Raw genomic sequence first — 44552 nt, forward strand, 5'->3', positions numbered from 1 at the left:
TACCGGCCCTGGCCGGATCTCGGCTTCCAGCCGGTCGCCGAGCGGCGGCTGTTCGAGGGGCTGAAGGCGTTCCAGCGCAAGGCCGGTCTGGCGCCGGACGGCATGATGGGCCCGGCGGGCCCGACGGCGCAGGCGCTCGACGCGGCGCGACACGCGAAGGCGACGGCCGGGGCGAAGCGGCCGGCGCGGGACCTGCTGGGCCGGGGCGCCAACCTGCCGCTCGATCTGTCGGTCGGCGAGGGCGGCGCCAACCGCGAGGCGGACGTGAAGGCGGCCAAGGCGGCGCTGGGGCTGCTGGGCTACTATCCCCCTGAGAAGGCGCGCCGGCCCGACGGCCTGGTGGCGAAGGCCGACGATCATGACTTCGAGTTCGGCATCGGGGCCTTCCAGCGCCGCTTCGGGCTGAAGCCGGACCGGCGGATGGACCCATTCGGGCCGACCCAGGCGAAGCTGGACGAACTGCTGCAGCCGGCCCTCGACCGCGCCTTCGGTTTCGACCTGGAGAATCCGGCCGCGCCGGCGGCCGAAGGACCCGCGGGCCCGACCGGGCCGCTGCTGATTTCCGCCGACCCGGACGCCGAGCCGCAGACCCAGGCTGAGATGCTGGAGACCCTCCGCGCCCACGGCCTCGCCCACATGGCCGAGACCCGGCGCACGGACGCGCTCTACGGCTTCGATGGCGAAGCAGGCGATGACACGCTCGACGCAGGCACAGGCGACGACCGCCTTGACGACGACACGGACGCGGCCGAACCGGCCGGCGAAGACGAAGACGCCGCCCGGCCCGAAGCGGCGGAACGCGGCGACGCGGCGAGCCCGGCACAGGGCGGCGAGGCGGACGTTGCGGCTGCGGCGGACGAGGAACTCCATCGCGCCCTGGAGCAGGTCGCCTCGGATCTCAGCGGCCGGCAGATCGTCGAACTGCTCGACCTCGCCGAGGCGCGCGGCGTTGATGCCGGCGACGGCGCGGCGCTCGGCGAACTCGCGGACTGGGTGCGGGAGAACCGTCCCGACTTCGCGACGCCGCTCCGCGAAGAGCTCGACAGCGGCGAACTGGGCGTCGACGAACTCGCCCGCCGCACCGCGCGCCACGCCCGGCGCCTGAAGAGCGGCGCCGGAAGCGCGCCTACGGTGAAGGCCCGGCTGGCCGATCATGTCGCCGTCCTGCAGGAGCAGTACGAAAAGCAAGGCCTGAGCGAGACCGCCGCCGCCGAGAAGGTGGCCGCGCAACTCGCCGAGGCCACCCGCGGCGGCGGTGCACTTGCCGAGCTGGCCTTGGTCCTTCTGGAATTTGCCCCCATCACCGGCGAGATCATGTCGGCGGTAGAAGCGGCAAAACTGGCCAGGGAGCTCTGGGCGGCTCAGGAGAGTGGTGACACGGTTGCGGCCGCCAGAATTCAGGGCGAGCTGTCGCTGGCCATCCTTGGCGTAATCCCATTTGTTGGGAGGCTTGCGAAGGTCGGAAAGTTTGCCGGGCGGCTTACGCGAAGCGCAGAACAACTGGTGCCGAGACCGGTCCGCGCGAAGATCAATCTGGCCCGATTTGATAGGATTCGCCAATCGTCTACAACACGCGGCGATGAGATTTCCCTTGCCAAGAAATCAAGAACAGATTCACAATTGAGAAAAATGAAAGACGCGGAACGCACAGCTCTTCAGCGTCGGTATAATAAAGCGAGCGGCGATGCCGGACAGGATTTTGTTCGCAAAATATCCGAATCCGCTAACATGATCCCAAAAAAGGGTGAGAATGGCGAAATTTACACGCACTTTACTGGTCACAATGGAAAAACACGTATTCACGATTTCATACTTGAAGATGATGTGGAGTATAGGTTTCTTGGCATCTTGCGAAAGACGGTGCCTCGAAAATCAGGATTTGCCAAGGCCTTGGAAATAAAAACTGGCGGTGCAACGGTAAGGGGACATCAGAAAAAGACAGATGACCTTGTCACATTGGATGGCGTTCATCCTGTGAAACCCAAGGACCCTCCAAAAAATTCGAAAAAGAAAAAGAGTCCTCCGATAAATGAAGTTGAGGTTTGGCACCTGCCTGTCACCTTGGTTCCTAAGGATATATATAAGAATGCAATCGGAGAAATGCTTGATAGATATAATTATCCGAATCATATAAAGGCCGAAGTGATGGAGATAGTGGACTCGCTTTACAAGGAAGCTGCCGTCAAACGAAAAAAAGGAATTTCTATAAAACTTGTTCTTGCGACAGCGATCACAGCAGCTGAATCATTGCGTCGCTCGACAGATCCGGATGACGGAGATGGAATGCACGACGCCTAGCGAGATTCACTGTACCACGCACGTTTCCCTCTCTCGTACGCCTCAATGAAGGCGGAATCGATCTCCGGTTTCGACCCAAGTTCGATACCGAACTTCTCGCAGCACTGTAGTGCGCGGCGTGCTTCGAACATCGGTGCGGCCGCCAGACTTGCGGCCTCGAATCGGATCATCTCCTTGCCCTGGGGCGTTTGGCGAAGGCGCCTCCAGTCAACTGAACTTGCCAGCCGTCCCTTTTGCTTCCAGAGACTCGCGTACATTTCTTCCAACGACGGTGTATGCCGTACACGTTCGAACGTGTCTGCCACGATCTCCTTGGCCGTAATAAGGTCATCGGCAAGTATGGCCATGAGAAACCGGTCGATGTCGAAATGCCGGGCGTCGCGCCACCGGGTTCTGTCGAAGTGTTCATAGTAGCTCTGCAGGCTGCGGCCAGCCGCAAGCAGGGGCCCTTCATGGTCGGCCCAGGCCGAGGTTACGACATCCGCCACATCCCGCAGATTTGCCCCGTCCGTCAGCCACGCACCACTGCCCGCGTCTTCGGTCACACGTGAGTCCCAATAGGGTAGCGGACGGAAGAACTCGCTGGAAAAATCGGGCCTTTGCGGCGGCCAGAATTGTTTGATGCGCTCCCAGAAGCCTTGCGCCGGCGGTACTTCGGGGAAGGCGGTCTGGTAACGAGAGACTTCGGCAACATAGTAGCTGTCGTAGATTGTCTGGTCTCGATGGCACAAGGCGCGTCCATAGGGAATGCGTCGACTGAGCGGCGGTGCGTCCACCCGTTCGTACAATTTATCGAGACCTGGGAAGAATGTCCCCAGGAAATCCCGGAACGAACCCGGCTCGATGGCGAAGCCGCGGTAGAGCTTGACGTGATGGACGATGCCGTCGCCGTCGAGGCGCCAGTGCGTCCTGCCGACCCGCCTGAATCCCTTCGATTCCACCGCGTCGGCGAAGCCGAGTTCGGCGATCCGCTCCCAGACCGGCTTTTCCTTGTCCTCAGCCATCGGCGCAGCATGCCAGCCGCCGCCCGTTCCGGCAATGTTCGGCGTCCGGGCATGGCCGCATTGCGTCCGGCGCGGGCGGGTTTGACTTGCCGGGCCCCGCTGCGGCGCAACATGTTGGCCAGCATCCCGATCCCGAGAAGAGGCCGCCCATGTCATCCCCGCCATCCAGCCCGTCCGGCGCGCCCCACGGCGCGAGCGACACCGCCTCGCTCGGCCTCGGCGTCGCGCTCGGCCTGACCACGGCGCTGATCTGGTCGGCCTACATGGTGCTGGTCCGCGACGGCGTCACCGGCGGCTTCGCGCCCATCGACATGGCCGCCGCGCGCTACTGGCCGGCAGGCCTGATCATGCTGCCGGTGCTGCTGCGCGCCGGGCTCCGCGACCTGGGCGGAGTCGGCTGGGGCCGCGGGCTGGTGCTGACGGTCTTCGCCGGCCCGCCCTTCGCGCTGTTCATGAGTTTCGGCCTCAGCTACACGCCCATCTCCCACGCCGGGGTCATCGCGCCGGCCTCGCTGACCCTGATGGCGACGCTGCTGGCGGTGATCTTCATCGGCGAGCGGCTGAGCCGGCTGCGCCTGGCCGGCCTGGTGCTGATCACGGCCGGCGTCGTCATGGTCGCCGGCCTCTCCTTCCTGGCGACCTTCAACGCCGACGTGCTGATGGGCGACCTGCTGGTGATCGGCGCGCCGACCTGCTGGGCCGTCTTCACCCTGCTGCTGCGCGTCTGGCGGATCGACCCGGTACGCGGCACCGCCGCCGTGGTGGTGATCGGCTCGGTCGGCCTGATCCCGTTCCACATCGCCTTCGCCGACTACGACGCGCTGATGCGGATCGGCTGGGGCGAGATCGGCGTGCAGCTGCTGGGACAGGGGGTGATGAACGGCTTCCTGGCGACCCTGCTGTTCGTCATCACGGTCTCGAAGATCGGGCCGGCCAGGGCGGCGGTCTTTCCGTCGCTGGTGCCGGGGCTGACCATCCTGATCGGCGCACCGGTGCTGGGCGAGATCCCGACGCTCTATCAGCTCGCCGGGCTGGCGGCGGTGACCGCGGGACTGGTGCTCGCCGTGGGGCTGGTGGACGAGTGGTTCGGCTGGCGGCGGCGCCGGCGCGCGGCGCTCATGCCGGCCGACGAGCAGGACGCGGCCGCCACGAGACCCATCTGAGGCCGGCGGCCACGATCACGCCATAGGCCGCCATGCCGAGGGCGACGCAGATGAACACGGCGTCCGGCTCGGCGCGTCCGGCCGCCAGCAACGCGCCGCCGCCGCCGGCGATGATGGCGAAGCGGCTGAGCGAGGCGATCACCGGCACACCCATGGTCTGCATCGCCTGGGCGGCGAAGTAGAGCGACAGACCGAGGCCGAAGAAGGCGTAGAATGGCGCGACGCGGCGCATGTAGGCGGCGCAGGCCTCGATCACCGCCGCATCGGCGGTATAGAGCGACGCCCAGAAGACCGGGAACAGCGCCGAGGCCACACCGATCGCGCCCACGATCAGGGCCGCCGCTCCCGAGCCCCGCCAGGCGACGGCCTGTGCCCGGTCCATGCGGCCCGCGCCGCGGTTGGCGCCGACCATGGCGATCATCGCCGAGCCGATGCCGAAGATGATCGGGATCATCAGGAACTCCAGCCTGGCGGCGATGCCGTAACCGGCCAGCCATACGGGTCCGAGGCGGCCCACCAGGGCGGTCACCGTCAGCGCGGTGACGATGGTCATCACCGCCTGGAACCCGGCCAGCGACCCGATGCGCAACAGCGGCATCACCAGCGATCGCGGGACCGGGCCGGGGCGGAAGGCGACGGCTGCGCCGCCGCCTGCGAACAGCAGCGCCACCGCCGCGAGCCCGGCGGCATAGGCGCCGCCCATGGCCCAGGCGGCGCCGGCGATGCCGAGGTCGAGGCGCAGGATCAGCAGCCAGCTCAGGCCGAAATGGCTTGCCGCGACCAGCGCCTGCAGCATCGCCGGGCGCAGCATGTCGCCGGCCCCGCGCATCACCCCGGCGGCCATGTTGAACAGCCAGATCAGCACCAGGGCGGGCATCAGCCGATCCGAATAGGCCAGCGCCGCGGCCAGCACGTCGCCCTCGCCGCCGAGCAGGCGATAGAAGGTCGGGCCGGCGAAGTAGAACAGCGCCGCCATGGCGAGGCCGCAGCACAGCGCGATCAGCAGCGCCGCGCGCAGAATCGTCTCCGCACGCGCCTCGTCTCCGGCCCCCGTGGCGTTGGCCGTGGCCCCGCTGACCGCGCCGCCCACCGCGCCGGCCGAGAGCATGTTGGCCAGCATCAGAATCGGGAAGACCAGTGCGACCGCGGCGAGTTCCACCGTGCCGAGGCGGCCCAGATACCAGGCCTCGACGATGCTCATCGAGGACTGGATCGCCATGGCGGCGATGCCGGGGACGGCGAGCCGCGCGAGCGTCGGCCCGATCGGCCCCTCCAGCAGGGCGGCGCGGCTGCGCGCGGTCCTCGCATTCATCGGCGTGTCCTTTTTCATTCCCGGCTTCACGGGCAAGAACTAGCGGCGGCGTGGCCGCCGACGAGGCAAATTTCCTCGGGTATCGGACAAGTTTGACGATACCCTGCCGCCGGGAGGCACGAACGGCGCGGGGAGGCGCAAGCGCGATGATGAATACCGAACCGACGGATCCGCAGCCGGGCGATCTGGCGATCGCCGACTATCCGGAACTCGCCGGCCGCGAGTTCGCGGTCAGCGACTGGGTCGCCATCGACCAGGAACGCGTGACCATGTTCGGCGTGGCCACCGAGCACCGCCACTGGCTGCATCTGGACCCGGAGCGCGCCCTGCGCGACGGCCCCTATGGCGGCACGCTGGCGCACGGCTTCCTGGTCACCAGCCTGCTCAGCCACTTCATGGACAATGTCCGCTTGCGCCCGCGCGACGCCGCCTTCGGGCTGAACTACGGCTATGACAGGGTGCGCTACCTCGCGCCGCTGGTGACGGGCCCGCATACCCGCATACGCGACCGTATCTCCATCATGGAGACGGAGTGGCGGCCCGGCGGGCGGCTGATGGTCAAGACCGCCAACCATTTCGAGCAGGACGGCCATCCGGACCCCATCGCCTACGCCGAATGGCTGATCCTGTGGGTGCCGAAAGGCGGGGAGGGGCAGCGATGAAGGCCTTCGAGGGAATCCGCATCCTGGACGCGACGCACGTCTTCGCCGGGCCGTTCTGCACGTACCAGATGGCCTGGCTGGGCGCGGAGGTGATCCGGGTCGAGGCGGTCGAGCCGCTGGACTTCATCCGCTACGCCTCGCCCGATGAGGACCAGCAGCGCGCCGGCATGGCCGACGCCTTCCTGATCCAGAACGCCAACAAGGCGTCCGTCGCTCTCGACCTGAAGTCGCCGAAGGGCCAGGACGCCTTCCGCCGGCTGGCGAAGACCAGCGACGTGGTGATCGAGAACTACCGCCCCGGCACGATGGCGAAGCTGGGCCTGGGGCCCGGGGACCTGATGGCAGCGGATCCGCGGCTTGTCTACTGCTCGGTTTCCGGCTTCGGTCAGACGGGGCCGCTGCGCGACGTGCCGGCCTACGACCATTTCGTGCAGGGCATCTCGGGGATGATGGCGCTGCAGGGCGACGAATCGACCGGGCCCATGCGCGTCGGCTGGCCGGTGATCGACTATGTCGCCGGACTGGCGGCGGCCTTCGCGCTGTCGGCGGCGCTCTACCGCCGGCAGGCGAGCGGGGAGGGGCAGTATGTCGATGTGGCCATGCTGGACGCCGCGCTGTCGATCATGGGACCGGCCGTGGGTCCCTGGCTCACCAGCGGCCGCCTGCCGGCGAAGACCGGCCGCCAGGCGGCGTCCGGCAGCCCCTTCTCCGGCATGTTCGACACCGCCGACGGCATTCTGGTGGTGGCGGCGAACACGCCGAAGCAGGCGTCGTCGCTGTGCCGCGTGATCGGGCGCGAGGATCTGGCCGGCAACCCGGACGTCATGCCCTGGCAGGGCCGCCCGGAGATATCGGCGCGCGTCCAGCCGCTGCTGGCGGAGGCCTTCGCCACGCGCTCGGCGCTGGAGTGGGAGGCGCTGCTGGCGCCGGCTTCCGTGCCTGCTGGCAAGCTGCGCCATGTCGGAGAGATCGCGGCGCACGAGCAGGTTGCCGCGCGCGGACTGATTCGCCATGTCGACCACGTGCCCGGACTGGGCCGCGGCATCGATGTGCTGGGGCCCGGCTTCCTGTTCGGCGACGCCTCGGCCCAGGTGGAGACGCCGAGCCCGCCGCCGCTCAAGGGCGCGGACACGCGGCGCTATCTCAGGGAGGCGGGGCTGGACGACGCCGGGATCGACGCCATGATCGCCGAAGGGACTGCATCAGAACCGAATTGATCCCCCCGGGGCCGGCGGTTAAGGTACTCTCCATAAACAGCTTCAAAAGAAAGCTAATCAGGGAGGACTTCTTAATGCTTCATCGTACCTTGACGGGTCTTGCGGTCGCCGCCGCGACGACCTTCGCCTTCGCGGGCGCGGCCTGGTCGGCCGACGACATGGTCGACGGTCCGGCCGTCACCTGGAACCATTCGCTCTGGGGCAAGCCCCGCGCCTTCACCATGGGTCTCGAACACCTGTCGGACGAACTCGCGCGCCGCACCGGCGGCAAGTTCGAATACAACCTGAACTATGGCGGTCTTTCGAAGCCGAAGGAGAATCTCGACGGCATCGAGATCGGCGCCTTCGAGGCGGCGAACTTCTGCAACTTCTACAGCCCCGACCGCACGCCGTCGGCGATGATCTTCTCGCTGCCCTTCCTGCCGATCGGCGACTGGGAAGTGCGCATCAAGGCCTCGGACGCCTATTATCAGCATCCGGCCGTGAAGAAGGAAATGGCCGGCATGAACGCCATGATCTACATGGCCGGCGTGCTGCCCCAGTACGAGTTCCTCGGCCGCGGCGAGCCGCCCCGGAAGCTGGAGGACTGGAACGGCAAGAAGGTGCGCGCGGGCGGTGGCGTCGCCGACGCGATGTCGAAGCTCGGCGCCACGCTGATGACCGTGCCGGCGACCGAAGTCTACACCCTGCTGGAACGCGGCACCGTGGACGCGGTTTCGTTCCCGTATTCCTACGCCCATGCCGCCTACAAGGTGCATGAGGTCGCCGACTGGTTCACCGGCAATTTCCAGCCCGGCACCGCGGACTGCCCGACGGTCTTCAACATCGACGCCTGGAACGCCCTGCCGAAGCAGTACCAGGATCTGCTTATGGAGCTGAAGTGGGAGGTCTACGAGAAGCAGAAGGCCGCCTACCTCGCCGCCGACGATGTGAACATCCCGATGTTCCAGAAGGAACTGACCGAGGTGCGCTTCACCGAGGACGAGCTGGCCGAGTTCCGCAAGCAGATCGGCATGCCGATCTGGCAGGAAAGCTTCGTGGACCGCTATGCCGACCGTCTGCCGACGCAGGAACTGCTCGACTTCCTGCTGGCGGAAGCCGAGAAGGCGCGCGGCGGCTCCTGAGGCACGGCCAATGGGCGGCCGCCGCGGCGGCCGCCCTGACGCTGCCCTTTCCAGGATAGATACATGACAGAACAGAGTGCGGCCGGCGGTCTGTCCCGCACGGACCGGTGGCTCTTTGCGATCGAAACGGCGTTCAACCTGATCGCTGCGTTCTCGATCTTCGGGCTGATGTTGCTCGGCGTGGTGCAGGTGTTCAGCCGCATCCTGCTCTGGCTCGACCAGAGCATGACCGCGGCGTGGGGTTTCGAACTCGGCCTCGGCTTCTCGATCGTCGGCTACATCGACGTCGTCGAGCAGGCCATCGCGCTGTTCGCCTTTCTCGGCATCGCCTACTGCCAGAAGATGGGCGGGCACGTGCGCATGGATCTGGCGCTGCGCGGCCTCTCGCGGCGGGCGCTCTGGATTTCCGAAGCGACGGCGATCCTGCTGTCGCTCTTCGTCGTCGCCGTGCTGGTCTACTACGGAATCGAGCATTTCCTTCGCGCCGTCGAATCCGAGGACTCGACGATCGACATCCGCCTTCCGGTCTGGCCTTCGAAACTGCTTGTCCCGGTCGCCTTCTCGCTGCTCTGGCTCCGCCTGCTCGTGCAGTTCGTGGCCTTCCTGCGGCTGGTCGCCTCCCCGGAGAAGGAGCCGGTGGCCGTGCCGACCATCCAGACCATCGAAGAAATCGCGCGTCACGAAATCGACGAATCGGACGAATCGCGCTACCGGCAGGGGGGCTGAGCCTTGGATCCGTTGACAATCGGCGTGCTGGGCATGGTCGTTCTGGCCGTGCTCATCGTCATCGGCATGCGCGTGGTCTTCGCCACCGCGCTCGTCGGTCTGCTCGGCCTCGTGGCGATCTTCTACGTGAAGCCCAATTTCGATCTGCTGCGCGCCTTCGAGGTCGCCGGCGGCATCGCGGGCCAGACGCCGCATTCGAAGGCGGTGGCCTATCCGCTGAGCGTCCTGCCCATGTTCATCCTGATCGGCTTCCTGGCCTTCTACGCCGGCATCACCAAGGCGGTGTTCGAAGCGGCCCGGCGCTGGATCGGCTGGGTGCCGGGCGGCCTCGCGGTCGCCAGCGTCTTCGCCACCGCCGGCTTCGCCGCCGTCTCCGGCGCCTCGACCTCCACCGCCGCGGTCTTCGCGCGCATCGCCATTCCGGAGATGCTGAAGAACGGCTACGATCGGCGACTCGCCGCCGGCGTGGTCGCCGCGGGCGGCACGCTGGCCTCGCTCATTCCGCCCAGCGCGATTCTGGTGCTTTACGCCATCATCGTCGAGGAATCGGTCGGCGCGCTGCTGCTGGCGGGTTTCCTGCCCGGCATCTTCTCGGCCATCATCTACGCCCTGCTGATCGTCTTCCGCGCCTGGCGCAATCCGGAACTGGGGCGTCCGATCAAGGGCTTCTCCTGGAGCCAGCGCTTCGAGGCGATTCCCGGCACCTTCCCGATCCTTTTGGTCATGGCGATCATCATCGGCGGCATCTATTTCGGTCTGGCGACGCCGACCGAGGCCGGCGCGCTCGGCGCCTTCGTCGTCTTCGTGATGGCGATCTTCCGCGGCATGAAGTGGGACAGCCTGAAGGACGCCCTGCTGGAGACGGCCAAGCTGACGGTGATGATCTTCTCGATCATCTGGGGCGTGCTGATCTTCGTCCGCTTCCTGGGCTTCGCGGGTCTGCCCAACGCCTTCGCCAACTGGATCGTCAACCTGCCGCTCGACCCGTGGATGGTGATGATCCTGATCCTGCTGGCCTACGCCGTGCTCGGCATGTTCATGGACGCCATCGGCATGCTGTTGCTGACCCTGCCGGTGGTCTATCCGGCGGTGATCAAGCTGGGCCCGGAACTGGGCTTCGAGAGCGCCACGGAAGTCTCGATCTGGTTCGGCATCATCGTCGTCAAGATGGTCGAGATCTGTCTGATAACGCCACCGATCGGACTGAACTGCTATGTCGTCAACGGTGTCAGACCGGATATTCCGCTGTCCGACATCTTCCGCGGCATTGGTCCCTTCTTCATCGCTGACGTCCTGACCGTCGCCGGACTGGTGATGTTCCCCGCGATCATCACCTGGCTGCCGGCGCAGATGTGAACGCCGGCCGCGAGCGCGCGGACCGGCTGCTGGTCGATCTCGGTCTGGCGGACAGCCGGGCGCGCGCCCGGGCCCTGATCCTGGACGGCAAGGTCCGCGCCGACGGCCAGTCTGTCGCCAAACCGGGGCAGTTGCTGGCGCGGGCGGCGCATGTGGAACTGACGGAACCGGACCATCCCTGGGTCAGCCGGGGCGGTTTGAAGCTCGAAGCGGCGCTGGAGCATTTCGGCATCGATCCGGCCGGGAAGGTGGCGCTCGATCTCGGCGCTTCCACCGGCGGCTTCACCGATGTTCTGCTGGCCCGCGGTGCGGCCCGCGTCTATGCCGTGGACGTGGGTCACGGCCAGCTCCATCCGCGCCTGGCGGCGGATCCTCGGGTGATCTCCCTGGAAGGCGTCAACGCCCGCACGCTCGACCGCGCGCTGATCCCGGAACCGCCGGGGCTCATCGTCTGCGACGTCAGCTTCATCGGTCTCAGGACCGCGTTGCCCGCCGCCCTGGCGCTGGCCGCGCCGGGGGCGGCGCTCGTGGCGCTGATAAAGCCGCAGTTCGAGGCCGGCCCCGAGAGCGTCGGCAAGGGCGGCGTGGTCCGCGACGAGGCGGTCCGGCGGCGGACGGTCGACGCCGTCGTCGACTGGCTGGAGGGGGAAGCGGGCTGGCGGGTCGCGGGCGTGACCGACAGTCCCGTTGCCGGCTCGGACGGCAATCGGGAATATCTGCTCGCAGCATTCGCACCGGAGTAGCTCATCATGGAATTCAGGGTCGAAACCGTCGGCCAGGCCGGCGACGGCGTCGTCACGGCGGATGGCGAGCGCGTCTTCGTGGCCTTCACCGCGCCGGGCGACCTGATCGAACTGCGCGTGGAACCGCAGACGGGCCGCGGGTCGCCGAGGCGCGGCCGCATCGGCCGCCTGATCGAGGGCGGCCCCGAACGCGTGGAGCCGCCCTGCCGGCATTTCGGCCGCTGCGGGGGCTGCGCGCTGCAGCATCTTTCGGAAGGCTTTCTGGCGGACTGGAAGCGCGCCGCCGTGATCACGGCGCTGGGCCGGCGGGGCTTCGAGGAGCCGCCGGTTGCGCCGACATGCCGGGGCGGCCCGGCGCGCCGCCGCCGCGCCGTCTTCACGGTCCGCGCCGACCGCCGCGGCGCCATAACGCTCGGTTTCCACGAACGCCGCGGCCGGGCGCTGGTCGACATCGGCGAATGCCCGGTGGCGGAGCCGGAGATCGAGGCCCTGATCCCGGCGCTGAAGCTGGCGATGGAGGGTCTGCTGAGGCCGCGAGGGGAGGCGCGGCTGACCGTCAACCTGACGGACGCGGGCGCGGACCTGCTGATCGCTGGCGATCTGACCGAAAGCCTGGCGTTGCACGAACGGCTGGCGGATTTTGCCGCCGCCCGCGACCTGGCGCGGCTTTCGCTGCAGCGGGCGGGCGATGCGCCGACGACGCTGGTGGAACGCCGCCGGCCCGAACTGCGCTGGCCGCCGCTGAGCGTCACCCCGCCGCCCGGGGCGTTTCTGCAGGCGGACCGCCGGATGGAAGCGCGCATGCGGGAACTGGTGGCCGAATGGTCTGCGGACGCCGGCCGCGCCGCGGACCTGTTTTGCGGCGTCGGCACCCTGGCCTCGGCGCTGCCGCTCAGGGCCGGGGATCTGGCCGCCGATTCGGATGCGGCCGCCGTGGCGGCGCTGAAGGCGGGTATCGACCGGGCGCCCGGTGTCGAACTCGAAACCGCGGTCCGCAACCTGCAGCGCCGGCCCTTCCAGGCCGGCGAGCTTTCGGGCTTCGGCCTGGTGATGCTGGATCCGCCCGCGGCGGGTGCGCGCGAGCAGTGCGAACAGATCGCCCGGTCGGGCGTGGCGCGGGTGATCTACGTCTCGTGCGCGCCGGCGACCTTCGCCCGCGATGCGCGCATCCTGGCCGACGCCGGCTTCCGGCTGGCCGTCGTCGAGCCGCTGGATCAGTTCTTCTGGGCGCCGGACGTGGAGCTCGCGGCCCTGCTGGTGCGCGACTGACGAATCTTACCTGGTCGCGCGCTTCAGAAAGGCGATGAGGTCGCGGACGTCCTCCTCCTTCTTCAGGCCGGGAAAGGCCATCTTGTTGCCGGGTATGAAGCCGCGGGGGTCGCGCAGCCAGGCGGCGAGCGTCTCCTCGGTCCAGACCACGTCGGACGCCTTCATGGCCTCGGAGTAGCGTCCGAAGTCGCCGGTCCCGGCCTCGCGCCCGAACAGGCCATGCAGGTTGGGACCCACCTGGCTCGGCTGGCCCGGCTTGATCTTGTGACAGGCGCCGCACTTCTTGAAGACCTTGAAGCCGGACGCCGGGTCGCCATCGGCCTGCGCCGCGCCGCCGAGCGCGAGGGCGAGCAGGAACACGGGCAGGGTCAGAATCTTCTTCTTCATGGTCGTCTCGTCTCTCCGTGTGCGACGCGGCCGGACCGGCGCGCGCCGTCTGTCAGATAGGATGCGGCGGCGGTGGTTCCACCCCATGGATCTTTCCCCAACTTGAACGATGAATCGATGGCGGCGGATCAGCACCGCCCGGCGCGTGGCCAATGGCGAACATGTTGACGCAGCGGCGACCTGACACGCGCATGGCTCCGGAACAAAGCCGTTGACGGCTGTTCGGCGGCATCGCCACTATGCCCCGGTCGTGGGTGCGCAAGGCGCGCCTCACCATTTCAACCCGACTCAAGCGGGAGGCTTCACATGAAAATGCGGAACATGCTTCTGGCCGGTGCTGCGGCGCTGGCGCTGGGCGTGGGGGCGGCGTCGGCGTCGGCGAAGGACATGACCTTCGCCTTCCAGGGTGGCGTGAACTCTATGGATCCCTACAGCCTCAACGAGACCTTCACCCTCGGCTATCTGGGCAACATCTACGAAGGCCTGATCCGGCGCGGCGCCAATCTGGAAATCGAACCGGCCCTGGCCGAAAGCTGGGAGATCGTCGAGCCGACGCGCTGGCGCTTCCATCTGCGCAAGGGCGTGAAGTTCCATGACGGCCGCGACTTCACCGCCGACGACGTGATCTTCTCCGCCGATCGCGTCCGCGGCGAGGGCTCGGACCTCAAGACCCGCCTTGCCGGCGTCGTGGAGGTGATCAAGGTCGACGACTACACGGTCGATTTCGTCACCGAGGCGCCGAACCCGATCCTGCACTTCGAGTGGGAAACCTGGGGCATCATGTCCAAGGGATGGGCCGAGGAGAACGGCGCCGTCACCGCCCAGTCGGCGACTGGCGATGTTGAGAACTACTCCACCCGCAACGCCAACGGCACCGGCCCGTTCCGTCTGCAAAGTCACGAGGCGGATGTTCAGTCTGTTGCTGAGGCTTATCAGGACTGGTGGGACAACGACAACAAGACCCACAACCTGACCAGGGTTGTACAAAAGCCGATCGGTTCCGACTCCACGCGCGTCGCGGCCCTGCTCTCGGGCCAGGTGGACATGGCCTATCCGATCCCGGTGCAGGACATGAACCGCGTCGACGGCAATGACGGCACCTCCATGCTGGTCGGCCCGGAACTGCGCACGATCTTCCTGGGCATGGACCAGCATCGCGACGAACTGCTCTACTCCAGCGTCAAGGGCAAGAACCCCTTCAAGGACGTCCGCGTGCGCCAGGCCTTCTATCACGCCATCAACGCCGACGCGATCAAGCAGAAGGTGATGCGCGGTCTCTCCGAGCCGAGTGCGCTGATGGTGGCGCCGGGGATCAACGGCTTCGACCCGTCCTTCGAGCGTCTGCCCTACGACCCGGACAGGTCCAGGGCGCTGCTGGCCGAAGCCGGCTATCCGGACGGCTTCGAAGTCGGCATGGACTGCCCGAACGACCGTTACGTCAATGACGAAGCGATCTGTCAGGCCATCGTCTCCATGCTGGCGCAGGTGGGCGTGAAGGTGAACCTGCTGGCACAGCCTCGGGCGCTCTACTTCAAGAAGATACTGGCGCCCAGCCTCGACACGTCATTCTACCTGCTGGGCTGGACGCCGGGCTCCTTCGACAGCTGGAACGCGCTGTTCAACCTGCATGGCTGCTATAACGAGGAAACCGGCAACGGCAAATTCAACCTCGGCCGCTACTGCAACGAGGAAGTAGACGCGCTGACCGCGAAGATCCTGTCGGAAACCGATACGGAGAAGCGCAACGCCATGATCAATCAGGCCTGGACGATCACCACCGACGAGGTGGCGTATCTTCCGCTGCATCAGCAGGCACTCGCCTGGGGCGTGCGTGAGGGCGTCAATGTCAAGCAGCGCGCCGACAACCAGTTCTCGTGGCGCCACGTCACGATCGACTGATCGACGCGGACGTGAATACGGCCCTCCGCCCGCCACCCGGCGGCGGGGGGCCGTTCCGTTAAGGGACCGGCATGATTGCATTCGTCATTCGACGCCTGATCCAGGCCATGATCGTGATGCTGGTCGTGGCGCTGATCGGCTTCACCATGTTCCGCTTCGTGGGCGACCCGGTGGCGCAGATGGTCGGCCAGGACACCTCGCTGGCCGAACGGGCGGAACTGCGCGAGAAGCTGGGGCTCAATGACCCGGTTCCGGTCCAGTTCGCGCGCTATGTCAGCAATGTCGTGCAGGGCAATTTCGGCATCTCCTACCGTATCGGCCGGCCGGTGGACCAGCTGCTGCAGGAGCGTCTGCCGGCGACGCTGGAGCTCGCCATACTGGCGGCGATATTCGCGCTGGTGGTCGGCGTGCCGCTGGGTGTCTACACCGGTCTCTATCCCCGAAGCTGGCTCAGTCACGTCTTCCTGACCGTGTCGCTGATCGGCATCTCCCTCCCCACCTTCCTGATCGGCATATTGCTGATCCTCGTCTTCGGCGTCGTCCTCGGCTGGCTGCCGACCTTCGGACGCGGCGAGACCGTCGATCTCGGATTCTGGACGACCGGGTTGCTGACGTCTTCCGGCTGGAAGTCGATCGTCATGCCGGCCTTCACGCTTGGCATGTTCCAGCTCGCGCTGATCATGCGTCTGGTGCGCTCCGAGATGCTGGAGGTGCTGCGCACCGATTTCGTCAAGTTCGCCAGGGCCCGCGGCCTGCGCAATCGCGCCGTCCACTACCGCCATGCGCTGAAGAACACCCTGGTGCCGGTCATCACGATCACCGGCCTGCAGCTCGGCTCGCTCATAGCCTTTGCCATCATCACCGAGACGGTGTTCCAGTGGCCCGGCATGGGGCTGTTGTTCCTGCAGGCGATTCAGTTCGTCGACATCCCGGTCATGTCGACATATCTGATCCTGGTCGCCCTCATTTTCGTGGCCCTCAACCTGCTGGTCGACATCCTCTATTACGCCGTCGATCCCCGGCTTCGCGTCGAGCGCACGGGGGGCGGCCACTGATGGGGCCCTGGGCGCGCCTGAAGGACAATCTCGCCCGCTTCCTGGACGGCGACATCTGGCACAGTTTCCGGACCTCGCCGGTGACCGTCGCCGCCACCTCGCTGGCGCTGGTGATGATCGTCGCCGCGCTGATCGCGCCCCTGATCACGCCGCAGAATCCCTTCGATCCGGCCTCGCTGGACATCTTCGACGCCTTCACCCCGCCGATCTGGCACCCGGACGGCTACTGGCCGTTCGTGATCGGCTCCGACGACCAGGGCCGCGACCTCTATTCGGCGATCCTCTACGGCTCGCGCGTCTCGATCCTGGTCGGCTTCGCCTCGGTGCTGCTGGCGATCCTGATCGGCGTCACGCTCGGCCTGCTGGCGGGCTATCTGGGCGGCACGGCCGATTCGATCATCATGCGCATCGCCGACGTGCAGCTCAGCTTTCCCGCCCTGCTGATCGCGCTGCTGATCAGCGGCGTCTCCAAGGCCTTCTTTCCCGGCGAGAGCCATACGGACATCGCCGTCGCGGTCATCACCGTCTCCATCGCGCTTTCGATCTGGCCGCAGTTCGCGCGCACGGTGCGCGGTTCGACCATGGTGGAGAAGGGCAAGGAGTACGTGCAGGCCGCGCGGGTCATCGGCCTGTCGCGCGGGGCGATCATGTTCCGCCACGTGCTGCCGAACGTTATGGGGCCGGTGCTGGTCATCGGCACCATCAACCTCGCCGTCGCGATCCTGCTGGAGGCGACGCTCTCCTTCCTGGGCGTCGGCGTGCCGGCGACCCAGCCGTCGCTGGGGACGCTGATCCGCATCGGCCAGGACTTCCTGTTCTCGGGCGAGTGGTGGATCGTCATCTTCCCAGGCATCTTCCTGGCGCTGCTGGTCCTGTCGGTGAACCTGCTGGGCGACTGGCTGCGCGACGCCCTGAACCCGAAGCTGAGGTAGCCCGATGGCGACGCCGGTTCTGGAAGTGAAGAATCTGAGGGTCGAGTTCCCGACCCGCCGCGGCACGCTGGTGGCCGTCGACGACATCTCGCTCACCATCGACGAGGGCGAGGTGCTGGGCGTCGTCGGCGAATCCGGCGCCGGCAAGTCGATGACCGGCGCGGCGATCATCGGCCTGATCGAGCCGCCCGGACGCATCGCCGAAGGCCAGATCCTGCTCAACGGCCGGCGCATCGACAACCTGCCCTACGAGTTGATGCGGCGCGTCCGGGGCAAGGAGATCGGCGCCATCTTCCAGGATCCGCTGACCAGCCTCAATCCGCTCTATCAGGTCTCCGAACAACTGGTCGAGACCATCCAGACGCATACGAATCTCACCGACCGGCAGGCCCGCCAGCGCGCGCTCGACCTGCTGAAGGAAGTCGGCATCCCCGCCGCCGAGGAGCGGATCGATCACTATCCGCACCAGTTCTCCGGCGGCATGCGCCAGCGGGTGGTGATCGCGCTGGCGCTGTGCGCGGAGCCGAAGCTGATCATCGCCGACGAACCGACGACGGCCCTCGACGTCTCCATCCAGGCCCAGATCATCACCCTGCTGAAGCGGCTCTGCGCCGAGCACGGCACCTCGGTCATGCTGGTGACCCACGACATGGGCGTGATCGCGGAGACCGCCGACCGCGTGGCGGTGATGTATGCCGGACGGGTGGCCGAGATCGGCCCCGTCCAGGACGTCATCAAGCGGGCGAAGCATCCCTATACCGAGGGTCTGATGGGCGCGATTCCGGCGCTCGGCAACCGCGTCGGCAAGCTCACCCAGATCGACGGCTCCATGCCGCGCCTGACTGACATTCCCAACGGCTGCGCCTTCCACCCGCGCTGCCCGAGAGTGATGTTCAAATGCCATACCGTCCGGCCCGATCTGATGGGCGACGGGCGCCACGACGCGTCGTGCTGGCTGCACGAGCCGGTCGAGGAGGGCGTGGTATGAGCGACGACGTCCTGCTTGAGGTCGAGGGGCTGGTCCGGCATTTCGACGTCTCGCCGCCCTGGCTCAACCGGGTGATCGAGCGCCGGCCAAAAGCCTTCGTGAAGGCCGTCGACGGCGTCAGTTTCGAGATCGGGCGCGGCGAGACCTTCAGCCTGGTGGGCGAGTCGGGGTGTGGCAAGTCCACCGTCGCCCGCCTTGTGGTCGGTCTCTACAATCCGACGGCGGGCCGGCTCACTTTCGACGGCATGGACGTGGCCGGCGACCGGGCACGGCGGCGGAACCCGTCGGCCCAGCGGCGCATGCAGATGATCTTCCAGGACCCTTACGCCTCGCTCAATCCGCGCTGGCGGGTCGAAGACATCGTGGCGGAGCCCATCCGCCATCTCGGGCTGGCGACCGGCGAGGCGGAAATCCGCCGCCGCGTGGGCGAACATCTCTCGCAGGTCGGCCTCAGCCCGAAGGACGGGGCGAAATATCCGCACGAATTCTCCGGCGGCCAGCGCCAGCGGGTCTCCATCGCCCGGGCGCTCGCCGGCGAGCCCGAGTTCCTGGTCTGCGACGAGCCGACCTCGGCGCTCGATGTCTCGGTGCAGGCGCAGATCCTGAATCTGATGAAGGATCTGCAGGAAGAGCTCGGTCTGACCTACCTGTTCATCAGCCACGACCTCGCTGTCGTCTACCACGTCTCCACCACCGTCGGCGTGATGTACCTCGGACGGCTGGTGGAGTGGGCGGAGACGGACACGCTGTTCACCGAGCCCCGGCACCCCTATACGCGCATGCTGCTCGACGCCATCCCCGACCTGGAGATGTCGGGACGCGCGCGCACGCCGGTCGCCGGCGAGGTGCCGAGCCCCATCGATCCGCCGCCCGGCTGCCCGTTCCATCCGCGCTGCCCGCTGGCCAATGACCGCTGCCGCGTCGAAGTGCCGAAGGCGATCCACGCCGGGTCCTCCATGGTCGCCTGCCACGCCGTCGAGGAAGGCCGCCTGCCGCCCTGGGGCGAGCGCGCCTGACGGAGCGCGCTACCGGCCCGCCGGGAACAGCTTGAACATGTAGGTCGTGGCGTCGTAGCGCCCGCCCTCCGGCGTCATGGCGAAATGCGGGATCTCGCCCGCCACCCTGTAGCCGGCGGCGGCGTAGAGCGGCTGGGCCGCATCGCCGGTCCGGGTGTCGAGCGTCACCAGCGTCCTGCCCAGCGCCGCGGCCTTCGCATCCAGCGCCGCCATCAGCGCCCGGCCGATGCCGCGCCGCCGCCAGCCGGGATGAACCAGCAGCTTGGTGACCTCGCCTCGATGGCGCTGGTTGGGCGGCATGTCGAGCAGCAGCTGCACCGTACCGCAGACCTGCTCCCCGTCGAGCGCCGCCCAGAGAATACGCCCGCCGGCCCGGAGCGGCGGCAGCACCTTCGAGGTCCAGAAGGCCTCGGCCTCCTCGCGGGGGAAGGGCCATATGAAGTTCACGTTCGCGCCGGCCTGGACGGCGGCGTGCAGCACCTCGGTGAAGCCGTCCAGTCGCGCCTGGAGCCCGGCCGCGTCGACCTCTTCGATCCTGATGCCTTCCATGTCCGGTTCCTTCTCAGACGACGACGAGGATGTAGCGGGCGCCGCTGCCGGCGGGCGTGCGGAAGGCGCTGGCGCCGTGCAGCCGGTAGCGGAGGCAGTCGCCGGGTCCGAGCCGCCAGGCGCCGTTCTCGTGCTCGATCTCCAGCGCGCCTTCGAGCATCACCAGATGATGCTCCAGCCCGGCGACGGGCGGGGACGGGTAGGCGATCTCCGCGCCCGGCGCCAGTTCGCACTCGATCACCTCGGCGGCCAGACCGCGCGCGGGCGGCGAGACGGAACGGCGCACGAAGCCCGCGTCCGGATCGGTCCAGACCGGCTGTTCCCCGCGCTTCATGTGCGGCCGCCAGTCGTCCTCGACCATGGTCATCAACCGCGAGATCGGCAGGCCGTAGGCGGCGCAGAGCCGGCCCAGCGCCTCGGCCGTCGGGCTGACCTCGGCGTTCTCCAGCCGGGAAAGCGTCGCCCGGCTGACCCCGCTCCGCGCCGCCAGCTGCTGCAGCGAAAGGCCATGCTCGCCGCGCAGGCGTTTCAGCCGTTCCGCCAGGCGCAGCGTCAGATCGGCGTCCTGTTGTTCCATATACGGGAATAAATCCTGAAAACGGGACAGACGCAAGCCCCGCATGCACGTGCTTGACCGGCTGCCGGGCCAATGGTCCCCTCCGCGCGCCGCAGCAGAGGAGAGCGTCCGTGCCCGAAGCCAACCCCCGCGAGATCGAGGCCTTTCTGGCCGAGGCCTTCCCCCAGATCGCCGACCTCAACCTTCGCGTGGAGCAGGCCGGCGGCCGGAAGGCGCGGGTGCGCATGCCGATCGGCGAGGACAATCTGCGCCCCGGCGGCACGGTCTCCGGGCCGACGCTGTTCTGGCTCGCCGATCTCGGGCTCTACATCGCCGTGCTGGCGGACCTGGGAACCGAGGCGGCCGCGATGGCGGTGACCGCCAACGCCACGGTGAACTTCCTCAGCAAGCCGGAACGCGCCGATCTCATCGCCGACGTCCGGCTGATGAAGCTGGGCCGGCGGCTGGCCGTCGGCGAGGTCGCGATCTATTCGGAGGGCAAGGACGACATGGTCGCCCACATCACCGGCTCCTACGCCCTGCCGCCCGCGAAAACGGGATGAGTGCGGCTCATTCCGTGCGCCGCGCGGTGATCTCTCCGGCCTGACCCGCGTCCAGGACCAGGACGCGGTCTTCGCCGATCCGGTAGCCGCGGACCTCGCCCAGCAGGTGAAGGAAACGGCTTTCCGTTTCCATCAGAGGCCCGGCGCAGGCCTTCTTCGTCGCCGCGACCGGCCCGGTGGAGAACTCGGGGCCGTTCAGGTCGTAGCTGGTAGTGTAGGCGTTGCAGCTGGCCTGCCCGTAGAGACGGCCTTCGTGGTCGAAGATCATCGACGGCGGTCGCTCGCCCACGGAATCGGCTCCGGCCAGCGCCGTCACCGCCCAGCGTGCGCCCGTCAGCAGATCGCGCGGCTCGCCGCCGCAGCCCTCCCAGGTCTCGTGGTCGAGGGTCACCGTCACCGTCTTCGGATAGGGCGTGCCGGCCATGGAATCCTGGCAGAGCCGGTCGGCGATGCGGATATCGAGCGCGTGGTCTTCCCTGGCGGCGCGGTAGGTGCGGACGCCGGGGCCGGTTTCGGGCGGCGGCGTCGGCATGGTGACGGTGCGCTCACCATAGTCGGCCTCCAGCCGGATCCGGTCCGCCGTGATCTCCAGCAGCCAGCCCGGTTCCTGCCCCCGGGCCTCGAAGGGCAGGAAGGGTCCATGCTCGGCGCGGCGGCAGTCCAGGGTCTCCGTGGCGCCGACCTTGAGCAGCGCCGTGGCGCCCTTGTCCCAGAACAGTACCGGCTCGCCGCCGCCCGCGGACTCGTAGCGCGCGCCCGAGGCCGACCGCACCCGGATGAGGTGGCGGCGCTCATCGCCGATCATGATCTCCGGTCCGCTGTCCGTCCGCTGGAGGTCGACATCCACGTCGCCGCAGCGATAGGCGGTTCCCTGATCCTGCGCGGCGGCTCCGCCCGCGGCGGCGAGCGTCAGCAGCGCGGCGGCTGAAATCATCAATCTCTGCATGGAATGCCCTCCGTGTCCGGATCGCTCCGGTCACGGATGTGGCGAGCGCCGGCGGCCCTGCCAACCGGCGGACCGTCAGCCTACTTCGACAGTTCCTTCATGCCGTCTTCCAGGCCCTCGAGGGTCAGCGGGAACATGCGGTTGCCCATCAGGTCCTGGAGCAGCTTGATCGACGGCGTGTAGTCCCAGTACTTCTGCGGCACCGGGTTGAGCCAGATCGCCTTGTGGTAGACGTCCAGGAAGCGCCGCATCCAGGCCTCGCCGGCTTCCTCGTTCCAGTGCTCCACCGAACCGCCGGGATAGACGATCTCGTAGGGGCTCATGGTGGCGTCGCCGACGAAGATCAGCTTGTAGTCGGCGGGGAAGGTGTGCAGCACCTGCCAGCTGTCGACGAACTCGGTGTGGCGGCGGCGGTTGTCCTTCCACAGCTTCTCGTAGAGGCAGTTGTGGAAGTAGTAGTATTCGAGGTGCTTGAACTCGGTCTTGGTCGCCGAGAACAGCTCCTCGAGGGTGCGGATGTGGTCGTCCATCGACCCGCCGATGTCGAGCAGCAGCAGCACCTTCACCGTGTTGCGCCGCTCCGGCACCATCTTGATGTCGAGATAGCCGGCGTTGTCGGCGGTCGACTTGATCGTGTTGGGCAGGTCGAGTTCCAGCTCCGCGCCCTCGCGCGCGAAGCGGCGCAGGCGCCTGAGCGCCACCTTGATGTTGCGGGTGCCGAGCTCGACGTCGTCGTCCAGGTTCTTGAACTCGCGCTTGTCCCAGACCTTCACCGCGCGGCGATGGCGGCTTTCCTTCTGGCCGATGCGGACGCCTTCGGGGTTGTAGCCATGAGCGCCGAAGGGGGAGGTGCCGGCGGTGCCGATCCACTTGTTGCCGCCCTGGTGGCGGCCCTTCTGCTCCTCGAGGCGCTTCTTCAGCTCCTCCATCAGCTTCTCGAAGCCGCCCAGGGCCTCGATCTCGGCCATTTCCTCGGGCGTCAGCACCTTCTCGGCCAGTTTCTCCAGCCACTCCTCGGGGATCTCGTGGGTCTCCTCCGCGGAGACGAAGTTGAGGCCGTTGAAGCACTTGCCGAAGACCTGGTCGAACTTGTCGATGTTCTTCTCGTCCTTCACCAGCGTGGCGCGGGCGAGGTAGTAGAATTCGTCGACGCGGTAGTCGGTGACGTGCTGCTTCATCGCCTCCAGCAGCGTCAGGTACTCGCGCAGCGTCGCTGGCACCTTGTGCTGCCTCAGCTCGAGGAAGAAATTCACGAACACGGCATCCTCCTGCAATAGGTCGGCGCCCTCGGACTCGATCCGAGGGCCCAGTCAACCGGAGACGCTGTTCTGGATCCCCGGGTCAAGCCCGGGGACGCCGTCAACAGTTCCGACCGGTCTATTTGTTCTGCTCGCGCTTGGCGAGGAAGGCCAACCGCTCGAACAGGTGCACGTCCTGCTCGTTCTTCAGCAGCGCGCCGTGCAGCGGCGGGATCAGCTTCTTCGGATCCCGCGACTTCAGCGTGTCGGCCGGCAGATCCTCGGACATCAGCAGCTTCAGCCAGTCGAGCAGTTCCGAGGTCGACGGCTTCTTCTTCAGGCCCGGGACGTCGCGGATGTCGTAGAAGATGCGCAGCGCCTCGGAGACCAGCTCGCGCTGGATGCCCGGATAGTGCACGTCCACGATCTCCCGCATGGTCTCGTCGTCGGGGAAGCGGATGTAGTGGAAGAAGCAGCGGCGCAGGAAGGCGTCCGGCAGCTCCTTCTCGTTGTTGGAGGTGATGATGATCAGCGGGCGCTGTTTGGCGACCACCGTCTCGCCGGTCTCGTAGACGTAGAACTGCATGCGGTCGAGTTCCAGCAGCAGGTCGTTGGGGAACTCGATGTCGGCCTTGTCGACCTCGTCAATCAGCAGCACTGGGCGCTTCTCGACCGTGAAGGCCTCCCAGAGCTTGCCGCGCTTGATGTAGTTGCGGATGTCGTTGACCCGCTCGTCGCCGAGCTGGGAGTCGCGCAGGCGGCTGACGGCGTCGTACTCGTAGAGACCCTGCTGGGCCTTGGTGGTCGACTTGACGTGCCATTCGATGAGCTGGGTGTCGAAAGCCTTCGCGACCTCGTGGGCCAGGATGGTCTTGCCGGTGCCGGGCTCGCCCTTGATCAGCAGCGGCCGTTCAAGGGTGGCGGCGGCGTTCACCGCGACCATCAGGTCTTCGGTCGCCACGTAGGTGCTGGTGCCTTCGAAACGCATGTTCACTCCATCCCCGTCATCTGGTTCCTTCGATAGCTGGCCGGCAAACTAGGTCTACTCGCGGGTACGATCAAGCCTGCCGGCGCGGGCGGCGCGCATGCGCCATGCGGTCGCTCGCCTTGGCGCGGCACTTGCTGTAGCTTGCCGGCCGGCACCGGTACGGCCGGCTTGATTCGTTCCGGGGGGTGACTGGTCATGACCGAACATTTCGATGCGGCGGCCTTCGGCGCGCTCAGGCAGACCCTGGGCGACCAGATGGTCGAGATGCTGCTCGGAAAGTATCTCGTGCAGATGGAGGAGAAGATCGGCCTGCTGCGCCAGGGCGTCGAGGCCCGCGACATGGCCCAGGTGCGCCAGCAGGCTCACGATCTGACCTCCAGTTCCGGCTCCGTGGGGCTGGGCGCGATGAGGGACAAGGCGAGCGAATGCGAATTCGCGGTCAAGGAGGGCCGTGAGGATGCGGCACTGGAGCGCGCCCGGGAGCTGATCGCGCTGGCGCCGGAGACGGCGGCGGCCATCCGCGAGGCGTTTCCCGGCCTGCCGTGAACGCCGGACGCCGCCGAGGGGAGAAAAGGGAACCGTATGAACAAGCGTATTCTGGTGGTCGAGGACAACATGCTTGTCCAGGAAGTCTATGCGTCGGCGCTGCAGAAGCTCGACTGCGACATCGTCACCGCAGATGACGGCCATGAGGCGATGGAACTGGCCGAGGAAGAGCGGCCGGACCTGATCATCATGGACATCATGCTGCCCGGCGTATCCGGGCTCGACCTGGTGCAGAAAATGAAAGCCGATCCGAAGCTCGCCGACGTGCCGATCATCGTCGTCACCACCATGGCGACCGCCGGCGACCAGAAGATGATCCGGGAAGCGGGCGCAGACGCCTATCTGCCCAAGCCGATCCAGGTCGACGAGTTCATCGAAGCCGTCCGCCGGACGCTGGAAGGCTGACCCGGTCATGGCGCACTGGCTCGTGACCGGCGGCTGCGGCTTCATCGGCTCCCATCTCTGCGACGCCCTGACCGCGCGCGGCGACACGGTGACGATCCTGGACGACATGTCCACGGGCAAGCGGGAGAACGCGCCCGCCGAGGCGGAGGTCGTCGAGGGCGACGTGGCCGACGCCGCGCTGGTCCGGCGGCTGATGGAAAAGGCCGATGGCTGCTTCCACCTCGCCGCCGTGGCCTCGGTGCAGCGCTGCACCGAGGAGTGGGTGACCAGCCACCGCACCAACCTGACCGGCACCATCACGGTGTTCGACGCCGCCCGCCAGGCCGGCGGCCGGCCAGTGATCTACGCCTCATCGGCCGCCGTCTACGGCGACAACCCCGACGTGCCGCTGGACGAGGACGCGCGCACCAGGCCGCTCTCGGCCTATGGCGCCGACAAGCTGGGCTGCGAACTGCATGGCCGCGTCGCCCATGGCGTGCACGGCGTGCCCAATACCGGCTTCCGCTTCTTCAACGTCTTCGGGCCGCGCCAGGACCCGAAGTCGCCCTATTCCGGCGTCATCGCCATCTTCACCGACCGCATCCGCGCTGGCCAGGGCATCACGATCTTCGGCAACGGCGAGCAGGTGCGGGACTTCGTCTATGTCGGCGACGTGGTGCGCCACCTGCTGGCGGCGATGGACGCGGGCGGCGGCGAAGGTGCGGTCTTCAATGTCTGCACCGGCCGCAAGACCTCGGTGCTGGATCTGGCAAACACGATCGCGGAGTTGTCGGACGCCGAAGCCGACATCACCTTCGCCGAGCCGCGCGCCGGCGACATCCGTACCTCACTGGGCGACCCCGCAAAGGCCAACGCCGCCTTCAACGTCCCCGCGGAGACCGACTTCCGCAGCGGTCTGCGCCTGACGCTGGAGAGCCATTGAGGGGTTTCACTTCTCCGGCAGGGGGAAGCGCTCGAGATAGGGCATGTAGGCGTCCTCGACGTCGATCTGCAGGCTGCCGAGGATGCGGACGACCGCATTGTAGGTCGCGACGGCCAGCACGAGTTCGATGATCAGGTCGTGGCCCAGATGACCTTCCAGGGCATCGAAGGTCGCGTCCGCGACTGCGCCGTCCAGCGTCATCTCCCGCGCCGCCCGGCAGGCGAGCTTCGCCAGCGGGTCGAGATCGCTGTCGCGGCCTTCCGCTTCGGCGATCAGGCCCTCGATATCCGCCTCGCTGACGCCGAAGTCGTAACCGATCCTGATGTGATGCGACCACTCGTAGGGGGAGCGCGCCAGCCAGCCGACGGTCAGGATGGCCAGTTCCCGGATCCGTCCGTCCAGCTCGCTCCCGTTGCGGATGTGGCTGCCCAGATGCGCGAAGGCCCGCGCGGCGGACGGATTGTTGGCCAGCGCCCGGAACAGGTTGATGCCCGAACGCTCCAGCAGCGGCCTGTCGTCCTCCGCCAGGTCGTCCTTCGTCAGGTACTTCACGCGCGCCATTTTCCGGTTCTCCCCTCTGGCCGCCTCAGCCGGCCGAATCCCGTTCCGGTCCGGTCAGCGTCACACCACCGTCCACCACCAGCGTCTGGCCGGTGACATAGCGCGCCTGGGCCGACAGCAGGAAACGCACGGCCTGGCCGACGTCCCAGCCCGTGCCCTCGATGCCCAGCCTGGAGGCCTTCGCCCGCTGGGCGCGCGCCGCCTCGCTCATGCCGCGGCCATAGACCATGGGCGTGTAGACCGGCCCCGGCGCGACGCAGTTCACCCGGATTCCGTCCGGGCCGTGATCGACCGCCATGGCCCGGGTCAGCGCTATCACCGCGCCCTTGGAGACGGAATAGGCGGTCAGACCGCGCGGCCTGAGCGCCGAGATCGACGAGACGTTGACGATGGCGCCGCCGCCGCTCTCTATCATGGCCGGGATGGCGTGCTTGGAGACCAGGAACATGGTCTCGACATTGACCCGCATCACCCGCTCCCAGTCGGTCTGGCTGGTGGCGACGACGCTGCCGCGGCTGCCGATGCCGACATTGTTGTCGAGGGCATCGAGCCGGCCGAAGGCATCCAGCGTCGCCCGCACCATGGCCTCGCACTGTGCTTCGTCGGTGGCGTCGGCCTCGAAGGCGCGGGCCTCGCCGCCCTCGCCCCGGATCATTTCCGCCGTGCGCTCGGCCAGCGCCCTGTCGCGGTCGGCGACCATCACGCGCGCGCCGGCGCGGGCCAGCAGGATCGCCGCCGCCCGGCCATTGCCGATGCCGTCGCCCGCCGCGCCGCCGCCGACGACCAGCGCCGCCTTGCCTTCCAGGCCGAAGGATTCCGTCTCCGCCATCTCGTTCCCCTCCGCCGCACCGCGGCCTGATTCAGGCGGCGTTGCGCCGCTTCCGCGTCCGCGCTTTCTTCGGCGCCGGCAGCGCCTTCGACGCGCGCCGGGCCAGCACTTCGGCCAGATAGCGGCCGGTGTGGCTCTCGGCGACCGTGGCGACTTCCTCGGGCGTGCCGCAGGCGACGATCTCGCCGCCGCCGTCGCCGCCTTCCGGGCCGATGTCGACGATCCAGTCGGCGGTCTTGATGACTTCCAGGTTGTGTTCGATGACGAGCACCGAATTGCCGCTGTCGACCAGCGCCTGCAGCACTTCCAGCAGCTTCCGCACGTCCTCGAAATGCAGGCCTGTGGTCGGCTCGTCCAGGATGTAGAGCGTGCGGCCCGTGGCCCGTTTCGACAGTTCCTTGGCCAGCTTCACGCGCTGGGCCTCGCCGCCCGAGAGCGTCGTCGCCTGCTGGCCGATCTTGATGTAGCCGAGGCCGACGCGCATCAGCGTGTCCAGCTTCTCGCGCACCGCCGGCACCGCCTTGAAGAACTCCTGGCCCTCCTCGACGGTCATCTCCAGCACGTCGGAGATCGACTTGCCCTTGAACAGGATGTCGAGGGTCTCGCGGTTGTAGCGCCGGCCCTTGCAGACGTCGCAGGTGACGTAGATGTCGGGCAGGAAGTGCATCTCGATCTTGATCAGCCCGTCGCCCTGGCAGGCCTCGCAGCGCCCGCCCTTGACGTTGAAGCTGAACCGCCCGGGCTTGTAGCCGCGCGCCTTGGCCTCGGGCAGTTCCGCGAACCAGTCGCGGATCGGCGAGAAGGCGCCGGTATAGGTCGCCGGATTGGAGCGCGGGGTGCGGCCGATGGGCGACTGGTCGATGTCGATGATCTTGTCCAGCCATTCCAGGCCGTCGATGCGCTGATGCGGCGCCGGTGCGGCCTTGGCGCCGTGCAGCCGCCGCGCCAGCGCCTTGTAGAGCGTCTCGATGGTCAGCGTCGACTTGCCCGATCCCGAAACGCCCGTGATGCAGACGAAGGCGCCGAGCGGCAGGGTGGCGGTGACGTTCTTCAGGTTGTTGCCGGTGGCGCCGACAATGCGCAGGAAGCGGTCCCGGTGGCCTTCGCGGCGCCGCTGCGGCACCGGCACCTGGGCGATGCCGGCGAGATACTGGCCGGTGATCGAGGCCTCGGTCTGCATGATCCGCTCGGGCGTGCCCTCGGCGATCAGTTCGCCGCCATGGGCGCCGGCCAGCGGGCCGATGTCGATGACGTGGTCGGCCGACAGGATGGCTTCCTCGTCGTGCTCCACGACGATCACCGTATTGCCGAGATCGCGCAGGTTCTTCAGCGTCTCCAGCAGGCGGCCATTGTCGCGCTGGTGCAGGCCGATGGAGGGCTCGTCGAGCACGTAGAGCACGCCTGTGAGGCCGGACCCGATCTGGCTGGCCAGACGGATCCGCTGGCTCTCGCCGCCCGACAGCGTGCCGGAATTGCGGCTCAGCGTCAGGTATTCCAGGCCGACATTGTTGAGGAAGCCGACGCGTTCGTTGATTTCCTTCAGGATACGTTCGGCGATCTCCCGCTGTTTCGGGGTCAGCTTCGGCTCCAGCCCGCCGAACCACTCCGCCGCCCCCTTGATGGAGAATTCCGAGGCCTGGCCGATATGCAGGCCGTTGATCTTCACCGCCAGCGCCTCGGGCTTCAGCCGGTACCCGCCGCAGACCGAGCAGGCGGTCTTCGCCTGATAGGTCTCGATCTCCTCGCGCATGCGCGCCGAATCGGTTTCGCGCCAGCGCCGCTCCAGATTGCGGACGACGCCTTCGAAGCCCTTGGCCGTCTTGTAGCTGCGCAGGCCGTCGTCATAGCGGAACTCGATCTGCTCCTTGCCCGAGCCGAACAGGATGACGTCCCGCACCGCCTCGGGCAGCTCCTCCCAGGGCGTGGTCATGGACTGGCCAAAATGGCGCAGGATGCTGTCCAGCGTCTGCATGTAGTAGGGCGAGGTCGTCTTCGACCAGGGCGCGATGGCGCCGGCACGCAGGCTCAGGTCCTTCTCGGGGACCACGAGGTCGGCGTCGACATACATCTCCGTGCCCAGGCCGTCGCAGGCCGGACAGGCGCCGAAGGGGTTGTTGAAGCTGAACAGCCGGGGCTCGATCTCCTCGATGGTGAAGCCGGAGACCGGGCAGGCGAACTTGGCCGAGAAGACGGTCCGCTCGCCGCCGTCGGCGTTCTCGGCAATGGCGATGCCCTCGGCCAGGGCCAGCGCGGTCTCGAAGCTGTCGGCGAGGCGGGTGGCGATGTCGTCGCGGACGACGATGCGGTCGACCACCACCTCGATGTCGTGCTTGAGCTTCTTGTCGAGCGCCGGCACGTCCTCGATGTCGTAGAGCTCGCCGTCGACCTTGACGCGCTGGAAGCCGCCCTTCCTGAGATCCCTGAACTCCTTGCGGTACTCGCCCTTGCGGCCGCGCACCATGGGCGCCAGCAGGTAGAGCCGCGTGCCTTCCTCCATGGCCATCACCCGGTCGACCATCTGGCTGACCGTCTGGCTCTCGATCGGCTCGCCGGTCGCGGGCGAGTAGGGGATGCCGATCCGGGCCCAGAGCAGGCGCATGTAGTCATGGATCTCGGTCACCGTGCCGACGGTGGAGCGCGGATTCTTCGACGTCGTTTTCTGCTCTATGGAGATGGCCGGGCTCAGCCCCTCGATGTGGTCGACGTCCGGCTTCTGCATCAGTTCCAGGAACTGGCGCGCATAGGCCGAAAGGCTCTCGACATAGCGGCGCTGCCCTTCGGCGTAGATGGTGTCGAAGGCCAGCGACGACTTGCCCGAACCCGACAGCCCGGTGATCACCACCAGCCGGTCGCGGGGAATGTCGACGTCAATGCCCTTCAGATTGTGCTCGCGGGCGCCGCGGACACTGATGACCTTCTGCATGAAACACCATCTGCCGGAGAAAGCGGAACGAATGGAAAACCTATCGCGCCTCGCCGGGCCGGACCAGACCTTCGGCGCGTCTCATGACAATATAGGGCGCGGAGCCGGTTTTGGACCGTTCCCCGGTGGCGTGCGCCGATCAGCCGCCCCCCGGCGGGCCGTCGCAAGCCGGTGGCGTCCGCCGCCGCGAGGGGCTAAGACTCGGGGCAGAATCGATTCCGGCGCGGAGGGCTGAACATGGCAGGGGTGAACAAGGTCATTCTGGTGGGCAATCTGGGCGCCGACCCGGAAGTGCGCCGCATGAACGACGGCAATCCGGTGGTGAACCTGCGCCTCGCCACGTCCGAGCAGTGGCGTGACAGGAACTCCGGCGAACGGCGCGAGCGCACCGAATGGCACCGGGTGGTGATCTTCAACGAGAACCTCGCCCGCGTCGCCGAGCAGTATCTGAAGAAGGGCTCCAAGGTCTATATCGAGGGCCAGCTGCAGACCCGGAAATGGCAGGACCAGTCGGGCCAGGACCGTTACTCGACCGAGGTCGTGCTCAACCGCTTCCGGGGCGAGTTGCAGATGCTCGACAGCCGCGGCGCCGGTGGCGGCAGCGGTGGCGGCGATGACGGCGGCTATGGCGATGGCGGCGGCGGCTACGGCGGCGGCCGCAGCGGCGGCTCCGGCGGCGGTAGCGGCGGCGGTGGCCGCGACGACTATGGCGGCGGCAGTGACCTGGACGACGAAATTCCGTTCTAGGGACGGCACGGAAAGGGGCCGGACTGCGGTGTCCGGCCCCGGTTGCCGTTCTGCTATTCGGCCGCGATCGACCTTGGCTTGCCGGTCAGGCGGTGCGGCAGCAGCAGACCGATGGCGATGAAGACGACGCCAACGGCGATGCCGAGGATTTCGCCGCTCAGGCTCTCGAACAGAGCCGGGTAGCCGGCGCCCTCGATCAGACCCAGGGTCGTCTTGCCGCCGGCGATGTCCGCCAGCATCGCGCTGCCGGCGAAGTCTTCGTAGCTCACCATGTAGGCCGCCGCGCCGCACAGGCCGCCAATGGCGAAGAACAGCGCATCCTTGCGGCCTGTGGCCAGCGCGGTCAGCCCCGTCCCGGGGCAGTAGCCGGCGACCGCGAAGCCCGCGCCGAGCAGCAGGCCGCCGATGAAGACGCCGGCATAGGCCGACTTCACCGACAGGTGGCCCGGATCGACCACGCCGAGCAGCAAGCCGCCGAACAGCAGCACCGATGCGACGCCGATGCCGGTGAAGATGGTCTTCATCAGGTGCGTTTCGGTCAGGTTCAGCATGCGGATGATGTAACCGGGGTTGGTGGCCCCGATCCGGTCCAGCGTGGCGCCGAACGCCGCGCCGAGGACGATGGCGAGAAGCATCTCGGTCATGGCTCAGGCCTCCTTGCGGAACAGGATGAGGGCGACGGGGATCGCGGCGAGAAAGGCGCCGGCGGCAAAGACGTAGCCGGAGAGGGCAGTCTGCATCATGCCGCTCATCATGTGGCCGGATGTGCAGCCGCCGGCCAGGCGGGCGCCGAAGAGCACGATGAATCCGGCGACGAAGACCGCGGCGTAGCGCTTCGCCGGAGAGTCGCCGAAATTGGCGCGCCAGACTGCCGGCATCGTACGCTCTTCCCGCCCGACGCCGCCGCGAAGCAGCGCCGAGACGAGGGCGCCGGCCATCATCGCGATGACGAAGACGAAGCTGTAGTTCAGCGGATTGGCGACGTTCTTCGCATAGCTCCCGCCGCTCTTGTCGAGATAGGCGTTGGGGCTGGCGTAGCCGCTCTTCGCCGTCTCGTCGACGACGACGACTTCAGGCGCGAACAGGTCCCAGATCATGCCGTCCAGGATCACGAACTGGGTCGAGACGCCGATGGGCTTCACCAGCAGGACCGCGGCGAAGAAGACGACACCCAGCAGGATGCCGCCATTGCGTGGCGAGAGGATCATCGCCCACCTCCATTTTACAGGGTTCAGATGGACAATAGATCACGGGACGGCCGCCGCAGGCTTGATCTGGGTCAAGTGGCGCGGCGCCGCGGATCAGAACCGCCAGACGATCCGTTCGCCGTCGCGTTCGACGCGGAAGCGCCGCGTGCGGTCGTGGACCAGAAGACAGCCCTCGATCAGTCCCGACCAGGCGCGCAGCAGGGGATCGAACTGGTCCTCCCGGCCGCGCATGGTGCGCCAGCCGGTCTGCGCGACCGTATGGGCGTCCTTGCGCCCGGCCGCCTCGTCCATCCCGGACAGCAGGGCCAGCAGGAAATCGCCGAAGTCGCCGGGCTCGCCCATGATGTCGCGCAGCCTGCCATAGTAGTGCAGGCCGATCCGGACCCCGGCGCCGTGGCCCGCCTCCCCGGCGTCGCGCGCGCCGAGCACCTCGATCAGCGCCGGCAGGGCGTTGGTCAGATAGGTGACGGCGTAGTTGCGTTTCACCTTCAGCAGCCGGTCTTCCGGCCAGTCGACCGTCGGGAATTGCGCCGGGTCGTAGTCGGGCCGGGGGTGGTCCGGCTCGAAACTGAGACGTTCATGGGGCGCCAGCGGCCGGCCCCGGTCGATGAAGAACCCTTCCAGGCCCGGGTGGCCCTCCGCCGTTTGCCCGACGCAGACATAGCCGAGACTCTCGACGCCGAGGGTGGCGCCGATCTGGCTGTGGAAGCCGCGCATGGGCGCGGTCGAGACTTCGGGCGGAATGGCGCAGATCGCCGTGCCGTCGTACATCCAGCGCGGCGTCGGATAGCGGATCCAGGCCTTTTCCGGGCTCTCGACGGCGCATTCGACCAGCACGCCGCCCAGCTTGTTGGCGAGATAGAGGAACTTCGCCGCCGTCTCGGCCGGCGGCAGGCCGGCAAGGCCGAGTTTCTCGATGGATTGCAGGAACTTCTGCCCCCGCTGGCGCTCGAAGGTGCGCTGCATCATCCCGGCCGCGGCATCCGTACCGTGCTTCTGCAGGACGAAGAGGATCAGGCCGATGAAGTAGCGGTGGTGCAGTTCGCGCGCCGCGTCCCAGCGCGCCGCCTGAATCGGGTCGATGGCATTCATGCGTCCAAGCTACCGCCGGGATTCCGCCGCGCCAACGCATCATGCGCGTCCGACCGGAAAACCGCCATCTGGCTGGCGCCCCCCAACTCGGGATGGACGCCTCCGATATCGCGGAATTCGACCTTGTAGCCGGCGCTTCCGGCGACTCTGGCGCCCCATTTCCGAAACCTGGCCCGAGGCCATTCGAAGCGGTGGCCGGGATGGCGGAAGCGGTGGGCCGGCACGCCGAGGATGACGTTGTACTCGACGTTCGGCGTCGTCACGATGACAGTCTTCGGGCGCAGGTCGTGGAACACTGAGCGCTCCAGCTTCGACAGCCGTTCCGGCTCGATATGCTCGATGGTCTCCAGCAGCACCGCGCAGTCGAACCCCCGCAGGTCCGTCTGGGGTTCCAGCATCGAACCCATACGGACTTCGATCCGCCCGGCCCCGTCCGCCTCGGTCTTCAGTCTCTCCCTCAGACGGTCCAGCGCCCGGGGACACAGATCCATCCCGACCAGCCGTCCGATGCCGGAATTCCGCGCCAGTCGCACGAGGAGATCGCCGTCGCCGCAGCCCAGATCGACGAGGCTGGCGGGCCCGCTCTCGTCGATGGCGGCGCAGACCGAATCCAGCCGTTGCGTATGCAGCAAGGTGGTCATTCGCCGTCATTCCCCGGTCCGGGCCGCTGCATCAGGACGACATCCTTGACGGGCGTGCGGAAGGACCAGCCCCAGCTGCCGGCGAGATGGCGGAAGGTCGATTCGCGGTAGAACACGACATGGGTCGGATCCCGGCGGTAGTGCCAGGCGGCGAAGCGCGCGTCGTCCGTCTGGAAACACGTCATGATGCCGAGCCAGCCCCCGGGCCGTACGAGCCGGCGCAGCCGGCGGAACTCTTCCGCCGGCCGGTGAAAATGCTCCGCCGTCTCGCTGCAGACGACGAAATCGTAGACGTCTTCAAGCACTGTCGGATCGGGCGCGAAGAAGGGATCGTAGAGCGCCACTTCGTGACCGGCCTCGCGGAACATCGCGGCGAGAGCCGGGCCCGGCCCGCAGCCATAGTCGAGTCCGGCCGACGGGGACTCCAGACGGGCGAGCAGCGGCAGCGCCAGCTTCGAGAGAAAACGCCGGTAGCCCGGATCGCCAACGTCGTTCTGGTGCCCTGTGTAATAGGCCCGCTCGGCCGCGCGCGCCGGCAGCTGAGCCGGATCGAGAAAGCGGGCCTCGCAATCGCGGCATCGCCAGTAGTCGCGCCCGTCCACTGCCAGCAGGACCGCGGTCCGCGCGGACAGGCAGACCGGGCAGGCCGGCTCGGTCGGCGGCGGCGGCCCACGGCGGGCGGCGGTCCTCACGTTCGTTTCATCCACTTCGTTCGGATCCTTGCCGCTCATCGGCTGTCGTGTCCGGCCATGATTGCCTTAGGTTCAGGATCGCAAATCCGCCGTCCGCCGCGCAAGCCGCCGGCGCAGCATCTCTGCGAACGCGATCCAGACGATCCAGAAGCCGGCGACCAGCGTCACGAGGGCGGTCGCGGGCAGGTCGAGGCCATGGCGCTGGGCGGCGAAGAAGCCGGCGGTGACCAGTCCGCCATAGAGCATGATCATCGAATAGCCGTGGCCGGCCAGATTGCCGCGGCGGACCATCGCCATGGCCCAGGCCAGCGTGAACAGCGTCCAGGCCGAGAGCGCGTGCAGGAAGCTGAAGCCGCCGGTCAGCGAAGTCAGGAAAAAGGAGCTCAGCGCTGTCAGCGCCATGGCCGCCACGTAGGCACGGCCGACAAGGCGGTGGCGGCGCCCGGCCTTGCGCCCGGCGATCTGGACGGCGCCGAGGATGAGGGCGGCGAAGGCGAGGGCGGTATGGGCGAATTCCATGGCGGTCTCTCCGCATCGGGTTGGCGATGGCGGAGAGATGCAGAGGCCGCCGGCACGCCGCCAGCGCGATTGCGCCGGCGGCGCCGCGGGTTTCGCAGGTTGCGCAGGGGGCGCAGTTCGCGCTTCGCGAAGCGCGCCCCCACCGGCTGCGGCCGGTCAGGGATCAGCCGGCGATGTAGTCCCTGGCGAAGTCCTTCAACGCTTCCGGCCCGCCGTCGCCGCCCAGCGCGCTCGGCATGATCACCGCCCGTTCGACGCCCAGTTTCTCCAGGCCATCCAGCATCTCCCGGCCCATCTGCGGCACCCAGATGGTCGACAGCTCGATCTCGCCGATTTCGCGGCCCTCGGCCTCCAGCGCCGATTTCAGCGCGTCGAGCTGGCCGGGAAGCTGCCGCAGGTCGGCGCCGGGAATGAACCACCCATCGCCGTATCTGGCGATCCGTTCGAAGATCCTGCCCTTGTTGCCGCCCATGTGGATCGGCACGCCCGGGCGCTGCACCGGCAGGGGATAGCTCTTGAAGTTGTGCCAGCTGAGGAACTCGCTCTCGTGCTCGACCGTCTCGCCGGACCAGACCTTCTTCAGGGCGACCATGTAATCGTCGAAGCGCGCGCCGCGGCGCTCGAACGGCGTGCCCATGGCCTCGAACTCCTCGCGCAGCCAGCCGATGCCTGCGCCCAGCATGAACCGCCCGCCGGAGACGAAGTCCAGGCTCGCCGCCTGCTTGGCCAGCAGCAGCGGATTGGTCTGGGAGACGATGTTGATGCCGGTGGCCAGTTTGATGGTGCTCGTCGCCTGGGCGATCGCGGTCAGCGCGATCAGCGGATCGACGAAGTTGGTCTCCGGGGCCGCGCCCATCTTGCCGGACTTGTTGTAGGGGTACTTCGATTCGTAGTCGTGCGGCACGATCACGTGCTCGAAGGTCCAGACGCTGTCGAAGCCGAGTTCTTCGGCCGCCTGCGCCATGGCGATCATCTGCGCCGCCGACTGCACGCCGACATTCACCGGCACGATCCCGAATTTCATCTCTTCCGCTCCCTGCTGATTTCATTGACTGGCTGCGGGGCAATGTAGCGTTGCGGCGCGCGAGGCCAAGCCATCTCCGGCGTCCCGCTCTCCCGCGAACAGTCCTGCCCCGCGCCTACCCGCGTGGTGCTTCTCCGGCCAGCGACGTCACGGGAATGCGGTCGGCGGCCCAGCTGCCCACGGCCATCTCCCTCACCCGCTCGACCACGTCGCGCGGAACGGCGCCGCGCCGCGCCTCTCTGAGCGGCTGGTCGTGGAACAGGTAGAGGCGCGAAAGGAATTGCTCGAACTCCAGAGATCCTTCGCCGGAGCGCTCCCCGTTGCCGCCTGTGGTCACCGTCACGCCATGGCCCCAGTCCTGACCGCTGTCATTGTTGGGGTTGAAGAAGTACACGCGCATCTCCCCCGACCGTCCCGGCGCGACGCGCAGGATGGTGATGGCGTGCCAGCCGACGAACGCGCCCGTGGCGTCCGTGAAGGCGATACCGGCCGGCTGCGGATGGATCAGCGGGCGGTCTCCGTTGTAGGCCGGGTGATAGGTTTCGTGGAATCGGGCGACGAACCCCTCGTAGTCGGCAAGCTGGCCGGTGGCGATATCGACGGCCACCGCGCAGTCGCGCGCCACCCACCAGCCATGGAACTCGGGATTGATCCAGCGATGGGGGTCGCCCGGCCGCCCCGCGCAGCGCCGGCCCATCTCGGCATAGATCCGGTCCAGATGCGGCACCAGCAGGACCGAGACCGGATCGGCGTCGATCGGTCCGAACCCGGCGAGCCCCGCCGGCAGGTCGGCGGAGTTCACCGCCTCGCCCTCGAAGTGCATCAGGATGGTTTCGGCCTCACCCGCCTGCACGATCAGATGCAGCAGGTAGTCGGGGTCGTTCAGCGCCCACATGGAGATCGCGCGTGCGGACTGGCAGGTCGGATTGGCGCCCTGGCCGACGCCCAGGGGCAGGCCGAGCACTTCCAGCGCGCCCGCCAGGAGATGGGACTCCGGCGAAGTTCCCGGGCCGAAGGCCTGCGCCAGGCGTTCGCGCACCGCGGTTGTGGGTTCGAGGCGGAGAACGCGTTTGAGGGACGGTGGCATGGGCGCGTGATGCAGCACGCCCCTCTCCATCAGCGACGCCAGGCCGTAGAGCGCCTGCGGCGTCGCCGGCGTGACCGCGGCGCGGATGAGTTCCTCCGTCAGGCCGCGGAAATTCCGCCAGCAGTCGAGCCCGGTCGAGCCCAGCCCCATCGCCTCGGGAACGAGCGGCCGGTCGGGATAATCCAGGGCCCAGAGAAGAAAGGCGACGTGATAGTCGGATACGAGGCCGGTGTCGTGCATCGATCGCGCGAAACCCATCGCTTCCCGCGACAACCCGGAATCGTCCATGTGCGACAGCCGCTCGCGATAGGCTTCGAGACCCGGGTCGTCGAGCGTTTCCGCGGTCGGCCCGAACAGGGCGCTGACCAGCCGCTCCGCGCCGAGGCGTTCGGCGCCCGGCTCGCTGCCCTGCCGGTTCAGCGCGACGGCGATCTGCGTGATCATGTCCTTGACCGGCCCGACCTGGACCGGCCGCTGTTCGAGAATCCGCCAGATTTCCGCAACGAGGACGCCGAGCACGTCGCGCAGGCCGATCCGCGCCGCGATGAAGTGCAGAAGCCGCGCGTTCACGTCGGCCCGTTCTCCGCTCGCCCGGCTGGATTCGTCGGACAGGTTGAAGAATCGCCTCAGGTTGAGGGCCAGGATCTGGGTCAGGAAATGCTGCGCATGATCCCCGCCCAGCGTCGGATGCTGGGCCTCGCCGCAGGCGACGGCAAGAAAGCGCAGCAGACTGGCCGCCTCCAGACTCGCCAGGGCCTCATCGGGGCTGTCCAGAGACGGGCTCACCAGCTGCGGCAGCAGCACCGTCGGATTCTCCCAGTCCGAGCCGGCGAAGAGCCCGGCCGCGTCAAGGCGCGGCGCGCGCTGATAGACGGCATCCGGGCCACCGGCAAGCCGGAGCAACCGCCCGATCACGTCGAGAACCGGGCGCTGATGGCGCTGCTTGGCGAAGCTTCGGGCCTGTTCCAGGCGCTGCAGGGCGACGTCGAGCGTCCCGGCGAGACGCTCGACCTCCGCACTCGCTTCCGTCATGGCGCCTCGCTCCGGCGAGGCGGGCCGTTGGCTTCCATCACACGTAGAAGTCCAGTTCTTCCTGGGCTTTCAGCAGATCACGCAGTTTGTGCGGATCGTCGCCGAAGAAATAGGCCAGCCCCCAGTGCGTGCCGAAGGCGGTGCGTTTCGCCACTTTCTGCTCCATCGGATCCGCGAGTTCGTGGAACTCGAAATAGGGGTGATTGGCGGTTTCCTCCGGCACTCTTAGCTGGCTGACGACGCGGCGGCGCGGATAGACGCCGAAGCAGCCCGCATGTCCCCTGGCGCCCTTCACGGGCTCGGGGAAGAAGGCGTCGATCTCCTCCTGCTTGGTTTTCGGGTCGAACATCACGACGAGGCCCTGATAGCCGTTGAAGCCGTAGGCGCGCTCGATCAGCTCCAGCGCGTTGAAGCCCGGCGGCCTGTAGGCGACCTCGCCGAAGTAGAGCTTGTTGTCGCTGGTCAGGAAATATTCCGGGTGGATGAAGCCGAAATCGATGTCGAAGGTCTCGATCAGCTTCTCGATTTCCTCGGTGATACGCGCCCGGTGCGACTCGAGTTCCGGCGTCGCCGGTACGAACACCGAATAGCCGAGGGTGACGTACTCCGAGATGTTCAGGAACTGGATCTTGCGGTCCTTGATCCAGGCTTCGACAGCGAATTCCCAGCCGTCGAGATGCGATTCCAGCAGCGCCGGAAATTCCTCGTCGGGAATGTTGTCGACGTCCTCGGGCGTCCGGATGACGCGGTGGCCGGCGGTGCCGGACTTGTCGAACGCCTTGAAGTGAATGGGATCGTTCGGGTCGCCGTCCAGCTTCAGCAGCGTCTGGTTGACGCGCTTGAGGAACCGGATCACGTCGCTGCGGTCCTGCGCCTCCTCGAAGACGCCGACGCGGATGCCGCCCAGCTGCGCGCGGCGCTTCATCAGCGACTTGTCGCGGAACAGCATCGACTGGCCCAGCAGCCGCGGATTGCCCAGCAGGACCGAGTTGACCGCGCCGGCCCACTCGACCGTTTCCTCGAACAGCGGGATCGCGACATCCACGCCCTCGTCCTTGAGCTGGTGCGCCAGTTCGTGAGAGCGCTCGTTCAGCCGGTCGAAATTCCACGGCATGTAGGGAATGCCGTGTTCCTTGCAGTAGTCCTCCGCCCACGGGGGCGCGACGACAATGTAGCGCCGGTCGAAACGGTCGACGGCGTCGATGGCGTTCAGGCTCCAGCCCAGCAGCGCCACGTAGCCCTTCTCGGGATTGTAGTTGTTCATGTCTCCTCTCTCGGTCGGGTGCGACCGGTGATACACAACACGACGACCACCGCTGCTCGCGGCGGACCAGAAGAACGGTCACGGTGCGGGAGGATCGAACCCGGCGAGCAAATCGTCAGCGTGGGTCGTCGGCGCCAAGCGTAGGCATTGAGCGGCCGTGGCGCAACCGCTGGCCCCTGCGAGCCGGCCCGGACCCTATTCGAACCAGTCGAATTCGCGGCCGGCGACCTCGCGCAGCCGGCGGTAGTCGGCGTCGAACAGATCGCGCAGATGGCGGCGCGTCGCCTCGGGTATCTCGTCGTCATAGGCGCCGACGTTCCGCGGCGCGTAGTCGATGCCGTCGGCGCGCGGCAGACCCAGAAAGCCGAAGACGCGCTCGGTCTCGGTCGCCGGATCGGCGAAGAAAGCCTCCGACTTCACCAGGCAGACATTCTCGCGCCCCAGCACCCGGTACAGCCGCTCCACCTGAGGGGCGTAGCGGCTGCGCCCGATATAGGAGAAGTGCTGATGCGCGTAGGAGCGGTATTCGGGCTGTTCCCGGATGCGTTCCTCCTCGCCCTGCAGGCGCCGGGGCTCCTGGGCGATCGCTTCCTCCAGGCTGAGGTCGTCCTGGCCCTTGTTGTGTTCGTGCCAGTAGTGGGAGTAGGCGCGCGCGATCGGGTCGCGCAGCATGGCGACGGCTTTCGGCGTCGGCAGGTCGGCGAACATCCGCTCGATGGCGAGCGGGTGGTACATGTAATAGGGGCTGGCCTCGAAGGTCAGCATCGGCCCGCCGCGCTCTTCCGCCCGGGCCGCCATCTCCTCGGCGCGGGGGAAGTGCCCGCGGTACCAGTTTCCGCCCCGGTGGTAGTTGTAGTCGAAATAGTGCACTTCCTTCGACGAGGGTTGGGCGATGCGCGGATGCTGGGCCAGATAGGCGAACAGCGAGGTCGTGCCGGCCTTCTGCGCCCCGACGATGACGAAATCGGGCAGCACGCGCGCGCCGCCGCTCGTCATCGCCTTCGCGCTGTGCGCCGCCTCCCTCAGCGCCGCCTTCGCCGTTTCCCAGGCCATCGCCGTCAGTCCGTGTGGAAGGTCATGTAGTCCTCCAGCGGCGCGCGGTCGGTGCGCAGAGAGTTCTCGACCAGGGAGGTGTCCTCATACCCCAGCGCCATGCCGCAGACCACGGTGTGGTCGTCGGGAATGCCCAGGATCGGCTTGACGATGCGGTGGTATTGCGGCCACGCCGCCTGCGGACAGGTGTGCAGGCCGTACTGGCGGGCGACGATCATGATGTTCTCCAGATACATGCCGTAGTCCAGCCAGGAGCCGATCTCGAGACGCTTGTCGATGGTGAACATCATGCCGACCGGCGCGTCGAAGAAGGTGAAGTTGCGCGCCCCCTGCTCGACCATGCGCTGGGTGTCGCCCTTCCTGATGCCGAGCAGATCGTAGAGCCCGAAGCCCACCGTCCGCCGCCGCGTCAGATAGGGCTCGAAGAACTGGTCTGGGTAGTACTTGTATTCCTTCTCGTGGCTCGCCCGGTCGTGCAGCGAGGCCTCGACCACGGCGTCGCAGAGCTCCTTCAGCTTCGCCCCCGTCATCACGTGGCCGTGCCAGGGCTGCATGTTGGTGCCCGACGGCGCGCGCGCCGAGACGTCCAGGATATGGCGGACCAGGTCCAGCGGCACCGGATCGGGCAGGAAGCCGCGCACCGAACGGCGCGTGACGATCGCTTCCTCCGCCGTCTCGGCCACGTCGGCGGCGTCGTGGCGTTTCACGTCTGCGAACTGCGTGTGGATGTTCATGTGTCGATCTCCCCTGATTGGCGCTACCATAGGCAAAGGCTTCGGCTGCGCCAATCGGCCCCGCGTCTGGACCGTGCGTTCCGGTGATGGTTCAGTAACGCGCCGCCAAGGGGAGGACCGTCATGCCGTCCGAAATCGAGGAACGCCGGAAATACTACGCCGCCATCGGCAAGAAGAACCTGGCGCCGCTGTGGGAGGTGCTGCACGGGCTGGTGACGCCGGAGCCGGTGCACCGGGTGCAGCCGGCCATCTGGCGCTATGACGACATCCGCGACGACATCATGGCCTCGGGCGAGCTGATCACGGCGAAGGAGGCCGAGCGCCGGGTACTGATCCTGGAGAACCCGGGCATGCCGGGGGAATCGAAGATCACCACCTCGCTCTATGCCGGGCTGCAGCTGATCCTGCCGGGCGAGGTCGCGCCGGCGCACCGCCATACCCAGTCGGCGCTGCGCTTCGTCGTGGAGGGCGCGGGCGCCTACACCGCGGTCGACGGTGAGCGGACCACCATGCACCCGGGCGACTTCGTGATCACGCCGAACTGGACCTGGCACGACCATGGCAACGATTCGGACGAACCCATGGTCTGGCTGGACGGTCTCGACATTCCCGTCGTCGGCTTCTTCGGGGCGAGCTTCGCCGAGAAATGGGGCGAGGACCGTCAGCCGATCAGCCGCCCGGAAGGCGACTCGCTGGCCCGCTACGGCCAGGGCCTGCTGCCCGACGGCTACGCGCGGCGCAGCCACACCTCGCCGGTTTTCAGCTACCCTTATGACCGCACGCGGGAGGCGCTGGAGACCATGCGCCGGCGCGAGGAATGGGACGCGGCACAGGGGCTGAAGCTGTCCTACGTCAACCCGGTCAACGGCGATTTCGCCATCCCGACCATGGGCACCTTCATGCAGCTGCTGCCCGCCGGTTTCGCGGGCGTGCCCTACCGCGCCACCGACGCCACCGTGTTTTCCGTGGTCGAGGGGCGGGGGACGGTGGAGATCGGCGAGCAGCGCTTCGATTTCGGCCCGCGCGACCATTTCGTCGCGCCGTCCTGGTCCTGGTACCGCTTCGAGGCGGCGGAGGACTGCGTGATTTTCAGCTTCTCCGACCGCCCGATCCAGCAGAAGCTTGACCTCTGGCGGGAGCAGCGCGGCAACGCCTGAGCCTTTCGCCTGCCGGGATTCCGGTCCTGCATGTGGCGCATGACACACTGCGTTGTCTTGTGATTGGCGTTCCGCCGCCGCATCCCCACAATCAAGTCAGGCTCGGCTTCTGATCGAGGATGTGACGTGATGCTCAGAATTGCACTGATGGCGGCCTTCGCCGCCTTGATCGCCGCTCAGCCGGCGGCGGCGCAGAATCGGCCGACCGACCAGGATCCGCTCAGCCTGGAGGAAGTCCTGGAGGAGCAATTGAGCGCGCCCTATTACGGGCAGACTTCGGACGGCTTTGGCCGCGCGCAGCGGCCCATCGTCGACCGCATCCCGCGCAAGGGGCTGCGGGGCGCCGGCTACTGGCGCACCAACGTCAAGTACTTCAAGGGCGTCGGCAATATCCTGACCGATCTGCAGGACATGACGCTCTACGCCACCTCGCAGGATCGCGACTACCAGGTCTCGTCGGTGACCGGCGAGGCGCTGGACAAGTGGCGGCCCCTGACAGTCCCGGAGACGACGGAGACCACCGGCCTCTGGGGCAAGGCGTGGAACGACGACATGAAGGCCTGGGTGCTGACCTTTGCCGACAAGCCGCTCTACCGTTTCGCCGGCGACGATGAGCCTGGCGATGTGCGCGGCAAGGGCGGGGACTGGTATGTCATGGAAGTGATCGGCTGAAGACAGGGGACGCCCCTCGGGCGTTCAGCCTTCCCGGAACCGGTCACCGGCGCCGTTGAGGCGAGGGTGGTTCCGCGTGTCGCATTCCGGCGAGGTGACGGACGTTCTCTCCCCTCCCCGAAAAGCGAAGGGGTCCGGCCGCGCCGCGGCCGGACCCCTTGCCACAGGTCAGCCGGTCAGTAGCCGATGTTGACCAGCCCCCAGCGATTGGTCCGGGTGGAATGTTAGTGCATGGGCGGCTTTGCCGCCAAGCCGGCCGGCTGGTGAAGCGGAGCGGAGCCTGACGGCCAGCCTGGCGGAATGATGACCTCCGGCGCCGGTGGTCGGTAGCCGAGACGGCTGTGCGGTCGGATCGTGTTGTAGTGACGGCGCCATTGTTCGATGACCACCTGCGCCTCCTTCAGCGTGTAGAAGATTTCCCCGTCGAGCAGCTCGTCCCGGAACCGGGCATTGAAGCTCTCGATAAAGCCGTTCTCCCAGGGTGACCCCGGCTCGATGAACGCCGTTCTGGCGCCCACCGCTGATATCCAGCGCCGCACGGCCTCGGCGACGAACTCGGGGCCATTGTCGGAGCGAACGAAGGCCGGTGGACCGCGGAGAATGAACAGGTCCGTCAGGACGTCGATCACATCGACCGACGAGAGCTTCCGGCGAACCCGGATCGCCAGGCTCTCGCGCGTGAACTCGTCCAGCACGTTCAAGGTCCGGAAGGTCCGGCCATCATGTGTCCGGTGGTGGACGAAGTCATAGGACCAGACATGGTTGGGCCGTTCTGCCCGCAGCCGCATGCAGGATCCGTCGCCCAGCCACAGCCGCCGCCTCTTCGGCTGCCGGGCCGGTACCTTCAACCCCTCGCGCCGCCAGAGGCGCTCGACCCGCTTGTCGTTGATCTGCCAGCCGGCCTCCCGAAGCAAGGCCGCGATCCGGCGATAGCCGTATCGGCCATACTGACGGGCCAGCTCGATCATGTCCGCCACCAGCCGGGCCTCGTCATCACGTCCACGCGGGAGATGGCGCTGCGTGGAGCGGTGCTGGCCGAGAACCCGGCAGGCCCGGCGCTCCGATATCCGGAGACGCCGGCGGACATGATCGATGCAACGTCGGCGACGCGAGGGGCTCAGAAGTTTCCCTTCGCAGCTTCACTCAGAATCTGCTTGTCCAGGGTCAGGTCGGAGACCGCCCGGCGCAGCCGCTCGTTCTCCTTCTCGAGCTCCTTCAGACGCCGCAGCTGATCGCCGCTCATGCCGCCATATTCCCTGCGCCATCGGTAGAAGGTGACTTCGCTGATACCCAGCTGCCGGATCGCATCCGCCATCGACATGCCCTGGCTGTGCAGGACGTCCGCCTGGCGGAGCTTGCCCACGATCTCCTCAGGCTTGTGACGCTTCCTTGCCATCTTTGATCCTCCTTGTTCCAAAACATCAGGATGGACCAATTCAATGGGGGAGGCTCA

Annotated in this window: 43 protein-coding genes and 1 pseudogene; 21 read left to right on the forward strand and 23 right to left on the reverse strand. The window is 67.3% G+C overall.

All coding sequences use genetic code 11. The features are described 5' to 3' along the window. Positions 1 to 2298: pseudogene (locus tag CWC60_RS23425) on the forward strand (hypothetical protein); the annotation flags it as partial. On the opposite strand, the gene CWC60_RS00905 reads toward CWC60_RS23425, so the two are convergent. After that, a complete protein-coding gene (locus CWC60_RS00905; RefSeq protein ID WP_109792176.1) occupies positions 2295 to 3302 on the reverse strand; it encodes a hypothetical protein in 1008 nt (335 codons plus the stop codon). The pseudogene CWC60_RS23425 and the gene CWC60_RS00905 sit on opposite strands and share 4 nt — an antisense overlap. Before the next feature lie 149 nt (positions 3303 to 3451). Here CWC60_RS00905 and CWC60_RS00910 point away from each other — a divergent pair, with 149 nt between their 5' ends. Further along, on the forward strand, positions 3452 to 4465 hold the full coding sequence (locus CWC60_RS00910) for a DMT family transporter (protein ID WP_109792177.1): 1014 nt from the start codon (positions 3452 to 3454) through the stop codon (positions 4463 to 4465). Here the strand turns inward: CWC60_RS00910 and CWC60_RS00915 are convergent. Then, positions 4419 to 5777 (reverse strand): MATE family efflux transporter, encoded by a 1359-nt coding sequence (locus tag CWC60_RS00915; RefSeq protein ID WP_164516303.1) that lies wholly within the window; start codon positions 5775 to 5777, stop codon positions 4419 to 4421. The two genes, CWC60_RS00910 and CWC60_RS00915, sit on opposite strands and share 47 nt — an antisense overlap. 146 nt (positions 5778 to 5923) lie before the next feature. Between CWC60_RS00915 and CWC60_RS00920 the strand changes: the two genes are divergently transcribed. The 7 genes from CWC60_RS00920 (at position 5924) to CWC60_RS00950 (ending at position 12874) form a co-directional block, all read left to right on the forward strand. Next, the gene (locus tag CWC60_RS00920; protein ID WP_109792179.1) at positions 5924 to 6439 is read left to right on the forward strand and encodes a MaoC family dehydratase; all 516 of its coding nucleotides are present in this window, start codon (positions 5924 to 5926) and stop codon (positions 6437 to 6439) included. Then, positions 6436 to 7656, forward strand: coding sequence for a CaiB/BaiF CoA transferase family protein (locus CWC60_RS00925; protein WP_164516304.1), 1221 nt, complete (start codon positions 6436 to 6438; stop codon positions 7654 to 7656). The genes CWC60_RS00920 and CWC60_RS00925 overlap by 4 nt, the downstream gene beginning before the upstream one ends. Positions 7657 to 7730: 74 nt before the next feature. Beyond that, on the forward strand, positions 7731 to 8780 hold the full coding sequence (gene dctP, locus CWC60_RS00930) for a TRAP transporter substrate-binding protein DctP (protein WP_109792181.1): 1050 nt from the start codon (positions 7731 to 7733) through the stop codon (positions 8778 to 8780). 63 nt (positions 8781 to 8843) lie between these two features. Next, the gene (locus CWC60_RS00935) at positions 8844 to 9506 is read left to right on the forward strand and encodes a TRAP transporter small permease subunit (RefSeq protein ID WP_109792182.1); all 663 of its coding nucleotides are present in this window, start codon (positions 8844 to 8846) and stop codon (positions 9504 to 9506) included. A gap of 33 nt (positions 9507 to 9539) precedes the next feature. Continuing rightward, the gene (locus tag CWC60_RS00940; protein ID WP_109792215.1) at positions 9540 to 10862 is read left to right on the forward strand and encodes a TRAP transporter large permease; all 1323 of its coding nucleotides are present in this window, start codon (positions 9540 to 9542) and stop codon (positions 10860 to 10862) included. Next, positions 10859 to 11605, forward strand: a complete 747-nt coding sequence (locus CWC60_RS00945) for a TlyA family RNA methyltransferase (RefSeq protein WP_206419699.1) — start codon at positions 10859 to 10861, stop codon at positions 11603 to 11605. The genes CWC60_RS00940 and CWC60_RS00945 overlap by 4 nt, the downstream gene beginning before the upstream one ends. A 6-nt stretch (positions 11606 to 11611) precedes the next feature. Then, positions 11612 to 12874: a class I SAM-dependent RNA methyltransferase gene (locus tag CWC60_RS00950; protein WP_109792183.1), complete on the forward strand. Its 1263-nt coding sequence runs from the start codon at positions 11612 to 11614 to the stop codon at positions 12872 to 12874. Between the two features lie 6 nt (positions 12875 to 12880). Here CWC60_RS00950 and CWC60_RS00955 read toward each other — a convergent pair whose 3' ends face one another. Further along, positions 12881 to 13261, reverse strand: a complete 381-nt coding sequence (locus CWC60_RS00955; RefSeq protein ID WP_109792184.1) for a c-type cytochrome — start codon at positions 13259 to 13261, stop codon at positions 12881 to 12883. A 306-nt stretch (positions 13262 to 13567) separates the two neighbouring features. Between CWC60_RS00955 and CWC60_RS00960 the strand changes: the two genes are divergently transcribed. From CWC60_RS00960 to CWC60_RS00980, 5 genes are all read left to right on the forward strand, one after another. Then, complete coding sequence (locus CWC60_RS00960) at positions 13568 to 15160, forward strand: ABC transporter substrate-binding protein (protein ID WP_206419700.1); 1593 nt, start codon at positions 13568 to 13570, stop codon at positions 15158 to 15160. Positions 15161 to 15231: 71 nt separating this feature from the next. After that, entirely contained in the window at positions 15232 to 16215 is a 984-nt protein-coding gene (locus CWC60_RS00965) for an ABC transporter permease (RefSeq protein WP_109792185.1), read from the forward strand. Further along, complete coding sequence (locus tag CWC60_RS00970; protein WP_109792186.1) at positions 16215 to 17147, forward strand: ABC transporter permease; 933 nt, start codon at positions 16215 to 16217, stop codon at positions 17145 to 17147. Before CWC60_RS00965 ends, CWC60_RS00970 begins: the two co-directional genes overlap by 1 nt. A gap of 4 nt (positions 17148 to 17151) precedes the next feature. Next, positions 17152 to 18135 (forward strand): ABC transporter ATP-binding protein, encoded by a 984-nt coding sequence (locus CWC60_RS00975; protein WP_109792187.1) that lies wholly within the window; start codon positions 17152 to 17154, stop codon positions 18133 to 18135. Beyond that, positions 18132 to 19151 (forward strand): ABC transporter ATP-binding protein, encoded by a 1020-nt coding sequence (locus tag CWC60_RS00980; protein WP_109792188.1) that lies wholly within the window; start codon positions 18132 to 18134, stop codon positions 19149 to 19151. The genes CWC60_RS00975 and CWC60_RS00980 overlap by 4 nt, the downstream gene beginning before the upstream one ends. Before the next feature lie 9 nt (positions 19152 to 19160). Here the strand turns inward: CWC60_RS00980 and CWC60_RS00985 are convergent, their stop codons facing one another. Beyond that, positions 19161 to 19700 (reverse strand): GNAT family N-acetyltransferase, encoded by a 540-nt coding sequence (locus CWC60_RS00985; protein WP_109792189.1) that lies wholly within the window; start codon positions 19698 to 19700, stop codon positions 19161 to 19163. Positions 19701 to 19713: 13 nt separating this feature from the next. Further along, the gene (locus tag CWC60_RS00990) at positions 19714 to 20277 is read right to left on the reverse strand and encodes a helix-turn-helix domain-containing protein (RefSeq protein ID WP_109792190.1); all 564 of its coding nucleotides are present in this window, start codon (positions 20275 to 20277) and stop codon (positions 19714 to 19716) included. A gap of 110 nt (positions 20278 to 20387) precedes the next feature. On the opposite strand from CWC60_RS00990, the gene CWC60_RS00995 reads away from it, so the two are divergent. Further along, the gene (locus CWC60_RS00995; protein WP_109792191.1) at positions 20388 to 20819 is read left to right on the forward strand and encodes a PaaI family thioesterase; all 432 of its coding nucleotides are present in this window, start codon (positions 20388 to 20390) and stop codon (positions 20817 to 20819) included. Positions 20820 to 20826: 7 nt separating this feature from the next. On the opposite strand, the gene CWC60_RS01000 is transcribed toward CWC60_RS00995, so the two are convergent. The 3 genes from CWC60_RS01000 to CWC60_RS01010 all read right to left on the reverse strand — a co-directional run bounded on the left by CWC60_RS01000 (position 20827) and on the right by CWC60_RS01010 (position 23991). Next, the gene (locus CWC60_RS01000; protein ID WP_109792192.1) at positions 20827 to 21765 is read right to left on the reverse strand and encodes an META domain-containing protein; all 939 of its coding nucleotides are present in this window, start codon (positions 21763 to 21765) and stop codon (positions 20827 to 20829) included. A gap of 80 nt (positions 21766 to 21845) precedes the next feature. Next, complete coding sequence (locus CWC60_RS01005) at positions 21846 to 23024, reverse strand: vWA domain-containing protein (RefSeq protein WP_206419701.1); 1179 nt, start codon at positions 23022 to 23024, stop codon at positions 21846 to 21848. A gap of 118 nt (positions 23025 to 23142) precedes the next feature. Then, the gene (locus CWC60_RS01010) at positions 23143 to 23991 is read right to left on the reverse strand and encodes an AAA family ATPase (protein ID WP_109792193.1); all 849 of its coding nucleotides are present in this window, start codon (positions 23989 to 23991) and stop codon (positions 23143 to 23145) included. 195 nt (positions 23992 to 24186) lie between these two features. On the opposite strand from CWC60_RS01010, the gene CWC60_RS01015 reads away from it, so the two are divergent. Genes CWC60_RS01015 through CWC60_RS01025 form a run of 3 tightly spaced genes read left to right on the forward strand, consistent with a single transcriptional unit; the run spans position 24187 to position 25864 of the window. Continuing rightward, positions 24187 to 24537, forward strand: a complete 351-nt coding sequence (locus CWC60_RS01015) for an Hpt domain-containing protein (RefSeq protein WP_109792194.1) — start codon at positions 24187 to 24189, stop codon at positions 24535 to 24537. Between the two features lie 36 nt (positions 24538 to 24573). After that, positions 24574 to 24942, forward strand: a complete 369-nt coding sequence (locus CWC60_RS01020; protein WP_109792195.1) for a response regulator — start codon at positions 24574 to 24576, stop codon at positions 24940 to 24942. A gap of 7 nt (positions 24943 to 24949) precedes the next feature. After that, on the forward strand, positions 24950 to 25864 hold the full coding sequence (locus CWC60_RS01025; RefSeq protein ID WP_109792196.1) for an NAD-dependent epimerase/dehydratase family protein: 915 nt from the start codon (positions 24950 to 24952) through the stop codon (positions 25862 to 25864). Positions 25865 to 25870: 6 nt separating this feature from the next. On the opposite strand, the gene CWC60_RS01030 is transcribed toward CWC60_RS01025, so the two are convergent. The 3 genes from CWC60_RS01030 to uvrA are packed head-to-tail and all read right to left on the reverse strand — an operon-like array spanning position 25871 to position 30177. Beyond that, on the reverse strand, positions 25871 to 26425 hold the full coding sequence (locus CWC60_RS01030) for a carboxymuconolactone decarboxylase family protein (protein WP_109792197.1): 555 nt from the start codon (positions 26423 to 26425) through the stop codon (positions 25871 to 25873). Between the two features lie 25 nt (positions 26426 to 26450). After that, entirely contained in the window at positions 26451 to 27254 is an 804-nt protein-coding gene (locus CWC60_RS01035; protein ID WP_109792198.1) for an SDR family NAD(P)-dependent oxidoreductase, read from the reverse strand. A gap of 31 nt (positions 27255 to 27285) precedes the next feature. Beyond that, positions 27286 to 30177 carry an excinuclease ABC subunit UvrA gene (gene uvrA / locus CWC60_RS01040; RefSeq protein ID WP_109792199.1) on the reverse strand — a complete coding sequence of 964 codons (2892 nt, stop codon included), beginning with the start codon at positions 30175 to 30177 and terminating at the stop codon, positions 27286 to 27288. 237 nt (positions 30178 to 30414) lie between these two features. On the opposite strand from uvrA, the gene ssb reads away from it, so the two are divergent. Further along, positions 30415 to 30924 (forward strand): single-stranded DNA-binding protein, encoded by a 510-nt coding sequence (gene ssb, locus CWC60_RS01045; protein ID WP_133120279.1) that lies wholly within the window; start codon positions 30415 to 30417, stop codon positions 30922 to 30924. Between the two features lie 53 nt (positions 30925 to 30977). Here ssb and CWC60_RS01050 read toward each other — a convergent pair whose 3' ends face one another. The 11 genes from CWC60_RS01050 to CWC60_RS01100 form a co-directional block, all read right to left on the reverse strand. Continuing rightward, on the reverse strand, positions 30978 to 31568 hold the full coding sequence (locus tag CWC60_RS01050; protein WP_109792201.1) for a DUF6691 family protein: 591 nt from the start codon (positions 31566 to 31568) through the stop codon (positions 30978 to 30980). Positions 31569 to 31571: 3 nt separating this feature from the next. Next, positions 31572 to 32132, reverse strand: a complete 561-nt coding sequence (locus CWC60_RS01055) for a YeeE/YedE thiosulfate transporter family protein (protein WP_109792202.1) — start codon at positions 32130 to 32132, stop codon at positions 31572 to 31574. A gap of 93 nt (positions 32133 to 32225) precedes the next feature. Beyond that, a complete protein-coding gene (locus CWC60_RS01060) occupies positions 32226 to 33224 on the reverse strand; it encodes a hypothetical protein (RefSeq protein ID WP_109792203.1) in 999 nt (332 codons plus the stop codon). After that, the gene (locus tag CWC60_RS01065) at positions 33221 to 33865 is read right to left on the reverse strand and encodes a methyltransferase domain-containing protein (protein ID WP_109792204.1); all 645 of its coding nucleotides are present in this window, start codon (positions 33863 to 33865) and stop codon (positions 33221 to 33223) included. Before CWC60_RS01065 ends, CWC60_RS01060 begins: the two co-directional genes overlap by 4 nt. Beyond that, on the reverse strand, positions 33862 to 34557 hold the full coding sequence (locus CWC60_RS01070) for a class I SAM-dependent methyltransferase (protein ID WP_206419702.1): 696 nt from the start codon (positions 34555 to 34557) through the stop codon (positions 33862 to 33864). Before CWC60_RS01070 ends, CWC60_RS01065 begins: the two co-directional genes overlap by 4 nt. Before the next feature lie 72 nt (positions 34558 to 34629). Beyond that, the gene (locus CWC60_RS01075; RefSeq protein ID WP_109792206.1) at positions 34630 to 35076 is read right to left on the reverse strand and encodes a DUF2306 domain-containing protein; all 447 of its coding nucleotides are present in this window, start codon (positions 35074 to 35076) and stop codon (positions 34630 to 34632) included. A gap of 163 nt (positions 35077 to 35239) precedes the next feature. Then, positions 35240 to 36100, reverse strand: coding sequence for an LLM class F420-dependent oxidoreductase (locus CWC60_RS01080; RefSeq protein WP_109792207.1), 861 nt, complete (start codon positions 36098 to 36100; stop codon positions 35240 to 35242). 115 nt (positions 36101 to 36215) lie between these two features. Beyond that, the gene (locus CWC60_RS01085; RefSeq protein ID WP_109792208.1) at positions 36216 to 38219 is read right to left on the reverse strand and encodes a hypothetical protein; all 2004 of its coding nucleotides are present in this window, start codon (positions 38217 to 38219) and stop codon (positions 36216 to 36218) included. Positions 38220 to 38256: 37 nt separating this feature from the next. Then, entirely contained in the window at positions 38257 to 39483 is a 1227-nt protein-coding gene (locus CWC60_RS01090) for an ATP-grasp domain-containing protein (RefSeq protein WP_109792209.1), read from the reverse strand. Between the two features lie 195 nt (positions 39484 to 39678). Continuing rightward, complete coding sequence (locus CWC60_RS01095) at positions 39679 to 40536, reverse strand: sulfotransferase domain-containing protein (protein WP_109792210.1); 858 nt, start codon at positions 40534 to 40536, stop codon at positions 39679 to 39681. Positions 40537 to 40541: 5 nt separating this feature from the next. Next, entirely contained in the window at positions 40542 to 41270 is a 729-nt protein-coding gene (locus CWC60_RS01100) for a nitroreductase (RefSeq protein ID WP_109792211.1), read from the reverse strand. 122 nt (positions 41271 to 41392) lie between these two features. On the opposite strand from CWC60_RS01100, the gene gtdA reads away from it, so the two are divergent. Beyond that, positions 41393 to 42427, forward strand: a complete 1035-nt coding sequence (gtdA, locus tag CWC60_RS01105) for a gentisate 1,2-dioxygenase (RefSeq protein WP_109792212.1) — start codon at positions 41393 to 41395, stop codon at positions 42425 to 42427. A 129-nt stretch (positions 42428 to 42556) separates the two neighbouring features. Then, positions 42557 to 43099: a COG4315 family predicted lipoprotein gene (locus tag CWC60_RS01110; RefSeq protein WP_125182701.1), complete on the forward strand. Its 543-nt coding sequence runs from the start codon at positions 42557 to 42559 to the stop codon at positions 43097 to 43099. 224 nt (positions 43100 to 43323) lie between these two features. On the opposite strand, the gene CWC60_RS01115 is transcribed toward CWC60_RS01110, so the two are convergent. Beyond that, positions 43324 to 44495 (reverse strand): IS3 family transposase gene (locus tag CWC60_RS01115; RefSeq protein WP_109792214.1). Its coding sequence is split into 2 segments (ribosomal slippage): positions 43324 to 44231 and positions 44231 to 44495, totalling 1173 coding nucleotides; the frame shifts between segments, so codons are not numbered across the junction. Positions 44496 to 44552 lie beyond the last annotated feature (57 nt).

This window comes from Minwuia thermotolerans (assembly GCF_002924445.1).
Taxonomy (GTDB): Bacteria; Pseudomonadota; Alphaproteobacteria; order Minwuiales; family Minwuiaceae; genus Minwuia; species Minwuia thermotolerans.

What these genes read in the sequence shown, in the direction of transcription:
- CWC60_RS00905 (WP_109792176.1), bottom strand. Translation starts at nt 3,302, where the DNA reads ATGGCTGAGGACAAGGAAAAGCCGGTCTGGGAGCGGATCGCCGAACTC.
- CWC60_RS00910 (WP_109792177.1), top strand. Translation starts at nt 3,452, where the DNA reads ATGTCATCCCCGCCATCCAGCCCGTCCGGCGCGCCCCACGGCGCGAGC.
- CWC60_RS00915 (WP_164516303.1), bottom strand. Translation starts at nt 5,777, where the DNA reads ATGAATGCGAGGACCGCGCGCAGCCGCGCCGCCCTGCTGGAGGGGCCG.
- CWC60_RS00920 (WP_109792179.1), top strand. Translation starts at nt 5,924, where the DNA reads ATGATGAATACCGAACCGACGGATCCGCAGCCGGGCGATCTGGCGATC.
- CWC60_RS00925 (WP_164516304.1), top strand. Translation starts at nt 6,436, where the DNA reads ATGAAGGCCTTCGAGGGAATCCGCATCCTGGACGCGACGCACGTCTTC.
- dctP (WP_109792181.1), top strand. Translation starts at nt 7,731, where the DNA reads ATGCTTCATCGTACCTTGACGGGTCTTGCGGTCGCCGCCGCGACGACC.
- CWC60_RS00935 (WP_109792182.1), top strand. Translation starts at nt 8,844, where the DNA reads ATGACAGAACAGAGTGCGGCCGGCGGTCTGTCCCGCACGGACCGGTGG.
- CWC60_RS00940 (WP_109792215.1), top strand. Translation starts at nt 9,540, where the DNA reads ATGGTCGTTCTGGCCGTGCTCATCGTCATCGGCATGCGCGTGGTCTTC.
- CWC60_RS00950 (WP_109792183.1), top strand. Translation starts at nt 11,612, where the DNA reads ATGGAATTCAGGGTCGAAACCGTCGGCCAGGCCGGCGACGGCGTCGTC.
- CWC60_RS00955 (WP_109792184.1), bottom strand. Translation starts at nt 13,261, where the DNA reads ATGAAGAAGAAGATTCTGACCCTGCCCGTGTTCCTGCTCGCCCTCGCG.
- CWC60_RS00960 (WP_206419700.1), top strand. Translation starts at nt 13,568, where the DNA reads ATGAAAATGCGGAACATGCTTCTGGCCGGTGCTGCGGCGCTGGCGCTG.
- CWC60_RS00965 (WP_109792185.1), top strand. Translation starts at nt 15,232, where the DNA reads ATGATTGCATTCGTCATTCGACGCCTGATCCAGGCCATGATCGTGATG.
- CWC60_RS00970 (WP_109792186.1), top strand. Translation starts at nt 16,215, where the DNA reads ATGGGGCCCTGGGCGCGCCTGAAGGACAATCTCGCCCGCTTCCTGGAC.
- CWC60_RS00975 (WP_109792187.1), top strand. Translation starts at nt 17,152, where the DNA reads ATGGCGACGCCGGTTCTGGAAGTGAAGAATCTGAGGGTCGAGTTCCCG.
- CWC60_RS00980 (WP_109792188.1), top strand. Translation starts at nt 18,132, where the DNA reads ATGAGCGACGACGTCCTGCTTGAGGTCGAGGGGCTGGTCCGGCATTTC.
- CWC60_RS00985 (WP_109792189.1), bottom strand. Translation starts at nt 19,700, where the DNA reads ATGGAAGGCATCAGGATCGAAGAGGTCGACGCGGCCGGGCTCCAGGCG.
- CWC60_RS00990 (WP_109792190.1), bottom strand. Translation starts at nt 20,277, where the DNA reads ATGGAACAACAGGACGCCGATCTGACGCTGCGCCTGGCGGAACGGCTG.
- CWC60_RS01000 (WP_109792192.1), bottom strand. Translation starts at nt 21,765, where the DNA reads ATGCAGAGATTGATGATTTCAGCCGCCGCGCTGCTGACGCTCGCCGCC.
- CWC60_RS01010 (WP_109792193.1), bottom strand. Translation starts at nt 23,991, where the DNA reads ATGCGTTTCGAAGGCACCAGCACCTACGTGGCGACCGAAGACCTGATG.
- CWC60_RS01015 (WP_109792194.1), top strand. Translation starts at nt 24,187, where the DNA reads ATGACCGAACATTTCGATGCGGCGGCCTTCGGCGCGCTCAGGCAGACC.
- CWC60_RS01020 (WP_109792195.1), top strand. Translation starts at nt 24,574, where the DNA reads ATGAACAAGCGTATTCTGGTGGTCGAGGACAACATGCTTGTCCAGGAA.
- CWC60_RS01025 (WP_109792196.1), top strand. Translation starts at nt 24,950, where the DNA reads ATGGCGCACTGGCTCGTGACCGGCGGCTGCGGCTTCATCGGCTCCCAT.
- CWC60_RS01030 (WP_109792197.1), bottom strand. Translation starts at nt 26,425, where the DNA reads ATGGCGCGCGTGAAGTACCTGACGAAGGACGACCTGGCGGAGGACGAC.
- CWC60_RS01035 (WP_109792198.1), bottom strand. Translation starts at nt 27,254, where the DNA reads ATGGCGGAGACGGAATCCTTCGGCCTGGAAGGCAAGGCGGCGCTGGTC.
- uvrA (WP_109792199.1), bottom strand. Translation starts at nt 30,177, where the DNA reads ATGCAGAAGGTCATCAGTGTCCGCGGCGCCCGCGAGCACAATCTGAAG.
- ssb (WP_133120279.1), top strand. Translation starts at nt 30,415, where the DNA reads ATGGCAGGGGTGAACAAGGTCATTCTGGTGGGCAATCTGGGCGCCGAC.
- CWC60_RS01050 (WP_109792201.1), bottom strand. Translation starts at nt 31,568, where the DNA reads ATGACCGAGATGCTTCTCGCCATCGTCCTCGGCGCGGCGTTCGGCGCC.
- CWC60_RS01055 (WP_109792202.1), bottom strand. Translation starts at nt 32,132, where the DNA reads ATGATCCTCTCGCCACGCAATGGCGGCATCCTGCTGGGTGTCGTCTTC.
- CWC60_RS01060 (WP_109792203.1), bottom strand. Translation starts at nt 33,224, where the DNA reads ATGAATGCCATCGACCCGATTCAGGCGGCGCGCTGGGACGCGGCGCGC.
- CWC60_RS01065 (WP_109792204.1), bottom strand. Translation starts at nt 33,865, where the DNA reads ATGACCACCTTGCTGCATACGCAACGGCTGGATTCGGTCTGCGCCGCC.
- CWC60_RS01075 (WP_109792206.1), bottom strand. Translation starts at nt 35,076, where the DNA reads ATGGAATTCGCCCATACCGCCCTCGCCTTCGCCGCCCTCATCCTCGGC.
- CWC60_RS01080 (WP_109792207.1), bottom strand. Translation starts at nt 36,100, where the DNA reads ATGAAATTCGGGATCGTGCCGGTGAATGTCGGCGTGCAGTCGGCGGCG.
- CWC60_RS01085 (WP_109792208.1), bottom strand. Translation starts at nt 38,219, where the DNA reads ATGACGGAAGCGAGTGCGGAGGTCGAGCGTCTCGCCGGGACGCTCGAC.
- CWC60_RS01090 (WP_109792209.1), bottom strand. Translation starts at nt 39,483, where the DNA reads ATGAACAACTACAATCCCGAGAAGGGCTACGTGGCGCTGCTGGGCTGG.
- CWC60_RS01095 (WP_109792210.1), bottom strand. Translation starts at nt 40,536, where the DNA reads ATGGCCTGGGAAACGGCGAAGGCGGCGCTGAGGGAGGCGGCGCACAGC.
- CWC60_RS01100 (WP_109792211.1), bottom strand. Translation starts at nt 41,270, where the DNA reads ATGAACATCCACACGCAGTTCGCAGACGTGAAACGCCACGACGCCGCC.
- gtdA (WP_109792212.1), top strand. Translation starts at nt 41,393, where the DNA reads ATGCCGTCCGAAATCGAGGAACGCCGGAAATACTACGCCGCCATCGGC.
- CWC60_RS01110 (WP_125182701.1), top strand. Translation starts at nt 42,557, where the DNA reads ATGCTCAGAATTGCACTGATGGCGGCCTTCGCCGCCTTGATCGCCGCT.